This is a genomic window from Tardiphaga sp., from assembly GCF_041424195.1.
In the GTDB taxonomy this organism is placed as follows: domain Bacteria; phylum Pseudomonadota; class Alphaproteobacteria; order Rhizobiales; family Xanthobacteraceae; genus Tardiphaga.
Window position 1 is genome coordinate 1 of the sequence record NZ_JBGMOE010000038.1, and the last position, 57,671, is coordinate 57,671.

45 protein-coding genes and 1 pseudogene (1 of these 46 running past the window's edge) are annotated in these 57,671 nt (G+C 61.4%); 24 read left to right on the forward strand and 22 right to left on the reverse strand.

What is annotated here, in order from left to right; translation table 11 throughout:
• The first annotated feature begins 223 nt into the window (after window positions 1-223).
• Together ACEK02_RS05250 and ACEK02_RS05255 are read left to right on the forward strand one after the other, a co-directional pair.
• On the forward strand, window positions 224-502 hold the full coding sequence (locus ACEK02_RS05250; RefSeq protein WP_371420743.1) for a BrnT family toxin: 279 nt from the start codon (window positions 224-226) through the stop codon (window positions 500-502).
• The gene (locus ACEK02_RS05255) at window positions 489-773 is read left to right on the forward strand and encodes a BrnA antitoxin family protein (protein WP_371420744.1); all 285 of its coding nucleotides are present in this window, start codon (window positions 489-491) and stop codon (window positions 771-773) included. The genes ACEK02_RS05250 and ACEK02_RS05255 overlap by 14 nt, the downstream gene beginning before the upstream one ends.
• 345 nt (window positions 774-1,118) lie before the next feature.
• Here the strand turns inward: ACEK02_RS05255 and ACEK02_RS05260 are convergent, their stop codons facing one another.
• Window positions 1,119-2,099 (reverse strand): magnesium transporter CorA family protein, encoded by a 981-nt coding sequence (locus tag ACEK02_RS05260; protein WP_371420745.1) that lies wholly within the window; start codon window positions 2,097-2,099, stop codon window positions 1,119-1,121.
• Between the two features lie 436 nt (window positions 2,100-2,535).
• On the opposite strand from ACEK02_RS05260, the gene ACEK02_RS05265 reads away from it, so the two are divergent.
• Window positions 2,536-3,222: a L,D-transpeptidase gene (locus tag ACEK02_RS05265; protein WP_371420746.1), complete on the forward strand. Its 687-nt coding sequence runs from the start codon at window positions 2,536-2,538 to the stop codon at window positions 3,220-3,222.
• 334 nt (window positions 3,223-3,556) lie between these two features.
• Here the strand turns inward: ACEK02_RS05265 and ACEK02_RS05270 are convergent, their stop codons facing one another.
• On the reverse strand, window positions 3,557-4,642 hold the full coding sequence (locus tag ACEK02_RS05270; protein ID WP_371420747.1) for an extensin family protein: 1,086 nt from the start codon (window positions 4,640-4,642) through the stop codon (window positions 3,557-3,559).
• 89 nt (window positions 4,643-4,731) lie between these two features.
• Between ACEK02_RS05270 and ACEK02_RS05275 the strand changes: the two genes are divergently transcribed.
• Window positions 4,732-6,360, forward strand: a complete 1,629-nt coding sequence (locus ACEK02_RS05275) for a fatty-acid--CoA ligase (protein WP_371420748.1) — start codon at window positions 4,732-4,734, stop codon at window positions 6,358-6,360.
• Window positions 6,361-6,423: 63 nt separating this feature from the next.
• Here ACEK02_RS05275 and ACEK02_RS05280 read toward each other — a convergent pair whose 3' ends face one another.
• Window positions 6,424-6,879, reverse strand: coding sequence for a GatB/YqeY domain-containing protein (locus ACEK02_RS05280; protein ID WP_371420749.1), 456 nt, complete (start codon window positions 6,877-6,879; stop codon window positions 6,424-6,426).
• A gap of 139 nt (window positions 6,880-7,018) precedes the next feature.
• Complete coding sequence (locus tag ACEK02_RS05285; protein ID WP_371420750.1) at window positions 7,019-8,644, reverse strand: glycosyltransferase family 39 protein; 1,626 nt, start codon at window positions 8,642-8,644, stop codon at window positions 7,019-7,021.
• A 313-nt stretch (window positions 8,645-8,957) separates the two neighbouring features.
• On the opposite strand from ACEK02_RS05285, the gene carA reads away from it, so the two are divergent.
• Both carA and ACEK02_RS05295 read left to right on the forward strand, forming a co-directional pair.
• Window positions 8,958-10,148 carry a glutamine-hydrolyzing carbamoyl-phosphate synthase small subunit gene (carA, locus tag ACEK02_RS05290; RefSeq protein ID WP_371420751.1) on the forward strand — a complete coding sequence of 397 codons (1,191 nt, stop codon included), beginning with the start codon at window positions 8,958-8,960 and terminating at the stop codon, window positions 10,146-10,148.
• A 250-nt stretch (window positions 10,149-10,398) separates the two neighbouring features.
• Window positions 10,399-11,895: a helicase HerA domain-containing protein gene (locus ACEK02_RS05295; RefSeq protein WP_371420752.1), complete on the forward strand. Its 1,497-nt coding sequence runs from the start codon at window positions 10,399-10,401 to the stop codon at window positions 11,893-11,895.
• A gap of 7 nt (window positions 11,896-11,902) precedes the next feature.
• On the opposite strand, the gene ACEK02_RS05300 is transcribed toward ACEK02_RS05295, so the two are convergent.
• On the reverse strand, window positions 11,903-13,342 hold the full coding sequence (locus tag ACEK02_RS05300; protein ID WP_371420753.1) for a short-chain fatty acyl-CoA regulator family protein: 1,440 nt from the start codon (window positions 13,340-13,342) through the stop codon (window positions 11,903-11,905).
• 148 nt (window positions 13,343-13,490) lie between these two features.
• On the opposite strand from ACEK02_RS05300, the gene ACEK02_RS05305 reads away from it, so the two are divergent.
• Window positions 13,491-15,128, forward strand: a complete 1,638-nt coding sequence (locus ACEK02_RS05305; RefSeq protein WP_371420754.1) for an isocitrate lyase — start codon at window positions 13,491-13,493, stop codon at window positions 15,126-15,128.
• A gap of 279 nt (window positions 15,129-15,407) precedes the next feature.
• On the opposite strand, the gene ACEK02_RS05310 is transcribed toward ACEK02_RS05305, so the two are convergent.
• Complete coding sequence (locus ACEK02_RS05310) at window positions 15,408-16,370, reverse strand: MBL fold metallo-hydrolase (protein WP_371420755.1); 963 nt, start codon at window positions 16,368-16,370, stop codon at window positions 15,408-15,410.
• A gap of 119 nt (window positions 16,371-16,489) precedes the next feature.
• Window positions 16,490-17,893 (reverse strand): alpha-hydroxy-acid oxidizing protein, encoded by a 1,404-nt coding sequence (locus ACEK02_RS05315; RefSeq protein ID WP_371420756.1) that lies wholly within the window; start codon window positions 17,891-17,893, stop codon window positions 16,490-16,492.
• On the opposite strand from ACEK02_RS05315, the gene ACEK02_RS05320 reads away from it, so the two are divergent.
• Entirely contained in the window at window positions 17,864-18,772 is a 909-nt protein-coding gene (locus tag ACEK02_RS05320) for a LysR family transcriptional regulator (protein ID WP_371420757.1), read from the forward strand. The genes ACEK02_RS05315 and ACEK02_RS05320 overlap by 30 nt on opposite strands.
• A 157-nt stretch (window positions 18,773-18,929) precedes the next feature.
• On the opposite strand, the gene mdlC is transcribed toward ACEK02_RS05320, so the two are convergent.
• The 6 genes from mdlC to gtdA form a co-directional block, all read right to left on the reverse strand.
• Window positions 18,930-20,540: a benzoylformate decarboxylase gene (mdlC, locus tag ACEK02_RS05325; protein WP_371420758.1), complete on the reverse strand. Its 1,611-nt coding sequence runs from the start codon at window positions 20,538-20,540 to the stop codon at window positions 18,930-18,932.
• A 1-nt stretch (window position 20,541) separates the two neighbouring features.
• A complete protein-coding gene (locus ACEK02_RS05330; RefSeq protein ID WP_371420759.1) occupies window positions 20,542-21,894 on the reverse strand; it encodes an MFS transporter in 1,353 nt (450 codons plus the stop codon).
• Between the two features lie 154 nt (window positions 21,895-22,048).
• On the reverse strand, window positions 22,049-23,539 hold the full coding sequence (locus tag ACEK02_RS05335) for an aldehyde dehydrogenase family protein (protein ID WP_371420760.1): 1,491 nt from the start codon (window positions 23,537-23,539) through the stop codon (window positions 22,049-22,051).
• Between the two features lie 53 nt (window positions 23,540-23,592).
• A complete protein-coding gene (gene maiA / locus ACEK02_RS05340; protein WP_371420761.1) occupies window positions 23,593-24,273 on the reverse strand; it encodes a maleylacetoacetate isomerase in 681 nt (226 codons plus the stop codon).
• Window positions 24,270-24,965, reverse strand: a complete 696-nt coding sequence (locus ACEK02_RS05345) for a fumarylacetoacetate hydrolase family protein (RefSeq protein WP_371420762.1) — start codon at window positions 24,963-24,965, stop codon at window positions 24,270-24,272. The genes maiA and ACEK02_RS05345 overlap by 4 nt, the downstream gene beginning before the upstream one ends.
• A gap of 152 nt (window positions 24,966-25,117) precedes the next feature.
• Window positions 25,118-26,191 carry a gentisate 1,2-dioxygenase gene (gene gtdA / locus ACEK02_RS05350; RefSeq protein ID WP_371420851.1) on the reverse strand — a complete coding sequence of 358 codons (1,074 nt, stop codon included), beginning with the start codon at window positions 26,189-26,191 and terminating at the stop codon, window positions 25,118-25,120.
• 645 nt (window positions 26,192-26,836) lie between these two features.
• Here gtdA and ACEK02_RS05355 point away from each other — a divergent pair.
• The gene (locus tag ACEK02_RS05355) at window positions 26,837-27,685 is read left to right on the forward strand and encodes an IclR family transcriptional regulator (RefSeq protein ID WP_371420763.1); all 849 of its coding nucleotides are present in this window, start codon (window positions 26,837-26,839) and stop codon (window positions 27,683-27,685) included.
• Window positions 27,686-28,354: 669 nt separating this feature from the next.
• On the opposite strand, the gene ACEK02_RS05360 is transcribed toward ACEK02_RS05355, so the two are convergent.
• Window positions 28,355-29,245: an amidohydrolase gene (locus ACEK02_RS05360; protein ID WP_371420764.1), complete on the reverse strand. Its 891-nt coding sequence runs from the start codon at window positions 29,243-29,245 to the stop codon at window positions 28,355-28,357.
• Between the two features lie 129 nt (window positions 29,246-29,374).
• Window positions 29,375-29,776: a carboxymuconolactone decarboxylase family protein gene (locus tag ACEK02_RS05365; protein ID WP_371420765.1), complete on the reverse strand. Its 402-nt coding sequence runs from the start codon at window positions 29,774-29,776 to the stop codon at window positions 29,375-29,377.
• A gap of 35 nt (window positions 29,777-29,811) precedes the next feature.
• On the opposite strand from ACEK02_RS05365, the gene ACEK02_RS05370 reads away from it, so the two are divergent.
• The 8 genes from ACEK02_RS05370 (at window position 29,812) to ACEK02_RS05405 (ending at window position 38,307) form a co-directional block, all read left to right on the forward strand.
• Window positions 29,812-30,891, forward strand: coding sequence for a Bug family tripartite tricarboxylate transporter substrate binding protein (locus ACEK02_RS05370; RefSeq protein ID WP_371420766.1), 1,080 nt, complete (start codon window positions 29,812-29,814; stop codon window positions 30,889-30,891).
• Between the two features lie 17 nt (window positions 30,892-30,908).
• On the forward strand, window positions 30,909-31,790 hold the full coding sequence (locus ACEK02_RS05375; RefSeq protein ID WP_371420767.1) for an NAD(P)-dependent oxidoreductase: 882 nt from the start codon (window positions 30,909-30,911) through the stop codon (window positions 31,788-31,790).
• Window positions 31,787-32,776 carry a Gfo/Idh/MocA family protein gene (locus tag ACEK02_RS05380; protein WP_371420768.1) on the forward strand — a complete coding sequence of 330 codons (990 nt, stop codon included), beginning with the start codon at window positions 31,787-31,789 and terminating at the stop codon, window positions 32,774-32,776. Before ACEK02_RS05375 ends, ACEK02_RS05380 begins: the two co-directional genes overlap by 4 nt.
• Window positions 32,748-33,506, forward strand: a complete 759-nt coding sequence (locus tag ACEK02_RS05385) for a GntR family transcriptional regulator (protein WP_371420769.1) — start codon at window positions 32,748-32,750, stop codon at window positions 33,504-33,506. Before ACEK02_RS05380 ends, ACEK02_RS05385 begins: the two co-directional genes overlap by 29 nt.
• A gap of 552 nt (window positions 33,507-34,058) precedes the next feature.
• On the forward strand, window positions 34,059-35,030 hold the full coding sequence (locus ACEK02_RS05390; protein ID WP_371420770.1) for a sulfonate ABC transporter substrate-binding protein: 972 nt from the start codon (window positions 34,059-34,061) through the stop codon (window positions 35,028-35,030).
• Entirely contained in the window at window positions 35,027-36,187 is a 1,161-nt protein-coding gene (gene ssuD / locus ACEK02_RS05395; RefSeq protein WP_371420771.1) for an FMNH2-dependent alkanesulfonate monooxygenase, read from the forward strand. Before ACEK02_RS05390 ends, ssuD begins: the two co-directional genes overlap by 4 nt.
• Window positions 36,188-36,246: 59 nt before the next feature.
• Window positions 36,247-37,638: an LLM class flavin-dependent oxidoreductase gene (locus ACEK02_RS05400; protein ID WP_371420772.1), complete on the forward strand. Its 1,392-nt coding sequence runs from the start codon at window positions 36,247-36,249 to the stop codon at window positions 37,636-37,638.
• A 66-nt stretch (window positions 37,639-37,704) separates the two neighbouring features.
• The gene (locus ACEK02_RS05405; RefSeq protein WP_371420773.1) at window positions 37,705-38,307 is read left to right on the forward strand and encodes an RBBP9/YdeN family alpha/beta hydrolase; all 603 of its coding nucleotides are present in this window, start codon (window positions 37,705-37,707) and stop codon (window positions 38,305-38,307) included.
• A 28-nt stretch (window positions 38,308-38,335) separates the two neighbouring features.
• Here ACEK02_RS05405 and ACEK02_RS05410 read toward each other — a convergent pair whose 3' ends face one another.
• Genes ACEK02_RS05410 through ACEK02_RS05425 form a run of 4 tightly spaced genes read right to left on the reverse strand, consistent with a single transcriptional unit; the run spans window position 38,336 to window position 43,558 of the window.
• Complete coding sequence (locus ACEK02_RS05410) at window positions 38,336-40,105, reverse strand: dipeptide ABC transporter ATP-binding protein (protein ID WP_371420774.1); 1,770 nt, start codon at window positions 40,103-40,105, stop codon at window positions 38,336-38,338.
• Window positions 40,102-41,016, reverse strand: a complete 915-nt coding sequence (locus tag ACEK02_RS05415) for an ABC transporter permease (protein WP_371420775.1) — start codon at window positions 41,014-41,016, stop codon at window positions 40,102-40,104. Before ACEK02_RS05415 ends, ACEK02_RS05410 begins: the two co-directional genes overlap by 4 nt.
• Window positions 41,013-41,930, reverse strand: coding sequence for an ABC transporter permease (locus ACEK02_RS05420; protein WP_371420776.1), 918 nt, complete (start codon window positions 41,928-41,930; stop codon window positions 41,013-41,015). The genes ACEK02_RS05415 and ACEK02_RS05420 overlap by 4 nt, the downstream gene beginning before the upstream one ends.
• Window positions 41,931-41,938: 8 nt before the next feature.
• Window positions 41,939-43,558, reverse strand: a complete 1,620-nt coding sequence (locus ACEK02_RS05425) for an ABC transporter substrate-binding protein (RefSeq protein WP_371420777.1) — start codon at window positions 43,556-43,558, stop codon at window positions 41,939-41,941.
• Window positions 43,559-43,854: 296 nt separating this feature from the next.
• Here ACEK02_RS05425 and ACEK02_RS05430 point away from each other — a divergent pair, with 296 nt between their 5' ends.
• A complete protein-coding gene (locus ACEK02_RS05430; protein ID WP_371420778.1) occupies window positions 43,855-45,192 on the forward strand; it encodes an LLM class flavin-dependent oxidoreductase in 1,338 nt (445 codons plus the stop codon).
• Window positions 45,193-45,256: 64 nt separating this feature from the next.
• On the opposite strand, the gene ACEK02_RS05435 is transcribed toward ACEK02_RS05430, so the two are convergent.
• Window positions 45,257-46,099, reverse strand: a complete 843-nt coding sequence (locus ACEK02_RS05435) for a CmcJ/NvfI family oxidoreductase (protein WP_371420779.1) — start codon at window positions 46,097-46,099, stop codon at window positions 45,257-45,259.
• A gap of 369 nt (window positions 46,100-46,468) precedes the next feature.
• Here ACEK02_RS05435 and ACEK02_RS05440 point away from each other — a divergent pair, with 369 nt between their 5' ends.
• Entirely contained in the window at window positions 46,469-46,672 is a 204-nt protein-coding gene (locus ACEK02_RS05440; protein ID WP_371420780.1) for a hypothetical protein, read from the forward strand.
• A 103-nt stretch (window positions 46,673-46,775) separates the two neighbouring features.
• Here the strand turns inward: ACEK02_RS05440 and ACEK02_RS05445 are convergent.
• Window positions 46,776-46,943 (reverse strand): annotated as a pseudogene (locus ACEK02_RS05445) (alkanesulfonate monooxygenase); the annotation flags it as partial.
• A gap of 360 nt (window positions 46,944-47,303) precedes the next feature.
• Here ACEK02_RS05445 and ACEK02_RS05450 point away from each other — a divergent pair.
• From ACEK02_RS05450 to ACEK02_RS05470, 5 genes are all read left to right on the forward strand, one after another.
• Window positions 47,304-48,182: an ABC transporter permease subunit gene (locus ACEK02_RS05450; RefSeq protein WP_371420781.1), complete on the forward strand. Its 879-nt coding sequence runs from the start codon at window positions 47,304-47,306 to the stop codon at window positions 48,180-48,182.
• Complete coding sequence (locus ACEK02_RS05455) at window positions 48,179-48,892, forward strand: ABC transporter ATP-binding protein (RefSeq protein ID WP_371420782.1); 714 nt, start codon at window positions 48,179-48,181, stop codon at window positions 48,890-48,892. Before ACEK02_RS05450 ends, ACEK02_RS05455 begins: the two co-directional genes overlap by 4 nt.
• A 24-nt stretch (window positions 48,893-48,916) precedes the next feature.
• Window positions 48,917-49,927, forward strand: coding sequence for an NrtA/SsuA/CpmA family ABC transporter substrate-binding protein (locus tag ACEK02_RS05460; RefSeq protein ID WP_371420783.1), 1,011 nt, complete (start codon window positions 48,917-48,919; stop codon window positions 49,925-49,927).
• A gap of 50 nt (window positions 49,928-49,977) precedes the next feature.
• Window positions 49,978-51,198 carry an acyl-CoA dehydrogenase family protein gene (locus ACEK02_RS05465; RefSeq protein ID WP_371420784.1) on the forward strand — a complete coding sequence of 407 codons (1,221 nt, stop codon included), beginning with the start codon at window positions 49,978-49,980 and terminating at the stop codon, window positions 51,196-51,198.
• Between the two features lie 68 nt (window positions 51,199-51,266).
• Window positions 51,267-52,076: a MetQ/NlpA family ABC transporter substrate-binding protein gene (locus tag ACEK02_RS05470; protein WP_371420785.1), complete on the forward strand. Its 810-nt coding sequence runs from the start codon at window positions 51,267-51,269 to the stop codon at window positions 52,074-52,076.
• Between the two features lie 200 nt (window positions 52,077-52,276).
• On the opposite strand, the gene ACEK02_RS05475 is transcribed toward ACEK02_RS05470, so the two are convergent.
• Window positions 52,277-57,671, reverse strand: the 3' portion of a protein-coding gene (locus tag ACEK02_RS05475; RefSeq protein ID WP_371420786.1) for an MBG domain-containing protein. The gene runs 1,697 nt beyond the window's last position; the window shows 5,395 of its 7,092 coding nt (coding positions 1,698-7,092); the start codon falls outside the window, past its right edge; its stop codon occupies window positions 52,277-52,279.

Genomic DNA, 57,671 nt, shown 5'->3' on the forward strand with positions numbered 1-57,671 from the left:
TTCGCCGATGAACCGGAATCCCTCCAGATTCAATAAATTCGTGAACCGCTCTAGAAGCGCCCCTCGCGAACCGGATTTCCAGAATATAATCTTTGTAGGCATATTGCCAAGGCTTGATAGGAAAGAAATGTTAGAGGCGCCTTCGCCCTTGTTCGGCGAGAACCGGCAGCACCGAAATGACAGGCCCTCTTGCGCTCCTAATATTTGTAGATACAATAAATAAATGCAGATCACCTTTGACCCGGTGAAACGTGCGGCAACCTTGCAGGACCGCGGCCTGGACTTCGCCGATGCCGCCTTGGTCTTCGCAGGCAAGACTCTGGATCTTCCTGACGAGCGCCGCGACTACGGCGAGCTACGGATAATCACGGTCGGAACGCTGCACGGGCGGATGGTGATCGTTGCGTGGACCCCGCGCGGCGAGGCGCGGCACGAATTTTCGATGAGGAAAGCCAATGACAGGGAAAAAGCGCGCTTCGGGCAGCGACTTGAAGAAAGTTGACGCCCATTCCATCCAGCCGCACGAATACGACGAAATCCCCGAACTCGCGGACGAGTTCTTCGCGCGTGCCGATCAGCATAAGGCTGGACAGCTCGTTCAGCGCGGCCGACCGAAGTCGGACGATCCGAAGCAACTGATATCACTGCGGCTCGACGCCGAGGTCGTACGCTGGTTCAAGAGCACAGGCACCGGCTATCAGGCGCGGATGGGCGAGGTATTGAAATCGCACATGGTGCGGAAGAAGGCGGCGGGAAAGAAAAAAGCGGGGTAGATTGCGGGCGATTTTCGGATTGCGCATCACTTTATTCCGAATACGCTGGCTCCATGCGTCATAGTCTTTTCAAGTATTTTCCGAACGAAAGTAGGCTGACGCCTTTCTCGACGGTCAGGTTCTGTTTCGCTCGCTGTCGCATTTCCGCGATTACGAAGACGGCAATATCCGGGGGACTGCAAAGAAGGGACGGCGACGTTTCGCCCGCCTGCGGGGTTAGTCATCAATAACCTGACACAGGGAAAAAGCGCGTATGGTGGGTTACGCGCTGGCGCTAACTTACCCACCCGTCTGAGGGTACGCTACTTGGCGCAACTTGGAATGTTGCGTCGTGGATCGTCCTCCCTACAGCCATTTCTTCCACTTGAAGAACATGTAGGGCAGCACGGCTGCGAAGACCATCATGATCAGTGCTGCGGGATAGCCGAGGTCCCATTGCAGTTCCGGCATCAGCTTGAAGTTCATGCCGTAGACCGATGCGATGAGCGTCGGCGGCATCAACACGACGGCCATGACCGAGAACAGCTTGATGATGTTGTTCTGTTCCAGATTGACGACGCCGAGCATCGCATCGAGCGTGAAGGTGATCTTGTTCGACAGGTAGGAGGCGTGATCGGTTAGCGACACCACGTCGCGCTGCATGGTCTTGAGCTGGGCACGCATGTCCTTCGACCACTTCACGCCCTCGGCTTCCGCGGTGATGAAGGTGACGACGCGGCCGATCGAGACGAGGCTTTCACGCACTTTCGAGGTCAGGTCGCCCTTGCGGCCAATGGTGATCAGGATTTCCGAATAGCGTTTGGCGTGGCCGGTCCGCAGCGACTCATCCGGCTCGAAGATGTCATGGCTGACCTGATCGACATCGGCGCCGACGCGTTCGAGAATGTCGGCGCAGCGATCGATCACCGCGTCGAGCAGTTCGAGCAGAATGGTTTCACCATTGGCGCCCGCGGGTGCGTTGCGGCCAAGCTTCAGTTCGACCGACGCGAACGGACGCGGAGTGTCGTAGCGCACCGTCACCAGCCGCTGCCGGGTGAGGATGAAGGTCACCGCCGTGATCCGCGGCGACTCGGTATCGGAACCGCACATCAAGCTGGCGGTCATGTAGCGGGCGCCGTTCTCGATATAGAGCCGGCTGGAGATTTCGATCTCCTGCATGTCTTCACGGGTCGGGATTTCGATCCCCGCCAGCTTCTCCACCGCCTTGTCCTCTGCCGGCGACGGCTTCACCATGTCGATCCACACCGCATTGTCCGGCAGCGCCGCAAGATCGGCCGGCTCGGATTTTCTCAAGGCATGATCGGCAGGCGTGAAGACAGCGAGCATGGGCAACTCCGGGAAACTGAAAAGGCGGGGAACCGCGATCCGGACCGAATCGACTGGGGCGATCGACCATGACCGATGCAGATGCAGCCGTCATGACAGCCTTTGTGCGGCGCGCCAACCCCGCGCGCGCCCGTGAAATCCTTCCCCTATGATCGGGCGTCCTGTGCACCCGAGACTGACAAAATTATCACGCCTGCATCACGGATTCGCGAGGCGCTGCGCTTCTGCACAGGATTTGGCCGCGCAGCCGAAAAACCTGCGGCAAATATGACACAGGTTGTGCGCTGCATGATGCGCAGCGCATCTAACCGCTGGAATTGCAGCGGATTTCAGCGATAGTGACTTTAACGGAATCGTGGCGTTCGCGGGCTATTTTGGGTGCGTTTCCTTGCACCAGCCTGCCTGAATTCGGACCTCACGCAATTGGAACAATGACATGTCGCCGCTCAAGATTAAGCTTGGACTGATTGTCGCCGCCGGCCTGATGCTGTCGGGCTGCATGCAGACCGCAACCCAATTCCAGGCCGCTCCGGAAGCCAGCCTCAAGCCAAACGACAAGGCCCAGCTCGCCAAGGCGCGTTACGCCAAGGTACAGCCGGCGGAGCCGTTCCGGCGCGCCATCGTCGACTTCCACCGCAAGGAAGCGCCGGGCTCGATCGTGGTCGATTCCGACAATCACTATCTCTATTTCGTCCAGGACGGCGGCAAGGCGATCCGTTACGGCGTGACCGTCGGCGAAGAAGCGCTGGCCTTCTCGGGCGTCGCGCGTGTCGGCAACATGGCCGAATGGCCGAAGTGGACCCCGACTGCCGATATCCACAAGCGCATCGAAGGCCTGCCGGCTCAGGTGCCTGGCGGCGTCGACAATCCCCTCGGTGCCCGTGCCCTGTATCTCTATCAGGGCAACAAGGACACGCTGTTCCGCATCCACGGCACCAACCAGCCGGAATATATCGGCTCCTCGATCTCGTCGGGCTGCATCCGCATGACCAACGAAGACGTCATCGACCTCTACAGCCGCGTCAAGCCGGGTGCTGTGGTTGTCGTGCTCGAGCCGAAGGCCGGCGACTCGCCGTATAATTCGAAGCTCGCTTTGCAGGGCGGCGGCGGAACGCCGTACTGAACTGACAGAGTTTTATCTGATTAGAAAAGCGCCGGTTTTGCCGGCGCTTTTTTTTGTTTTAGCCGAAGCGCAAGCGGGAGCGGTCTCCCTCCCTCAAGCGGCGAAGCCGCGCAGTGGGGTCTGGCGAACGAAGTCGTTCGCCATGGGGCGACCGAACGAGGCGATGCGTAGCATCGACGAAGTGGAGGCCGGGTGGGGTGCCTCCGGCAACGCCGTCGCCTGTGCACCCCCACTTGACCCGCCTACGGCCGGCCCCCCTCCCGGCAAGGGGGAGGGAAAAGAAAGCAAAAGAAAACACCTGCCCGGACGCGGCCACAAATACGCGATCAGGACGTCACCGCAAAAAGCTGAACGGCGATGGTGGCGGCGCGCGGCGTTTCTTCGGCTTGGGTTTTGGCCTCTGCTTGGGCTGCTCCGGCGGCTCTGCTTCGGGCTCCGGCGCGGCTTCAGCCGGCTGAGTGGCTTGAGGCTCGGCGGCCTTGGCCGCCTCAGGCATCTTCTCGCCCGGCTTACCCTCGGCCACCTCGCGCGGCGGCGCCTCGTCCGGGCGCATGGCGGGCATCAGGGGGGCAATGCGAGGCCACTCGTCCCAGACGTCCCACTGGCAGATCCGGTAGTTGCCGCGCCGCTCGGCGATATCGAGATGGATGTGATCCTCGTGATAGCCGTCGGAGCCCGGCCCCAATACGGTGGTGAAACGCGTACAGACCGAATGCAGCACCGCCTCGCGCTGCTCGCGCGGCGTGTTGCGTTCGGTGAGCGCGATCGAACGGCCATTCGCGAGTTTCAGCCCACGCACATCCAGCGCATTGGCGCGGCCATGCTCCGACAGTTTCGCACCGACCACGCGGTTGCGCCCGCGGCAATCGAAGGAATCGAAATTATCAAGCTCGATAAGCCTGGTTCCGAGGCTGGTCGCGAGCGGCGCCATGTCGGCACGGATCCACTCGGCCACCGCCGTTGCCATCGCACAGCGCATCGTTCCCGCCGGCTTCAGCGGCACGCGCGTCTTGTCCGGCAGCACGACGGCCTCGAGCCGCACCATGTCGGGGCCACCGCAGGCGCCCGGCCCCTTGATGTCGGGAATACCCGGCGCAATGGCGACCGCATCGGTGAGCGCCAGGCGGCAGGCTGACAGCGGCGGCGGCTCCGGCGGACGCGCTTCGGCGGCGGGCTTCTCGGGCTCAGCGGGTTGTTCGGATTTCCTAGACTCCTCGCCCGGCTTTTGCGCCGGCTCGGCCGTGGGCGCTTCGACCGGGCGGGATTTCGGCAGCGGGACGCGCGACGTCGTCAGATAGGCCTGCGCCGGCGCCGGCGCGGCAACCAGCAGCAGCGCCAGAACCGCTCCAATTGTCCTTTGGTCGCAGCCGGATAGGCCAAAAGTCCATTTCCGGGCCGCTTTCCCCGCGCTAAACTTCATGCCAAGACCTAAGCCCAAAAGAGCGGTCGAAGTTCCCCGGCAATGATCGGGGGACCGGCAGAACAATCACAAGACGGAGGAACGATCGAATGCGTGGCTTGATGCAAGACTGGCCTTTGCTGTGTCACCGGATCATCGATCATGCGGCGCGGGTCCACGGCGAACGTGAAGTCGTGACCAGATCAGTCGAAGGTCCCATACACCGCACCAATTACGCCGAAATTCGTACCCGCGCCCTGAAAGTCGCGCAGCGCCTTGATCGCGAAGGCATCAAGATGGGCGACCGCGTCGCGACCATCGCGTGGAATACGTGGCGACACCTGGAAACGTGGTACGGCATCATGGGCATCGGCGCCATCTGCCATACAGTCAATCCACGTCTATTCCCCGATCAGATCGCGTGGATCATCAACCATGCGCAGGATCGCATCGTGATGACGGACCTGACCTTCGTTCCGCTGCTGGAAAAACTCGCCGACAATCTGCCCAGCGTCGAACGCTATATCGTCTACACCGACAAGGCGAACATGCCGCAGACCACGCTGAAAAACGCCGTGGCCTATGAGGACTGGATCGCGGAAGTCGACGGCAATTTCAAATGGAAGGAGTTCGACGAGAACACCGCAGCGGCGATGTGCTACACATCCGGAACCACGGGCGATCCGAAGGGCGTGCTGTATTCTCACCGCTCCAACGTGATGCACGCGCTGATGGCCAATACCGGTGACTCGCTCGGCGCCAATGCCGCCGACACCATGCTGCCGGTCGTCCCGCTGTTTCATGCCAATAGCTGGGGCATCGCGTTTTCCGCACCATCGATGGGCACCAAGCTCGTACTGCCCGGCGCCAAGATGGACGGCGCCTCGATCTACGAATTGCTCTCGACGGAGAAGGTGACGCACACCGCCGGCGTGCCGACCGTGTGGCTGATGCTGCTCAACTATATGTCGCAGAACAATCTGAAACTGCCTGACCTGCGCATGGTGGTGTGCGGCGGCTCGGCGATGCCGCGCTCGATGATCAAGGCCTTCGTCGATATGGGCATCGGCGCGCGCCACGCATGGGGCATGACCGAGATGTCGCCGATCGGCACGCTGGCCGCGCTGAAGCCGCCCTTCGACCAACTCGAAGGCGACGAGCGGCTGGATATCCTGCAGACCCAGGGCTATCCGCCATTCGGCGTCGAGATGAAAATCACCGACGACAGCGGCAAGAGCCTGCCCTGGGACGGCAAGACCTTCGGCCGTCTCAAGGTGCGCGGACCTTCGGTGTCGCGCGCCTATTTCCGCGTCGACGACGAGATCCTCGACGAGGAAGGCTACTTCGACACCGGCGACGTCGCGACCATCGACAAGCATGGCTACATGCGCATCACTGACCGCTCCAAGGATGTGATCAAGTCGGGCGGCGAATGGATCTCGTCGATCGACCTGGAGAACCTTGCCGTCGGTCATCCGAAGGTCGCGGAAGCCGCGGTCATCGGCGTCTATCATCCGAAATGGGACGAGCGGCCGCTGCTCATCGTACAGCTCAAGCAGGACCAGACCGCCACGCGCGAGGACATCCTGAAATACATGGATGGCAAGATCGCCAAGTGGTGGATGCCGGATGACGTGGTATTCGTCGACGCGATCCCGCACACCGCCACCGGCAAGATCCTGAAGACCGCGCTGCGCGATCAGTTCAAGACGTACAGCCTGCCGACAGCGGCGGCCTAGTTAAAGAAAAACCTCTCCTCGCAATGCGAGGAGAGGTTTTCAATTTGTGGGGCAACGAGAGCCTCAGCCGTTCAGCGCGGCCTTCACCAGACCGCTGGCCTTGCCGAAGTCCATCTGGCCGGCATATTTCGCCTTCAGTGCGGCGATCACCTTGCCCATGTCTTTCATACCGGCAGCACCTGTCGCTGCGATCTCGGCTGCGATGGCGGACCTGGTCTCGTCCTCCGACATCTGCTGAGGCAGATAGGCTGTGATGATCGCGATTTCCTCGCGCTCCTGGGTCGCGAGTTCCGCCCGGCCGCCCTTGTCGTAGAGTTCGACCGACTCCTGACGCTGTTTGATCATCTTCTGCAGGAGGCTCAGCAGGTCGGCATCTGACAGCGGCGGCTTGCCCTGGCCGCGCGCCTCGATATCGGCATTCTTGATGGTCGAATTGACCATGCGAAGCGTTGAAAGCTTGCGCTCGTCCTTGGCCCGCATAGCGTCCTTGACGGCGTTGTTGATGTCATCGCGCAGCATCTGCGTCTCCTCTTGCGGCCGCCAATCGCAGCGCCGGACCTCGGTTGGCCTCGATCTAAGCGTTTTGAGAGGTATGCACAACCGCACCCGCTCATTGTCGGGAGCCGCCCGGAGCTATTGTCCGAACTACTGCCCAAACCTATTGCCGATGGCTGGAGCTGAAATCCTCGGCGCCTCCGGACGGTGGTCCGGGCGTGGTGGCTTCGTTGGCGCGCGGCAGAACCATCAGCGCCGATACGGTGGCCGGAATACCGGCCTGCCCCCACAACCGGGGCTGAACCTCGAAATCGAAGCGGACATGCTGCGGCTCGAGCGCTGCGACACGGTCCATCCACGCCACGCAAACGCTGTCCGTCGCGAAGCACATCGCGGCCCAGCCCCTCTGCAACGTCGTCGGGCGCGGCATGCCCCAGGTGTACTGGAACTGGAACGGGCGACCGTAGAGCGGATGGTCAGGGCTGTAGAAAGCCGTCGCGAATGCCAACCCGTCATCGCCACTGATCCGTGGCATAGGCCGGTCCGTCATCTGGTGCCAGCGATTGGTCAGCTCTTGAGCGGCCAACCGATAGTAAGTCCGCTCATTGGGGTTGATGCTGTTGCGATAGATGGCATGAATTGGCGCCGCTACCACGGTTGCAATGACAGCAATGCCAGCGACGAAGACCACCATGTTGACCACATACAGGCGCTCGAGCGTGAAGCGGGCGCCGCAGACGATCAAGATGGCTGGCAGGAACAGACCCTGCAACGCCCATAGCGAGGGCATATCGGTGCCGACAGCGACAGTGGTCGCAACCGGCAGCAACACAGTTGCGATGAATACCCAGAACAGCAGCAGCAATCCCGGACTCATCGCACGGAAATCGGCCCGAAAGTATTTCAGGCGCAGCTCGGCCGACAAAACCCAGACGATGGCCGGCAGCGCCATCGTCGCCGCGAGACCGAGCACGAACATGCCCGCCTCCTGCAACGACTGAGCGAAGCCGAGTCCACCGTGAACATCCAGGGCATAGGCGAATGGCGCGGCGCCCGTGGTGGCAAGCCAATGAATATGCGGTCCCAGGGCAACGATCCCGGTCAGAGCCGAGACCCACGGTGCCCAGGACCTGAAATAGATCGCCCGCTGCGGATGTACGACCGCTGCCAGCACAAAGCTGCCGACCAGAAAGATTGAATAATACTTCCCGAGCATCGCCAGCGCGGATAGGAAGCCGGCGGCAGCAGCCCAGCCGATAGCGCGCGTTTCAAAGGAGCGCAGGAAGCAATAGGTCGCCAATGGCCAGATCGCGAGCAGCACGGTGTTGGCGTTGAAGCGCTGGGCATGGAATTGATAGGCCGGCAGCAACATCAGCAGCAGCAATACGACGGCCCGCGAATCGCCCCGCACGAAGCGCCGCGCAATCAGATCGACGGCCCAGAGCGCCACCGCCGCATTGGTCATCGACAGCAACTGGAACGACCAGTCGGTGAGCGGGAAAACCAGCGTCCACAGCCACGCGACCCAGCCCATCAGCGGCGGATGTTTGGGATAGCCCCATGCGAATTCGCGGCCGAGGCTCCAGGTTTCCAGCGCATCTGCATGCAGGTCGCCGCTCTGATAGGCGATGACGAGAAACAGCAGCCAGATCGACGCAAAGCCAACGATCAGCACAGGGATCGTCCAGCCCTTCTCGATCCCATCAAGCCAGATCAGAAAAGGCCTGCGCCATCGCGCTGGCGCAACGGCCGAGCGCGCAGCCATCCTGGCGAAATAATCCAACTGCACTGAAATATCCGGAAATACGGCGAAGCTGTAGATTGCTAGCGGCGAAAGTTACCTCCGGCAAGCGCTGGGATCTATAATTGTTTGATTCTACGTCTCATTCTGCAAGTTACGCGGTATCGGTGTGTCGAATTCGCCGGACAACCGACATGCCACAGCACGGCCTGGTTGAGATATTTTTCCTCCACCTCGGGCCATCCGGCCCCTCCGGCGGGGCTACGCCCCCCCGCCCCAAACGCGCCCGACCGCACTTGACGTGTGAATCCGGCGGTTCCGGCTTTGACGGCGGCAGACGCCGGGACTATGTAGTCCCCTCATGACCCCCTCAGAAACATCCCCAGCCTGGCCGGACCACAAACCGACCGCGCTCCTCGTGCTCGCCGATGGCACCGTGCTGGAAGGCTTCGGCCTCGGTGCGGAAGGCCAGGCCGTGGGCGAAGTCTGCTTCAACACGGCGATGACCGGCTATGAGGAGATCCTCACCGATCCCTCCTATGCCGGACAGCTCATCACCTTCACCTTCCCGCATATCGGCAATGTCGGCACCAACGACGAGGATATCGAGACGGTGAACATGGCGGCGACGCCAGGCGCCCGCGGCGTGATCCTGCGCTCGGCGATCACCGACCCGTCGAATTACCGCTCATCGCGCCATCTTGACGCCTGGCTGAAGGCGCGCGGCATCATCGGCATTTCCGGCATCGACACCCGCGCCCTGACCGCACTGATCCGCAACAAGGGCATGCCCAATGCGGTGATTGCCCATGCCAGGGACGGCAAGTTCGACCTGCACGGCCTCAAGGAAGAAGCGCGCGAATGGCCCGGCCTCGAAGGCATGGACCTGGTGCCGATGGTGACATCCGCCCAGCGCTTCACCTGGGACGAAACTCCCTGGGAATGGGAAAAAGGCTTCGGCCGCCAGACCGACCCTGAATTCAACGTCGTCGCCATCGATTACGGCATCAAACGCAACATCCTGCGCCTGCTGGCAGGCGAAGGCTGCAAGGTCACGGTGGTTCCGGCCACGACCTCGGCAGAAGAGATCATGGCGCTGAAGCCGGACGGCGTGTTCCTGTCGAATGGCCCGGGCGATCCCGCCGAAACCGGCAAATATGCCGTGCCTGTCATCAAGCAGGTGATCGATTCCGGCGTGCCCACATTCGGTATCTGCCTCGGTCACCAGATGCTCGGCCTCGCGGTCGGCGCCAGGACCAAGAAGATGCATCAGGGCCATCACGGCGCCAATCATCCGGTCAAGGACGAGACCACCGGCAAGGTGGAAATCACTTCGATGAACCACGGCTTTGCGGTGGACGAAGCGACGCTGCCCAAGGGCACAACGCAGACCCACATCTCGCTATTCGACGGATCCAATTGCGGCATCCAGCTCGACGGCAAGCCGGCGTTCTCGGTTCAGTACCACCCGGAGGCCTCCCCCGGCCCGCGCGACTCGCACTACTTGTTCAAGCGGTTCGCGGATCTGATGCGGGCGAAGAAGGCGTCGTAAGCGCTTCGATCCGACAAACGCAGTCTTATCGGTCATCATGGCCCTCGCGTCTGCAATCGACGGATCGCTGAAACGCAGGGCGTCACGCACGTGATCGACTCACGCACGTGGCCTGCGCAACGGTCAATATCGGGCCACCTCCACAGCCTTTCGTAAAGCCGTGCGGAATTCCGAGCAATCGGCCGTACGCCGCTCGACGCACTGCGGTCGGGTTGGTAAGCCGTCTCCGTAAGGAGACCTGAGTCGAGACATGACCGTTGCGATCGAGATGGGGCAGACGACGTCAGGCGCCCCGGCGGCTCTGGACCTTGAGGAACTGCTGGCGACGCGCCTGCTCGTGCAGGGCAATTCGGGTTCCGGAAAATCGCATCTGCTGCGCCGGCTGCTCGAACAGAGCGCCCCCTGGGTGCAGCAGACCATCATCGATCCCGAAGGCGATTTCGTCTCTCTGGCCGAGCGATTTGGTCATCTGGTGATCGATGCAGAGGCGCACACCGAACGCGGGTTGCAGGTCGCCGGCGAGCGCGCGCGCATGCACCGCGTCTCCACGGTGCTCAATCTCGAAGGGCTGGATGCCGAGAATCAGATGCGCCGCGCCGCCGCCTTTCTCGGTGGACTGTTCGACGCGCCCCGCGACCATTGGTATCCGATGCTCGTGGTGGTGGACGAGGCGCAGCTGTTCGCCCCGGCCGTCGCGGGCGAGGTGTCGGACGAAGCGCGCAAGCTCTCGCTCGGCGCCATGACCAACCTGATGTGCCGCGGCCGCAAACGCGGGCTTGCCGGCGTTATCGCCACGCAACGACTGGCGAAGCTCGCCAAGAATGTCGCGGCCGAAGCATCGAATTTCCTGATGGGCCGCACCTTCCTCGATATCGACATGGCGCGCGCCGCGGATCTCCTCGGCATGGAGCGGCGACAGGCCGAATCCTTCCGCGACCTCGAGCGCGGGCAATTCATGGCGCTCGGCCCCGCCCTCTCCCGCCGACCGCTGGGACTGCGCATCGGCACAACCGAGACCAGCCCGCGCAATGCGACGCCGCGCCTGATGCCGCTGCCTGAAGCGACGCTCGACGACGTGCGCGCGACGATTCTCGCAGCGCCGCCGCCGGAGCCCGTCCGGGCGCAGCGCCGCGCGCCGTCATCGCCGGATCTGCTTGGTCAGCTCATGGCGGCAAAGTCCGCCGCGCTGGAGGTTCGGCCCGATGTACCGGAGACGCCGATCGCCGAGGAACTGGCCGCGCGGCGCGAGCGCGTCGACCGCGTGTTGCAAGCCTTGATGGCAGAACCCGATGCAGGATTTCGGGTCGTCGGCGTGCTCTATCAGGAATTCGTGGTCCGCTGCCGGATCGAGGGGCTCGGTGCCGCCGTGCCGGACCTCGATGACTTCCGTCGCATGCTGACGCGGGCTCGCGCCGGCCTCGGCTCCGAGATGGCAGATGATGACGGCTGGCAGGACGTCTCCGTCCGCGCCTCGATCCTGCCCGACGACATGCAAGGCGTCTTCATGATGATCGCCCGCGCCGCCAAGGAAGGATGGCCATGCCCGAGCGACGCAGCGATTGCCCGCGCCTATGGCTCGCACTCCCTGCGCCGTGCGCGCCGCCTGCTCAGCTACATCGAGGAGCAAGGTCTCATCGTGTGCCAGCTCGACGGCGCCGGTCGGCGCATCGTGACGCTCGTTGAGTTAGCCTGGGCGACGGCACCCGGCGATCCCAATGCCGAGGAAGTGCCCGCGGAGCAGGCCTGACGCCGCTTCAGTCCGCCGAGAAGCCGAACGGAACGTTCAGCGTCCTGAAATCATCCGGCAACAACTCGCGCCCGATCGGAAGCGCCGAGCGCGCAGCGCAGCGTGGACGGTGGCAGACGCGACACGCGACGCCGATTGGCGTCGGCGCATCCGCGCGCGGCGCCGACGCATCGCGGGTGTAGATCAACTGCCCCGCATGCTCCGCAGCGCAACCGATGGCAATCGCGCGCTCCACGCGCTGTGCGCCGTAGGCACCTCCGCCGGCCGTGACCGTGCGGGCGATGGAGAAAAAACGCTGGCCATCCGGCAATTCCAGCCACTGTGTCACGATCTGGCGCGGCGTTTTGAAAACGTCATGCACCGACCACAGCGGGCACGCACCGCCGTGCTTGGCGAATGGAAAGCCCGCGCCATCGAGCAGTTTTGAAATATTGCCGGCGGGATCGACGCGGATCAGGAAGAACGGGACTTTCTCCGCACCCGGCCGCTGCAAGGTGGTGATGCGATGCGCGGTCTGCTCGAAGCTGGCGCCGAATTGGCGTGCCAGCGCTTCGAGATCATAGCGACGCGTTTCGGCGGCGCGCGCGAAAGCGGCATAGGGCATGATCAGCGCCGCGGCGGCATAGCCCGCGAGTGCACGGCGCGCCAAAAGTTCGGCACTCTTGGTGGTGAACTGGCCGTCTTCCAGCGCTGTGCCGATCTCGTTTTCCATTTCGAGATAGACGAGTTGCTGGGCGAGCTGGAAGTTGAGACTGGCGGTGTCGAGCGAGTCCTCGAGCAGCAATTGCTTGCGATGCAGATCCAGTCGTCGCACCGAGCCGAGCATGACGTCCGGCGGCAGATAGCGCACTTGCAGCTTGTGCCGGGTCTTGAGACGCTCGACGAAACCGCCCGGACCGGCCGTTGCCTGCGCGAGGCGTTCGGCTGCGTCATCGAGACCCGCGAAATTGTTGCGGCGCGCCGCCAGAAATCGCCTGACCTCGGCCACGGGATCATTGGCATCATAGCCTTCGCCAGCCGCTTGCGATGCACTGCCCGCGAGCGCCGGCGCGCGCCGGTCCGCCAGCGCAAGCTGTTCCTCGCGATAGGCCGTGTAGAGCCGCAGGAAGGCTTCGGCCATGCCGGGATAGCTGACCGCGAGATCGCTGATTTCGAGCGCAGGGATATCGATGTCCGAAAACATCGGCTCCTTCAGGATCGACTGCATCCGCGCCGTATTGTCGGCGCCGCCGTCGCCGGCGAGATCGGCCAGATCGATCGTATAGGTGCGGGCCAGCCGCAGCAGCATGTCGGCCGTCATCGGCCGCTGGTTGCGCTCCAGCAGCGCGACATAGGGTGCGGATATTTCGAGATCTGCCGCCATATCGGCCTGAGTCAGGCCTAAATCGCGTCGAAGCCGCCGCAATCGGGGACCCATGAAGACAGAACGGCCAGCCGAGGTAGCCATCGGCGCCCTCCCATATCTTGTAATTACCTTACAGCATTACACGCATAATTTGTAAAGTATGACAAGTTATCTGCGTTCCGTCTAGCGGCTGGCGATCCCGCCCTTACAACCAGGGACAGGTTTTTCGTCAGCCAAAGGGATCGAGACAATGAACTTCCAGCCACGCGGGATCAGCAACCAGACCATCCTCGGCACGGGCTCCTATCAGAGCGAAATCGAGGCGGCGTCGGCGCTGCTCAAGACCAAGGACACCTGGAACGGCGTCACCGCCGAAGCCGTCGCGCGCATGCGCCTGCAGAACCGCTTCAAGACCGGCCTCGACGTCGCGCGCTACACCGCGTCGCTGATGCGCGCCGACATGGCGGCCTATGATGCGGACACCACCAAGTATACCCAGTCGCTCGGTTGCTGGCATGGCTTCATCGCGCAGCAGAAGCTGATCTCGGTCAAGAAGCACTTCGGCACCACCGACCGCACCTACCTGTATCTGTCAGGCTGGATGATCGCAGCACTGCGCTCCGAATTCGGCCCGCTGCCGGATCAGTCGATGCACGAGAAGACTTCGGTGCCTGCTCTGATTGAGGAGCTCTACACCTTCCTGCGTCAGGCCGACTCGCGCGAGCTCAACGACATCTTCCGCAGCCTCGACGCAGCCCGCAAGGCTGGCGACAAGGCAAAGGAAGAAGAACTGATCAACAAGATCGACAACTTCCAGACCCACGTCGTTCCGGTCATCGCCGATATCGACGCCGGCTTCGGCAATGCGGAAGCAACTTATCTTCTGGCCAAGAAGATGATCGAGGCCGGCGCCTGCGCGCTGCAGATTGAAAACCAGGTCTCGGACGAGAAGCAGTGCGGCCATCAGGACGGCAAGGTGACCGTGCCGCACGAAGTCTTCCTCGCGAAGATTCGCGCCTGCCGCCACGCCTTCCTCGAAATGGGCGTCGAAGACGGCATCATCGTCACCCGCACGGACTCGCTCGGTGCCGGTCTGACGCAGCAGATCGCTGTCAGCCACAAGCCGGGCGACCTCGGCGACCAGTACAACAGCTTCCTGGATTGCGAAGAAGTGACGCCCGAGAACGCCAAAAATGGCGACGTCATCATCAACCGGGACGGCAAGATGCTGCGGCCGAAGCGGCTGCCCAGCAACCTCTATCAGTTCCGCGCCGGCACCGGCGAAGACCGCTGCGTGCTCGACAGCATCACCTCGCTGCAGAACGGCGCCGATCTCCTGTGGATCGAGACCGAGAAGCCGCACATCGAGCAGATCGCCAAGATGATCGACCGCGTGCGTGAAGTGATCCCGAACGCCAAGCTCGCCTACAACAACTCGCCGTCGTTCAACTGGACCCTCAACTTCCGTTGGCAGGTGTACGACGCGATGAAGGAAGCCGGCAAGGATGTCAGCAAGTACAACCGCGCCGAGCTGATGAAGGCGGAGTATGACACCACCCCGCTGGCGATCGAAGCCGACGAGCGCATCCGCACCTTCCAGGCGGATTCAGCCAAGCGCGCCGGCATCTTCCATCACCTGATCACGCTGCCGACCTATCACACGGCTGCGCTGTCGACCGACAACCTCGCCAAGGAGTATTTCGGCGAACAGGGCATGCTGGGTTACGTCAAGAACGTCCAGCGCGCCGAAATCCGCCAGAGCATCGCCTGCGTCCGCCATCAGAACATGGCTGGTTCGGACATCGGCGACGATCACAAGGAATACTTCGCCGGCGAGGCAGCCCTGAAGGCGGGCGGCGCGCACAATACGATGAACCAGTTCGGCTAATCTCCACGGTTCAGCCCATCGCAAAATCAGCCTGGGGTCTTGTCAGACCTCAGGCTGATTTCGTTGTTGGTTCAAATGCCACCCCGACCTCGGGCGCACCCGTCACTGGACGGCAGCGACAGGAATACTGGTGGTCCGGATCATGCCCGTCGTGCTCGGCAGCATCTTCCTGGCGCTGTTCGCATCGGCCGATCCCATGATCGAGCAATAGCTATCGAGATCGACCAGGGTAGCTAGCCCCCCCTTACGTCCGAGTGGGCGAACTCACCGAAGCGCGACTCACCAAACGCCCCTTCTGCGATTGCTGACCCAGCGATACATGCCTTCGATGTTCGGGACCCGCATGAATGCATATCCGAACCAGGCCTTGTATTCGTCTTTGAAGGTCACGTGGCGCCAGACCTGGTCCCAGCTTTCGCCCTTGCGGATAAGTGCGAGCACTTGGTCATGCAGGCTTGTCATGTATTCCCGCAGCGCCCGTTGGTCGTCCTTGTTCGAAAGTTCATAATGCCCGACGTCGATATATTGCACGTCCTGCTTCAGCACCCAGTCCAGAGACTCGATCCACCCATCATAGTAAAAATCGAGAAAATCCATGTACGGAAGCGTCTTGGCCTCGCAGATATCCGTGCACTGGAGCGCCTTTTCCTTCGGGAAGTACACCAGCGTCATGCTGTTCGAATGGCTCGGTGCGACGTGGTGAAGTTCCACCGTTTCACCACCAAGCGTGATGGTCATTTTGCGATCGAACACCTTGTCCGGCACGGCAACGGGAAGCCGCTCCCCGACAATCGCCTCGAGTGCGTTTCGCTGGGCCACGACGATGGCACCGTCTTGCTGCAACACCTGGGAGCCTGCGATATGGTCGAAGTGGGCGTGCGTATAGACGACGTATTTGATGCCGACACCGAAGCGGCTCTTGATCTCGTCGCGCAGCCAGGTCGCCGTGCAGGTCAGCGCCGGATCAATCACCAGCGCGCCCTCATTGGTGATAAGAACGAGGCCGCTGTGAAGCGCAGGCAGCGCTGTGTTGGTGTGCCGGTAAACGTTGCCACTGACCTGAGTGAGGGTTCGTGGCGTGCTGGAACAGGCTGCGGCCGTGGGATCGGGCAGAATCTCCCGGTTGGCATATTGCGCGCGCGGGACGGCCTCTCCGGTATCGCTTGCCGCGAATGCGGTGAGCGGGGTGAGCGCGGCGGCGCTCACTAACGCCGCCGCCAGAGCGGATATCAACTTTACCATTACTGCTTCTCCTTTATTGCGAATCTAGATGCTGAATCCCGGGACAGCCGATCGCTCACGGCGGGAGGCCGTGGTTTCTCTTCCGGTCCAAGGAACGATTGCATTCACGCGCTGTTCGGCTAGCCTCGACGCGAAGCGGAAGCCGAACGCGAAAGAGCGACACTGGCGCGATCGATTGCGCCGATGTTTTTGGCGCCGGCGAATACCATCGCGCCCTTCAGTTCGTCGCCAAGAAAATCAATGACGCTCTTGACCCCTGCGGAGCCGCCCAGTCCGAGGCCATAGAGGACCGGACGTCCGATGGCGACAGCGGTCGCTCCGAGCGCGAGCGCGCGAAATATTTCGACGCCTCTTCGGATGCCGCTATCGAAAATGATTGGTGTCTGTCCGCCCAGCGCGTCTGCTATTGCGGGTAGCGCCGTCACGCTCGCCGGGAGTCCGTCGAGCTGGCGAGCACCGTGGTTCGAGACCTGAATGGCGACCGCGCCCGCTTTGACGGCCTGGACCGCATCGTCAGGCCGCAAGATGCCTTTGACCACCACGGGCAAGCCCGAGACGTCCCGGCAGAAGGCGATGTCGTCCCAGGTGACATTTTTCTTCTGGTTGTAGAAATTGCCTGTGCCGCCGAAGCGGGGATCATGATTGCCGAAGGTGAGGCTGTCCGGGAACCGTCCGCCTATCCGGGCGACGCGCTCGCTGCGCCCGGGGCCGGTGGCATCCACGGTCAAGACAATTGCGGTGAAGCCTGCTTGCCGCGCCCGCTGCAGCAGGGACCGCGTCACCCCGACGTCGCGGTTGAAATAGATCTGAAACCACTTCGGTCCCGACGTCGCTCGCGCGATCTCCTCCATCGTTCGGTTTGAGGCGCCCGAGCATTGGTAGAGGGTGCCGGCCGCACCTGCCCCGGCTGCCGTGGCCACCTCGCCTTGCTCGTGAACAACCCCGTGCACCCCCATCGGCGCGACGATAATGGGAAACGGCAGATCGAGATCAAGGAGCCTGGTCTTGAGATCGACCGACTTTGCGTCCACGCCGGACAGCATCCGGGGCATGATCGGAAAGTCTTCAAAGGCGCGGCGGTTTTCCCGGAGCGTCCATTCGTCGCCTGCGCCTCCCGATACGAATGCATAGGCGAATTCGGTCAATTTCCCCTGCGCCTGCTGCTCCAGCAAATCGAGGTTGATGATCGAAACCGGATGATCTTCAGTACTGGCGCGATAAGGCGGCGAGGCCGCAGCTGGCTTGGAAGATGTTGCAGCATTTTGGGCCAAGGCGGAGCGCGGATGCATAGTAAGCGCCGCAGCGCCAAGTCCAACCGTCGTTTCGAAAAGGCGACGTCTCGAAAGGCTCATTGTCTTTGCTCCAGCAGAAAGATCGGCGTGTTCGTTCATTTTCTTGTCATCGATACGCCAGACCGTTGCCTCGACACCTACGTCGAAGATACTTTGCGCGGAAGGCACATAAGTTAAATCGTAACGATCAACATCATCGATATGCCAGCGGCGCCCCCTACGTTCGAGCAATTGAAGGTCTTCATCACGGTTGTCGAGGAAGGCGGATTCTCTGCTGCAGCCCGGCGACTAAATCGTCGTCAATCCGTCATCAGCTACACAATTTCAAATCTCGAAGATCAACTTGGTGGCGTTCCGCTGTTCGATCGCACCACGCGTCGTCCAACACTCACGGATGCCGGACGGGCAGTTCTGGCGAACGCTCGCACGATAGCCGCGGGAATGGACCAGCTATGCGCTCGCATAAACGGCCTGCAGTCCGGACTCGAGGCGGAAATTGCCCTTGTAGTTGACGTCATGATGCCAATGCAGCTGCTGGTCGGGTCTCTCGCCGACTTTCACGCGAACTTCCCCGCAGTCGGCTTGCGGCTCCATGTCGAAACGCTGGGGGGCGTTGCCACACGCGTCCTCGACGGCACGTGCACGATCGGGATCAGCGGGCCGTTGTTCTACGCGGTCGACGGACTGGAACAGTGCTGCATAGGATCCACGTCGCTCATCCCGGTTGCAGCGCCATCGCATCCACTGGCGCAAAGTGTCGACGCCATTCCCAGCACGATGGCTCGCAAGCATACCCAACTGGTCCTGGCCGATCGCTCTCGCCTGTCGGAAGGGCGCGACTTCGCTGTTCTTGCCGCCGACACCTGGCGTGTTTCCGATCTGAGCGTCAAGCATGCCTTGCTCCTCGCCGGAGTCGGATGGGGCAACATGCCTGCGGCTGCGGTGGATGACGACATTCGGGCGGGGCGGCTGGTCCCGCTGCCGTTGGCCGAGTGGCGCAAGCGACCATATCCCCTGTATGCGGTTCACCGTGCCCAGAAGGTGCCCGGCCCTGCTGCATGCTGGCTGATAAAGCGCATTTCCCAAGAGGCCGCATTGATCCAGTCGTAGTCGGCCACCGTAGTCCCGCACCATGCTCCCGACGAATCTGTTGAGCGCGACGCCGGGCAGCGCCGTTACCTAGTTGCATTGTTCTGCGCCGCGCGTACCCGCCACGCGGCGACGACCAGCGGTCGGCTACGATCGGAGGCAATTTGATTCACTCTGGTCAGTAGACCGCGCCAGTATCCGGATCCACAATGATCTCGACGAGATGCGGACCGTCATGCCTGAGAGACGCGGCTAATGCGTTCGGCAAATCCTCCGCTCGAGTTACGCGCGTCCCCTCACCGCCGAATGCCGCGGCGAGAGTGGTGAAATCTATTCCCGGTACATCGATGCCGGGCGGATACTTGCTCTGCATGATCTTGCTGAAAGCACGCATGGCGCCATAGCCCCGATTGTTAAGAACAACGACCGTGAGCGGCAGCGCTTGCTGGACGGCGGTCCATAAGGCTTGCACCGAGTACATGGCGGAGCCATCACCGATCAGGCAGATCACGCGGCGACCCTTGGCGAGCGCTATGCCCACGGCAGCAGGCAAGCCGTAACCGAGCCCGCCGCTCGCCATAGTATAGAAGCCACCACTCTGTCGTATCGGCAGAAATCGCTGCATGGCCGGGCGATGCGACGGCGCCTCTTCGACAATGACGGTTTCAGCCGGGACGACTTGCGACAGGGACTGCATCACGAACTCGATCGGGATCGGATCGCGAGCCGCGACCGCGGGTGGTGCCGGTCTCACAGGAGTGCGCGAGCGCGAGCTCGGGAGGAGCAGATCAAGCAACGCCGAAAGGGACAACTTCATCGTGCCGAGAATGCTCGTCGCACTCGGCGCCCGGGCCGCCGCGGAAGCATCGTCCACGATCTGATAGATCGGTACATCCGAGCGAAACACATTGGCGTCGCCAGGCACATGAAAGGTGAACACCGGTGCGCCCAGGACGACGATGAGGTCGTAGGCTTCGAGAATCTGCGATAATTTCTCAGGGATCGCGGGCAGAAAGCCCGCAAAGAGCGGATGGTCTTCCGGGAAGTTGGCGCGACTCGCCGTCGGCGCTTCCCAGACCGGAGCGTTGACCCGCTCGGCCAAAGCCACAGCGAGTTCGAACGCGCTGTCACGATCGATGGCGGGTCCCACGACGAACACCGGCCGTTCGCTCCCGTTGATGGCCGCGGCTAGTTCAGCAAGGAGAGCCGGGTCTGGTGCAAAAGCCCGAGCAACCTTGCGGGGCGCCACCGGAAACGTCGGGCAAGACCAGTCGTCGGCGGGAATCGACACGAAGGTTGGCCCGCACGGCTTTTGCATCGCCATGTAATAGGCTTCGGCAATTGCCGCAGGCACGTCCTCGGCCCTGGCCGGCTCACAACTCCATTTGACGTAGGGGCGCGGGAACTCCGTGGCGCGGTCGGCACCGAGATAGGGATCAAGGTTCAGCAGGCTGCGCGCCTGCTGACCGGCCGTGATGACCAAGGGCGTCTGATTGCGATAGGCCGTGAAGATGTTGCCGAGTGCGTTGCCGACACCCGCCGCCGAATGAAGATTGACGAAAGCGGCGCGTCCGGTTGCCTGGGCATAGCCATCCGCCATTCCGACGACCGACGCTTCCTGCAGCGCCAAAATATAGCGGAAGTCATCAGGCCAGTCATGAAGGAAGGCGAGCTCCGTCGATCCGGGGTTTCCGAAGACGGTCGTCATATCAAGCGCACGCAATAGATCGATGGTGGCCTGCCTGACGGTGACCGACGCAGGCTTTCTGTTGTTCTGGTGCATGTTCATTTCACCGATAACCAGGGGTTACAGCAAGTTCGGGCAGGTCCTTCCGGCGGCCGTAGGGTCTGGCGAAATGCACCAGGATTGCCCCAACGATGGCCGGGAGAACCGGTAGCAGCAGGATGTCTTTCGCCTCCCAGCCCCAGCCAAGAGGAATAGCCACGATCGCGGGACTCGCGATGGCGCCGATTCGACCGACTGTGAGAGCCCAGCCGACCGCAATGGAGCGGACAGTCGTCGGATAATTATTGGCGATCAGCACCACGATGGCTGATTGCCCGGCGATCCAAGCGCCGCCCGCGAGGAAAATCGCCGACATGAGAATTGCGACGTTACCCCCAGCGTGTGTCGCGAGGAACAAGGACGCCGCCCCGAGCAGAAATGTTGCGCTCACAATCCGTCGAGCACCAAAGCCATCGCAGAGCCGTCCAATGAAAAGACCAAAAAGAATACCGCCGATGTTGAGTACCGCCGATCCCAGAACCGCCGTTTGCATGGACAAACCGCTACGTGCCAGCAGACTGGGAATCCAGTTGACGAGGAAATAGAAGCCCATCAGCAGAATGATCTCGGAGATCCAGAACAGCACCGTCATGACGGCGCGGCCGTCACGAAAGACACCGACGATCGAGGTTTTGACAGTCTCGTCAGGACCCGCGATCAGCACGCTGTCACGCTCGATCACATGCTCCGGGGCAACCTTCGACAAGATCGCACGAGCACGACCCTGATCGCCCTTTTTGCGCAAGAGGAATGCGAGCGACTCCGGCATTGCGAACGCGGCAACGGCCGCGACGCAAAGAGCGCTGGCTCCGCCGAGCCAATAGACGCTCTGCCAACCGAAATTGGGAATGAGGTAAGACGCCAGCAGCCCACCAAGGAAGCCGCCGCCGGGTATCCCGATAAACGCCCAGTTGCCAAACGTCGCGCGACGATGTTTGGGCGCGTATTCGCTCACGAGCGAAGCCATCACCGTCGGAAGACCGCCCAGGCCAAGGCCGGCCACGAACCGAAGCACCAGCAGTTGCGTGACTGTTTCCGCCATCGGCGTGATTAGTGTCACGCATCCGAAAAGAGCCGTTGCCCACACGAAAACGAACCGTCGCCCCAGCCGATCGGCGATTTCACCGAACATGAGCGACCCGAACATCATGCCCGCAAGTCCGCTGCTGAATGCTGGCGCGAAGGAGACGATGGATATGCCCCAATCCGCAGCTATCGCGGGCGCAGTGAAAGCAAGCGCCTGATTGTCGAAGCCGTCGACTAAGGCGACGAGAATATTGATCGCAAGTACTTGGATGTGGATCAATCGTATCGCGGCTTGATCGATGACCGGATTAATATCGACCGTACGTGTCATTGACGAGTCCTCCCAATCTTTCTTTTTTAAATCCTCGCCTCGATCGCATTCATGCTTTTGGACTGTAGTGATCCGAAAGCATGAACGTGAACGAGTCCAAAGCGTGAGAGCATGATGCCGTCTGGAAAACGGCATCCGCTTTTTCGGCGCCGTACTAGCTCTGTTCGGAAATTCGGCCGGAGACGTTCTGAGTGATGTGCTTTGATTCGAGGAATAGTTCGAGCGCAGCGACGCCATTCAAGCGGCCGACGCCGCTTTGCTTGAATCCGCCTTCCTCGAACTCGTCGAGAACCGAAGCCCATTCATTGATCCAGACGGTGCCCGCATCGATTTCGGAAGCGACCCGCAGTGGTCGGTCCGCGTCGCGCGACCAAACGCTGGCAGCGAGGCCATACTCGGTGGCATTCGCCAGCTGAATTGCCTCGGCTTCGGTATCGAATACCTGCATCACCAGTACCGGCCCGAACACTTCCTGCGCGACGATCGGCATGTCCCCGCTGACTTCCAGGAGCGTCGGCCGGTAGAACGCACCGCCGGCGAGAGGTCCATCGCTCACGGGGCCGCCTCGCACGATACTCCGTGCACCCGAGGCAATCGCATCCCTCACGATGTTGTCGACCCGCTCGACGTTCTGCTTGTCGATCATTGGCCCCATATCACTTGCAGGGTCGCTTCCCGGTCCTACGCGGACCCGTTCGAGCCGCGCAGAGATCCCGTCTCTGACCTTGTCGGCAATCCCGCGCTGAACGAGCAGACGGCTCCCCGTCATGCAAAATTGCCCCGCGAACACGGTGACTGCTTTCTCGAGAACAGGTAGCAATGCGTTCACGTCGGCATCGTCGAAGACGACGATGGGCGTCTTTCCGCCCAGCTCATTCCCGACGGCCTTGAGCTGCTTTGCGGCCGCGGCGCTGATCATCCGCCCCGTTGCAGTGCTGCCCGTGAAGCTGATGACCGGCACATCGGGCGACTCGACGATCAGTCGCGCGCCCTCGCTACCGTGTTCCGTGAAGATGTTGACGACACCGGTCGGTAGTGACGGTGCCTGAGCAATCACCTCGGCGATCTTGGCGTTCACCTGAGCGGTTTGGGCCGGCATTTTGACGACGGCGGTCGCCCCCGCGGCTAAAGCCGGGGCGAGCGATCGCACGAGTAGGATGACGGGGGAGTTCCATGGCACGATCAGCCCAGCCACACCGGCTGGCTCGCGCAGGACGATCGAGAAACGACCCGGCCGAGCCTGAAGCGCCCTTCCTGCGTCGGTAAGCGCCAAAGCCGCGTAGTAGCGCAGCTTGGGCGCGACGAGCGACATCTCGAAATCTGCTTCGCCGCGGACCTTGCCGTTTTCGAGCGTGAGCAGACGACTCAATTCCTGAAAATGAGTCTCGAACAGATCTGCAAGTTCATTGAGGACGCGGGAGCGTAAGGCTCTGTCTTTCCTCCATGTCGTATCGATGAACGCGGTGCGCGCAGCGGCAATGGCCGCGCCGGCCTCGGCAACCCCACCGTCGGCATAGACGCCGATAACCTCACCGGTGGCGGGATTAATGCTTTGGCGATGGTGCGGAGAGTCGACCCATTCGGCACCGATCCAGTGGCGAGCAACTTCGTTATGTGTCATGCGATACCTCCCTTTGGCGAGCATTCTCGCTTCGTGTGTTGTGCGTCGATTGGCTTGGGGGCAGGGTCGCGCCGCCCCTACACCGTCAGTGCTGGATTCTGCTCCGGATGTGCTGCGGCGAAGGCGGGGACCTGTGAGGCCGCCTCGTCTATGGCCACGAGCGTCGGGCAGGATGAAAGATCACATTGGAATCGCCGCGCATTGTAGAGTTGCGGCACCAGACAGATGTCGGCGATCGTTGGTACCGTTCCGAAACAGAAGATATCTGTTGGATTGCGCGCCTCCGTCACCAGCCGCTCACAGGCAGCAAGGCCGGCCTCGACCCAATGCCTGTACCATTTGGTGATGTCCGGTTCATCCCGCGCGAATTCTTGACGGAGGTAGTTCAGAACACGTGGATTGTTGATGGGGTGAATGTCGCACGCAATGCTGAGTGCGAATGCACGCACACGCGCCCTTGCGAGTGGATCTTTCGGCAGAAGCGGGGGCTCGGAAGAAACTTCCTCGAGCCATTCCATGATCGCGAGCGATTGGGTCAGGGTCACGTCGGCAAAACGCAGCGCCGGAACGAGACCTTGCGGTGCCACAGCCATATACTGAGGCTGTTGTTGCTCACCGTTGCGCAAATTGATGTCAATGATCCGCTCTGGTCGCAGCCCCTTCAGAGCAAGCGCAATGCGAACACGATAGGACGCAGAGGAGTAAGGCCAGTTGTAGAGTGAGGCGTCACTCACATCGGCCGCGGACGGCGAACTCATATACGTGCACCGATCGTCACGTCGAGCGAGGTCAAACCGTCAATCGTCGCGAGCAGCCGATCTCCAGGCACAACCGGCCCGACACCGGCCGGCGTACCCGTCATGACGATATCACCAGGCCGGAGCGGATAGAGTTCGGACAGGAAATGCAGTATCTCCGGAACGGACCATATCATGTCGGAGAGGTCAGCCTCTTGCTTGACTTCACCGTTGACCGTGAGCCGGATGCTCCCGCGGTCGAGGTGCCCCACATCGGAGACCCGATGAAACGTTCCCAAGGGGGCCGATTGCTCGAAGTTCTTGCCTGTGTCCCACGGTCGGCCTTCGCCACGCGCCTTCAGCTGCAGGTCGCGACGGGTCATGTCCAAGCCTACGGCATAGGCGCGCACGCAATCCAACGCCTTGTTCGCCGGCACACGAAATGCGGGCTCGCCGATGAGCGCGACCAGTTCGACCTCGTAGTGAAAATTTTCGGTTGCCGCTGGATAGGCGATTTCACCTCCGCCGATAACCGCCGTCTCCGCCCATTTGGTGAAGAAGAACGGAGGATCCCGATCTGGATCCTTACCCATCTCCCGCGCATGCGCCTCGTAGTTGCGACCGACGCAAAAGATACGGCCCAACGCCACCCTTTCGCCGCCCTGAATTTCGACAAGAGGTGTCGGCCATACATTATCAAGACTGTAAGTCATTTATCAGCTCCGATTTGGAAGAGCGGCAGCGCCGAATGCTGCAGAGCACCGGTTGGCGACTGCGCGCAGCGTAAGCAGCTGGCGTTTGGGCTACGGGAAATTTGGCAGGCGAAGAACCTGGTCGGCACGTAGGCGCGCCTTCGCTGGCAGGGTCATTCCTTCCTCTCTTGCCAGAGGTCGAGCTTTTCCTGTGCACCCCTATCCGAATAGGCGAACAGGATGAGGTCGGTCGTCGCCTCGAAATGCACCGGTTGCCATGAGGGAGCTACGATCAAATCGCGGATAGCGAGGTCGTAGACGCTATCACCAACCGACATTTTGCCTTGCCCTTCGACGACAACCCAGACGGTTCCGTCCGTGGACCGAAGACGTCGTGTCGACATACCCGCAGGAACGCGTTGAACGAATGCGGAAATCGTCGGCAGCACGGGGCCAGCTGTGAACGGATTGATGAACTCCATCCGGCAACCGACATGCGGATCGGGCGCTGAATTCAATGCCGTGTCCTCTAGCGCCTCACGCCACTCTGCATAGGGATAGTGGAACAGGGGATGATTGCGGACATTGCGATCGGCAGTCGTCCCGCGGACCGGCCGCAGGTTTCGACCGTATCGACGCGAACTATCGCCCACGGGAATGAAAGCCGGCGCCCCTTCATGCGGGTCACGCTCGGCGAAGCCGGAATTGAAATGGAGCACCGTTGGAATATCGAGCCCGTCCAGCCAAACTGCCGGAGCATCGGTCTCGTTGCCGTGCTCGTGCCATCGCATGCTTGGCGTCAGAACGAGATCGAAGGGGCTCATGACCACCTTTTCGCCATCCACAGCGGTGTAGGCGCCAGAGCTTTCAAGGATGAAGCGAAGCGCGGACTGGCTGTGACGATGCACCGGCGCGATCTCGCCGGGCAGCACAAGCTGGAGTCCCGCATAAAGGGAGTTGGTTGCGCGCCGCCCCTCCGGCAGACCGGGGTTTTCCAGGATCAGCACGCGCCGTTCTGCCTGCTCGGCGCTAACAGCCTGGCCCGCTTCCAACAGCAGAGGCCTGAGACCATCGTACGACCAGTGGACAGCACGCTCTTGCGGTTGAGGCCGCTCGGTCACGAGCGTCGCCATCACATCCCACAATGGCGTCACCCCTGCCTCGGCGAGCCGCAGGCGGAAGTCGGAGTTTTTCGGAGCAAGTCCGCGGACTGGAGATGTCACGGTATATCCTCCCTTATAATTCACCAATGGATAATCTATTCTCCAATGGGACTTATATCGAGGGAAACCTTTTGTCCAGTGGTGAATTATCGCCCGCGGGCGACGATGCCGGCAGCCTCAGGTTTCAATTGATTGGAAGTCATGGGGCGATTCACTGATGGGCTTTTGCACCTGGCCAAATGCCCCGAACGCTAAGGGTATTAATTCCTACCTCGAATATCGGTCAGCCGTCGGAGCGCGCGCGTAGCCGGATGCGCGCCGCTGCGAGCCGACGGGCGACGAAGCAACACCAGCAGTGCTGCTCAAGAACTCAGCCGTACAAATTCACCGTCGGACTTACCCTCGAAGGTGGGATGCGGCTCAGGCAACCAGCAGCGGCAGCGCTGCTGAAGGTTGATCCTTGAATCGATCGCCCGGGAAGATGTGCAAATTCCCTAGGCGATCTAACTTCACCAAAGTACAACGCATCAGCTCCGCCGCATCTCAATTAACCAATGTGTATTCGTTGTCCGATAGTGAATGATTGAATTCCGATCAACGAGGCCAATCAATATCTCGCGGCAGCGCGGCGGCGGACAAATGGTGGTGTAACGCTAACATTGAGGACCATCGGCGCTATCCTGCAGTTCAGGGGGAGACCGCTCGACTGGCAGGACACGCAGTTACCTCATGGCGGTGTCATTTGGCACGATGCGAACCGCATTGGCGGATCAGGAGAATGAATTGTCAGACGATGAATTCGTTGGCGAGGACAACGAGTCCGAGAGCAGAGGCATTCAGTCGGTTGAGATCGCAGGACAGCTCATCGATGTGCTTTGCACCGCGCCGAAGGATACTGCACTGAAGCAACTAAGCGCTTTAGCAGGTATGCCCCCGAGCAAGGCCCATCGTTACATGGCGAGCCTCGTTCGGATCGGTATCGCGCGGCAGGATGACAACGGGCGATACAATTTGGGACCTTTGGCGCTGAGACTTGGTCTCGCAGCGATCGGGCAGTCGGACATCATCCAGGCGGCTGGCCGCGCCACCGAGAAACTCGCTCGTGAACTCGGCCTTTCCGTTCACTTGAACGTGTGGGGTGACTGGGGGCCCGTCGTCGTCCGTCTCGAGCAGGGGGCCTCGCCCGTCATCTCAACGGTGCGCCTAGGCTCGGTTCTGCCATTGACCCGATCGGCGACAGGTTTGGTATACCTCGCCTTCTCTAACTCAAGCATCACGGCGCCCGTTGTGGAGCGCGAATTGGCGGCACATGCTCTTCCCATCGATCGAGACGAGCTTGCGTCGCGGGTCGAAGCGACACGCGCGCAGGGATTTGCAGCGGTGGGCGGGTTATTGATACCGGGCCTCGCAGCCATTTGCGCGCCTGTGTTTGATTTTCAGAATGAATTGGCCTGCGCAATCACTGTAACAGGAGCGGACGTCACAATAACGGATCCTGCCGGACGGTTCGTCGAGCAGCTGTGCTCGAGCTGCGCAAGGATCTCTGCGGAATTTGGCAGCACTGCGCCTCATCGCTAGAATCGGCTCTTCCGTACTCATTCAAGACCTCTCGGAGCTTGACGCTGAGATTGACCGTCCGATCTGAGGCTTCCGCGCCCGCATCCGGACCTCATGAATCACGAATCCGAATGCATCCATCGCATAGCAATATCAGAATGGATCATCACGACTATATCATCGGCGCAAGGCGGTGCTTTCCGCATTCGCCGATGCCGAGAAAGCGCTGGTTGCTCTCAAGCAATTTACTCTACAGGAACAGCTGCAAACCGAGGCCGTGACCAATTCCCGGACGGTATTCGATGTCGTCGAAACTCAGTTGCGCGGCGGCACCGTCAATCTCATCACTGTTCTGCAGACGCAGCAAACGCTCTTTGCTGCCGGGAACACGCTGGTGCAGGCACGATTAACAAAGTTGCTCGTCGCGACAAGCCTGTTTCAGGCTCTCGGAGGCGGGTGGACCCCAGCCGCAATGATGATAGATGCCCGCACCGCTCGGCAGCCGCGCTTGCCTCAAAAGAGAGACAACGCGTCGGCGGCCAGGGGAAGAACTGTGAGGCAAATGAGAGGACGCCCCGTCGATCGAAAGAGAAAGCATGTCTGGTCTAACAAGGCACCCCCGCCTGATCTTGTCTTGGCGCGTTCGTCGTCAGAGACTGGTCAATCTCGTTCCATCTCAAATGAATTACGTCAGATCTTGTATAGGCGCGTCGCGGTGTCATGCAGGATACTCAATTGTTGGCTCTCGGTCAGTGGCTGAATAGCCTTTCTGAAAGTCCGATAGAGAGTCGTATAGTCCGTCCAGAGCTTTTCGATCGGAAAATTGCTGCCGTACAGACAGCGCTCTGCGCCAAAGATGGCAACGGCTTCCATTATGATCGGCGCAATCGTCTCAAAACGATAGGCATGGTCAAAAGTGCCCAGGCCCGAAAGCTTCACGCTGACGTTCTTGCACTCGGCCAAGGCCATCATGCCGGCACGCCAACGCTGCCGGCCTGTCACCGACGTATCTTCAAGCATCCCCGCATGCTCCAGCACAAATGTCGTCTCCGGATATGACCTCGCTAGATTGGCACCGTCCATCATCTGGCTGGTGAAAATCTGCAACTCGAACAGCAAATCCAGCTCTGCAAGCATGGACAACCCGCGGCGCCAATCGGCATCGTTCATCTGGTTCGCTCGCGGCGCGAAACAGTACTGCGGATTTTCGTGCCAGTGCAGTTGCTGCCTGATGCCGCGGACGGCCGGAAGCTTCTTCAACTGCCGCAGCAATTGTCCGACATCTGGCTCCGCAAGATCGGCATAGGCCACATTGGCGTGCGGCCATCCTGTGGCGTCCGACACGGACTGCACCCAGAGAGCCTCGTCGTAGCTCTGCCCCGCGGGCCAGTTGGTCTGAACATAGATGGATTTCACGACGTTGGAGTCGGCAGCATCGTTGCGAAACTCGTCAATCGAATAATCCCTGCAGATAGGCTCGTAAGGCCCGAAGATTCTTGCGACCTTGGGACCAGACAGCCAGCTGAGATCCTTCAATCGCCAGATGTGATGATGCCCATCGACTGTCGGGATTGCTTTCATTGGTCGCTCCAGATTGAAAAAGCCATTTTGGAATGAATGCAGTCGTCAACCGAAGTTCTGAGCTGATCAGACTGTCCAAGAAGCCGAGGGACCCCGCTTCCGCAGTTCTCGCTCGGTCGAAGTTGTCTCTCAGGTAATTTCCATGATGTCCGGTGGAGAACTCTGGCCGAATATTTCTGCGGCGATACGATTGGTCTCTATTGCGGCCGGAACTCCACAATACATGGCGATGAGCAAAAGCAGGTCCTGGATCTGTTCTCGGGAACATCCGTTCGCCAGAGCGCCTTTCGCATGAACACGGAATTCCGCAGGTTTGTTGCTCGCAGCCGTGATGGCCAGCATGATGAGGCTGCGGATTTCGTTTGAGAGACCCGTCCGCTCCCAGACGTCGCCGTAGACATAGGAGTTGATAATGTTCTGGAGCGGAGCGCCGAACTCTCCGGCCGCAGACATTCGCTCTTCAACATCGGCTTCCCCGAACAGCGCCTTACGCCGTTGCAGCCCCCGCGCGTACAATTCACTGACTTCCACGGCCCGCTCCTGTTTGTACGGTTATTTTAAACCAGATGACTAGCCTGAATCCTTATTTTTTAAGGAACGGCTTGCCTGTCGATCACATTTGTCCGTATAAAGTATTCTTAGGAATTCGAAAAGAGATTCCGGTACGCGGAGGAAGTCGAATGAAGATGCGGTCGCTCGTGCTCGCTTTCCTGATATTCGCCGGAGCGCCGGGCTCCGCAGCAAAGGCTGCCGGCGAAGACTATCCCACGAGGCAGATCAGGTTGATCGTTCCCTTCCCCGCCGGCGCGGGACCCGATCAGGTGGCGCGCATGCTGGGACAACATCTGCAGGATACCTGGGGCCAGAACGTCGTCATCGAAAACAGGACGGGGGCCCTGGGCAGCATCGGTGCACAGGAGGTCGCGCGCAGTGCACCGGATGGCTATACGCTGCTGATGGGTACGAATACGACGCAGGCAGCAAATGTCGCGATGTTGAAAAACCTTCCATACGATCCGATCAAGGACTTCACACCAATCATTCGGACGGTGACGACAGCAATGGTGCTTGTTGTAAGACCCGATTTTCCCGCGAAGGATCTTTCGCAGTTCATGGATTATGCACGCGCGCATCCAAACATGACGGCAGGATATGGCTCGGGCGCGTCACAAATATCGATCGCGCAGTTGCAAACCCGGGGGCGCATGTCAGTGGTCGCGGCTTCCTATAGAGGCGTCCCCCAAGCCATCACTGACGTTATGGGCGGCATCATCGATCTGGCGTTTGCGGACTTCTCACTGGCCATCCCCCAGATGCAGGGCGGCACGCTGCGGGGGATTGGCGTCACTTCGCCAGGGCCCAACGAGCTCACGCCGGGCCTTCCGCCGCTCGCCGAGGCGATGCCCGGTTTCGAGGCCACGATCTGGTACGGATTGCTCGCTCCGGCAGGTACGCCGACCGCAATCGTTGAAAAGATCCATGCAGAAAGCGTGAGGTTCCTGTCGATGCCCACCACGCGCGCGAAGCTCGAAAGAGTCGCCGTGACCGTTTCCACCATGCCACCATCCGAATTCGGAGCTTTCATCGCCAGCGAAATCACGCGGTGGACAGCAGATGCCCGGGCAGCAGGCATTGAACCCAAGTAATCAGGCACCTCTCTGAGATGATACCCATTGGAGTAATCGGACTTGGCCTAATGGGCTCAGCCATGGCCGAACGGCTCGTGCAGGCTGGTTACGGCGTGATCGGCTACGATTGCGATCCGACCCGCGGCAACGCCCTGCAGGAGACCGGCGTGTCGGTAGCAGCTTCTGCACACGAGGTTGTGGGCCGGTGTCGCACGCTCCTCCTCGCCGTTTATGATGCAGCGCAGGTCGAAACGACTTTGGAGGCTCTTGGAGGCCCTGACGAAAATGACCGGCCGGTTGTGATCTGCACAACGACCTGCAGTCCAGCGGAAATTGTGCGGATCGCCGAACGTGCCGCTGCGATCGGATCGGCCTTCGTCGAAATGCCGGTCTCAGGGACCAGCAGCGAGTTGCGTACCGGGACGGCAACCTGCCTGATTGCCGGTGACGCGACGGCCATCAGGTCCGTCCGGAATATCATCGATATTCTTTGCCCACATTCTGTCCTTGCGGGAAACATCGGGGACGCCAGTCGCACTAAACTCGCTATCAATTTGATCCTGCAGGGTAACAGAGCCGCGTTGGCGGAGGGCATCGTTCTCGCGGAACACATGGGCCTCGATGGCCACGCATTTCTCCGCACTGCGCGGGCATCGGCGGCCTATTCAAAAGTGATGGATACCAAGGGCGAAAAAATGCTGACGCGAGACTACCGCCCGCAATCGCGAATTTCCCAAACCTTGAAAGATGCCGAGCTGATTCTCAAGGAGGCCGACCGGCACGACCTGGAGCTTCCAATTACAACAGCGCAGGCTTCGCTTCTTCGCAAAGCCATTCAGCTTTCCGGCGCGGACAGCGACAGCGCTTCGGTGATAGAGGCAATCCGACAGCAAATGGATGGGAAGGATTCCCAATGATCGATGCGGCAATTGTCGGCCTGGGCCGGTGGGGCCGAAACCTTGTTGAAGCAGCTGTCGACCACGGCCGCCTCAACATTCGCCGGGCTGTCGAGCCAATGATGGGCGAAGCACAAGATTTCTGTGCCAAGCACCAGCTTGAGCTTTCCGATAACCTGAGCGCTGTGCTTGCCGATGAAACAATCACTGCGATCCTGTTAGCGACTCCACATTCGATGCATCCCGCGCAGGTAATTGCATGTGCGGCAGCTCGGAAAAACGTGTTCTGCGAGAAGCCTTTGGCGTTGCACTACGCAGACGCAAGGGCCATGCTCCACGCCTGCCGCAGTGCCGGCGTTCCACTGGCCGTGGGTCACAACCGCCGATTCTGGCCAGCTATGCAGGCGCTCCGGGACATCGTTGCCAGCGGCGAACTCGGAACGCTTCTTCACATCGAAGGCCACAACAGCAACGAAAACTCGCAAAACGTCACCGCTGGGTGGAGGCTTTCGCCCGAGGAATCGCCGGGCGGCGGATTGACCGGAGCAGGCCTGCACGCGCTTGATGCCTTTGTCAGCCTGCTGGGCCCGGTTAGAACCGTCCATGCGAAGTTCACATCCCGTGAGCAAGGACCGCCCCCGCTCGATACCACAATACTGATGCTGGAATTCGAGAATGGGGTGACCGGCACCCTCGCCACAGTAAGGGCAACCCCGCTTTTCTGGCGGATACACATATTCGGGACAAAAGGATCCGCCGAGGTGCTGGACGAGACGACGCTCATCCTTCGCAACAGCGGCCGCTCGCCGCAATTGCGGGTCTTTCCAGCGATCGACGTCCTGCGCGCAGAGCTTGATGCGTTTGCAGATATGATTGAAACAGGATCGCCATTTCCCGTACCGGATTCGGATGTGCTGGCAACGCTGACTGCTTTTGAGGCCGGCCTGAAATCGATCGAGCTTGGAGAGACCATTACCTGTGATCGCCAAGAGCCAGAACGCCCGTAAATCGTCGCGCTATCGCGAGATTGCTACGGAGATACAGAGAGAGATTCGCCTCGGCACCTATGCCGTCGGTGATATGCTTCCCATCGAGACGGAGCTCATGGCTCACTTCTCCGCGAGCCGCCAGACGGTCCGCGAAGCGCTGCGCCTTGTTTCGGAACAAGGGCTGATCGTTCGCCGCGCAGGTTTTGGTTCGGTTGTCATCGCTGCCGAGCCACCTGTACTCTTCACTCACAGCGTCAAATCGCTTACGGAATGGCTTCGCTATTCCAACGAAACTTATCGCGAAGTGGTGCGCAGCGGCGATGTCACTGCAGATCGCAAGCTCGCGGCCATTTTGAAATGCGAACTTGGGAAAAACTGGTTTTTGATCGAGGCCATGCGTCGATCCGACGAATTTGCAGCGCCCTTAGGCTGGACAGAGATCTATGTGCTGCGCAAGTTCGCCGGCGTGCTTGAACGGCGTGATCATGGCCGGACACCAGTTCATGAGCAGATTGCAAAAATGTTTGGCCAGACAATCGAATACGCCCAACTGGAGATATTCGCACGCGCGATGCCAGCGAGGCTCGCAAAATCTCTCCAAGTAAAAGCAGGGTCTCCGGCTCTCACCATGGTTCGACGCTACTATGGACAGAAAGACGAACTATTTGAAGTCACGGTCACCACCCACCCGGAAGGTCGCTACACTTATTCAATGGACATGCAGCGTTCGCTTCGCCCACGAATCTAACGGACGCTGCCCGCCTATTGTCTGTAACAGCACCGCCGTGATGCAGGCTTTCAACTTCGAGCGACGGCGCTTGCCGACAAGCTCGCGCAGGTCTTCTGGGACACCCTTACGGAGCCAGTAGACACCACTGTTTGGATGCTTCCAGGGACGACTCATCGCAGGGAGCATTTGCATCGGCTTTTGCACCAGGCGGGTAGCACCAAGATTCTGATTTTGCTGACTTTATTCTAAAATGAATATTCGGAAGCTCAATGGGGCCCACGGAGGGAATCATACGCCACCGACACGGCGCCTCCTATTTGTCCTCAGTATGATGGCGTGAGCGCTCGGCATTGATGGCGTAGGTCCGCTGCTCCGCATCGTAGGAGCACTGCTTTCCGGTCGGAGGGGCAGCCGGTGCATCGGAGGTACAACGTTCTCCGGATGGCGGCATTGCGCAGAGCGATCAACCCATGATCGCCCCGGTTTTTGGAATTCCCCAGATCGCCTGCTTGGGACTCTAATGCGTCATCAGTGATGGCGCCTTTCATGCCCCAATGCAGGACAACGACAATGCATGCCAGACGAATGATCTTGAAAGCTGCCATCGCCTTGGGTCTCGGCGTGGCTGTCGTCTCCGCTCCCGCGCTGATCGGCTCCGGATCAGCACAGGCGCAGGAGAAGATCGTCCGGATTGGCTTCCAGAAATACGGCAAGCTGGTTCTGCTGAAGAGCAAAGGCAGCCTGGAGCCGCGCCTGAAGGCACTCGGCTGGAGCGTCAAGTGGACGGAGTTCTCGGCAGGCCCCGCTTTGCTGGAAGCGATCAATGTCGGCGCGCTCGATTTCGGCAATACCGGCGAGGCACCGCCGATCTTCGCGCAGGCCGCCGGCGCGCCGATCCGCTATGTCGCCTATGAGCCACCGGCGCCGAAGGGCGAAGCGATCCTGGTGCCGAAAGGCAGCCCGCTCAAATCGGTCGTCGAGCTCAAGGGCAAGAAGGTCGCGCTCAACAAGGGCTCCAACGTTCACTATCTGCTCGTCAAGGCGCTGGAGAAAGCGAACGTCAAATATTCCGACATCACGCCGGTGTTCCTGGCGCCGGCTGATGCGCGCGCAGCGTTCGAGCGCGGCGCAGTCGATGCCTGGGTGATCTGGGACCCGTTCCAGGCCGCCGCTGAAGCCGCGATCGAGGCGACGGTTCTCGCCGACGGCACCGATACGGTTTCGAACTACCAGTTCTATCTGTCGTCGCAGAAATTCCTGGAATCCGATCCCAAAGTGGTCGATGCGATTCTCGAAGGCCTGCGGGAAGTCGACGACTGGGCCAAGACAGACATCAAGGCCGTGGCCGAGCAGTTGAGCCCCTCGGTCGGCCTGCCAGTTCCTGTATTGGAAGTCGCGCTCAAGCGGCAGGCCTACGGGATCAAACCGATCGATCGCAAGGTCATCGCCGAGCAGCAGCAACTGGCCGATACGTTTCTCGCGCTCGGACTGATCCCCAAAGCCATCGCCGTAGCCGACGCCGCCGGGACACCTGCACCATGACTGCAGTCGACGACGCGCTCAAGATTCTCTGGTTCCTGCCGACCAGCGGCGACGGCCACTATCTCGGAACCACGGCCGGTGCACGCGAGGTCGATTTCGACTATCTGCGGCAGATTGCGCGCGCCGCGGACAAGCTCGGCTATTACGGGGCCCTGCTCCCGACCGGACGCAATTGCGAAGATTCCTGGGTCATCGCGTCGGCCATCGCGCCGTGGACGGAGCGATTGCGCTATCTCGTCGCAGTGCGGCCCGGACTGCAGTCGCCGACGGTGGCGGCGCGCATGACCGCCACGCTGGATCGCCTGACCAATGGACGGTTGCTCATCAACATCGTGACGGGCGGCGACGCCGTCGAGAACAAGGGCGATGGCGTTTTCCTCGATCACGACGAGCGCTATGAAGTCACCCGGGAATTTCTCAATGTTTACGGTCGGGAGCTCGCCGGCGAAGCCGTTACTGTGGCGGGCAAGCACATCACGGTCGAAGATGGCCGCATTCTCTACCCGCCGATCCAAACGCCCCATCCGCCGTTCTATTTCGGCGGTTCGTCCGATGCCGGCATCGACGTCGCGGTCGATACCGTCGACAAATACCTGACCTGGGGCGAGCCGCCGGCGCAGATCGCAGAGAAGATCGCACGCGTGCGCGGGATCGCCGGGCAGCGCGGCCGCAAGATCACGTTCGGCATTCGGCTGCATGTCATCGTCCGCCATACCAACGAGGCGGCATGGAAGGCCGCCGACGAACTGATAGAGCATCTCACCGACGACACGATCGCATCTGCGCAGCAAATTCTCGGGCGAATGGATTCCGTCGGCCAGCAGCGCATGTCGCAATTGCACGGTGGCCGGCGCGACCGGCTCGAGGTCAGCCCGAATCTGTGGGCCGGCGTCGGCCTGGTGCGTGGCGGCGCCGGCACAGCGCTGGTGGGCGATCCCGCCACGGTCGCCGCACGCATCCGCGAATATCAAGACCTCGGGATCGATACCTTCATCCTGTCCGGCTATCCGCATCTCGAAGAGGCCTACCGGTTTGCCGAACTGGTTTTCCCGCTGTTGTCGCTGCGACGGACCGATAATGTCCGGCAGTTCCGCGCCAATACCGGCCCGTTCGGAGAGCCACTCGCAGATCACCGCCGGACGACCGCAAAAGCTTGATGCGCTGCCGGACTTGATCCCAGCGGCGTAACGACGCCGCCGTATCTGGAGGACACCACGTGACCAAGCAGATTCGCCTCAACGCATTCGCCATGAACTGCGTGGCGCACCAGTCGCCCGGCCTGTGGACGCATCCCGACGATCGCTCCGGCGACTACAATCGCCTGCCCTACTGGCTCGATCTCGCGCGGACGCTGGAACGCGGACGGTTCGACGGACTGTTCCTTGCGGATGTGCTCGGCGTCTATGACGTGTTCGGCGGCAATCCGGACGCGGCATTGCGCAATGCCGCCCAGGTGCCGGTGAACGACCCGTTGCTGCTGGTGTCGGCGATGGCCGCCGTCACCGAGAATCTCGGCTTCGGCGTGACCTGTACGCTGTCCTACGAGCCGCCCTATCCATTCGCCCGCCGGATGTCGACCCTCGATCACCTCACCGATGGCCGCATCGGCTGGAACATCGTCACCGGCTATCTCGACAGCGCCGCCAAAGGCATGGGCAAGGCCAGCCAGAACGCCCATGACGACCGCTACAACGTCGCCGAAGAATATATGGAGGTCGTCTACAAGCTGTGGGAAGGCAGCTGGGAAGACGACGCCGTACAGCGCGACAAGGCGCGCGGCATCTTCGCCGAGCCGTCGCGTGTTCACCGCGTCCAGCATTATGGCGAGAACTATACGCTCGACGCCATCCATCTCTCCGAGCCGTCACCGCAGCGAACGCCGGTGCTGTATCAGGCCGGAACGTCGCTGCGCGGAAAACTGTTCGCCGCGCAACACGCCGAATGCGTGTTCATGTCAGGCCCGTCCGCAAAGGTGATCGCGCCGCGCGTCGCTGCGATCCGCGCGCTTACGGCAGAGACCGGGCGCGACCCGTCGGAAATTCTGATGTTCAGCATGATGACGGTGATCCTCGGCCGCACCGAAGAGGAAGCCGCCGCGAAGCATGCGGAGTATCGTCGCTACATCAACCATGAAGGGGCTCTGACGCTGATGTCCGGCTGGACCGGCGTCGATTTCTCGACCTATGATCTCGACCAGAAGGTGGAGCACGTCCATAACGAGGCCGGCCGCACGGCAATGGACAACATCACCCGCGCCGATCCCGATCGCACCTGGACGGTACGCGAAGTCGCCGAGCATGTCGGCATCGGCGGCATCGGGCCAATCGCGGTCGGAACGCCGGAGCAGGTGGCTGACGCCATCGAGGACTGGGTCGCCCAGACCGACGTCGACGGCCTGAACCTCGCCTTCGCGATCTCGCCGGGAAGCTTCGAGGACATCGTCGATCTCCTGGTGCCGGAACTAACCCGGCGCGGCATCTACAAGAGTGTCTACACGCCCGGCACACTTCGCGAAAAACTGTTCGGTGCCGGTCGCGCACGCCTGCAGGCGCCGCATCCAGCCTCCTCGTTCCGCCCCGCGCCGCCATCCGCTATCGCCGCGGAGTAACGACCCGAATGACTCGACGTCGGCCTTCTGCTCGGGCTGGCACCAAAACAGCAGAGGGATCGACGCATGCGAGGCGCTCTGATCATTCCGGGCCTTCACGGATCACCGGACGGCCACTGGCAGACCCTGTTGCAGAGCCATACGCCGTTTGCGCGCCGCGTCGAGCAGGACGACTGGGACGCGCCTGTGCTCGATCGCTGGGTGGAGCGACTTCTGTCGAGCGCGAATGCCAATCCCGGCGCGATCGCGGTCGCCCACAGTCTCGGCTGTATTCTCATTGCTCATGCAGCGCTCCGGGTGCCGGACGTCAAGATCGGCGGCGCACTTCTGGTCGCACCGGCCGATGTGGAAACGAACACGGATACATTCCCGCAATTGCGCAACTTTGCACCGATGCCGACGACATCCCTGCCGTTTCCGAGCATCGTCGTCGCCAGCAGCAACGATCCCTTCATGTCGCTGCAGCGGGCGCGCATGCTGGCCGCGAGCTGGGGCTCGGACTTCGTCAATATGGGCGATGCCGGCCACATCAATATCGCGTCGGGCTATGGCTGGTGGCCGGCCGCGCATCACCTGGTCGATGCGCTGGCAGCGAAAGCCGAGACGGCACAACGCCCGCCACGGCCACTCCGAAACCGCACGACAGCCAAACGGGTGCCGACGACGTAGAATATTTCAAGCCGTCTTGTCGTTCCGTTCAAACCGATCGTGCCGTCGAACGGCCAGCTATCGCCGCATTCGCAGACGAACGCACGAAGGCACTCTCGATTGCGGGGATCGATGACAACAAAGCCCTGGTGTAGTCATCCGCCGGGTTGGAAAACACCTGATCGACCGGTCCGGCTTCGACGATCCGCCCGCGGTGAAACACCAGCACACGATCGGCGATATGCTGGACGACGCCCAGATCGTGCGAGATGAAGAGCAGCGCGGTGCCGAGGCGCGCCTGCAGTCCGCTCAGCAAATCCAGCACCTGCGCCTGAATTGACACGTCCAGCGCCGACACCGGCTCGTCGCACACAATGATGTCCGGCTCGGCCGCCAGCGCACGTGCAATCGAGACGCGCTGCCGCTGGCCGCCGGACAGGGAGCGCGGATAACGACCGAGATGACCGGCGTTCAGCCCGACCTGCTCGAGCAGCGCGACGATCCGGTCGCGCTTTGTGCGCTCATCGCCGGTCAGGTTTTCGGCGATCACGTCGGCGACGCGATAGCGCGGATCGAAACTGCTGAGTGCATCCTGCGGGATATATTGCAGCCTTGCGCGCAGCGCGCGCCGTTCAGCCTCCGCTACCCCGGACCAGCGCTGCCCAAGCAGGCGCACCTCGCCCTCATCCGGCGCGAGCAATCCGAGCACGATCTTGGCGCATGTCGACTTGCCTGAACCGGACTCGCCGACAATGCCAACGACCTCGCCGGCCTTTACGGCAAAGCTGACCTGGTCCAGCGCCGGAAGCGGCGGCTCTCGGCCTGCCGTCTGCCGCTGGGCGTATCGCTTTGAAATGCGCTCAACCTGGAGCACCAAAGCTTCATCCGACGGCTTTCGAACCGGCAGCGGCTCGCGGACAATGACAGACCCGACGGCGCCATCGCCTTCGAAGCTTGCGACGTCAAACCGCGCGGAGGCGAGCAGATGCCCCTTTGAATCAGCGGATGGAATTGCAGCAAGAAGCTGGCGCGTATAGGGATGGCGCGGACGGCGCAAGACATCCGCCGTAGCTCCACTGTCCACGATGCGGCCGTCGCGCATCACAATCACCCGATCGGCGATTCCAGCCACGACAGCGAGATCATGGCTGATCAGCAGGAGCCCGGCGCCCTCCCGCACGCGCTCGGCCAATACGGCGAGCACCTGTGCCTGGACGGTGACATCCAGCGATGTGGTCGGTTCATCGGCGATAATGAGATCCGGGTCGGCCGCAATGGCCGAGGCGATCAGCGCACGCTGGCGCAAACCGCCGGAGAGCTGATGCGCATATTGTGCAGCTCGATGTTCTGGATCCGGAATGCCGACCTTGCGCAGCACATCACTGACACGTGTGGCAACTGCTTGTCGCCCACGTAATGTCCGATGCGCGGAAAGCACCTCGCCGACCTCCTGGCCGATGGTACGCAGCGGATCCAGCGACACCAGCGCGTCCTGCATGACCAGGCCGGTGACCGTGCCGCGCAGCCTGCGCCAGTCCGCTTCGCGAAACTGCAACGCATTGCGGCCCTTGATCAGGAAGCGATCGGCGTCGATCTCGGCCCCATCGCCGGACAAGTTGAGCAGGCTGCGCGCGGTGATGCTCTTGCCCGATCCGGACTCGCCGACCAGCGCCACGCATTCGCCGCAGCGGATCGTCAGGTCGAAATTACGGACGATGGGTGCGCCGCCATTGGCGCCGGCAAAACCGATCGAGAGCCCCTCAATGTCAATCAGCAGATCATCGGGTTGTGGAACGACCAGATATGGCTTGTCGGTCATGCCAACCGTCCTTCGAACCGTTTCTGGATGGCATTGCCGACCAGCGTGAAAGCGATCACCGTCAGCGTGATGGCCAGGCCGGGAAATACGCCGGGCCACCACGCCACGCGGAGCACATCGCGGCTCTCCGCCAGCATCACGCCCCATTCCGGTGTCGGCGGCTGTGGGCCGAGCCCCAGAAAGCTGAGGCCAGACACCGCAAGGATGGTGTTGCCGATATAGACCGTCGCGATCACCGGCACCGCGACGAGCACATTCGGCAGCACATGGCGGATGAAGATCTGCCAGCGGCCGAGGCCATAGACGACAGCATGCGTCACGTAATCGGCATCGCGCACCAATTGCGTTTGGGCACGGATGACGCGACCGAATTTCGGAATGCCGGCGATGCCCACGGCGATGGCAATGTTGAGCATGCCCTGCCCCAGAAACGTGACCACCAGCATCGCCAGCAGCACGCCGGGGAATGACGACAGCACGTCGAACACGCGCGATGTCGTCTCGTCGAGGAAACGGTTGCGTTGTCCGGCGAGAATGCCAAGCACGATGCCGAAGGCCAGACTGATCGCCATGCCGCCGATTCCGATCAACAGTGAATAGCGCGTACCATGGATGGTCCGCGCGAACACGTCGCGGCCGAGCCGGTCAGTGCCGAACAGATGCTCCCAGCTCGGCGGCTTCAGCCCCAAAGCATAATCGCCGATCAGCGGATCGAACTGGGTGAAAACACGTGGGAATGCCGCGGCCAGAAACAGCACGAATAGAAACGCCAGCGAGATCGCAAGGCCCGGCGACAGCAATCGCGGCGCGATCACGGCCGCCGTCGTCACCGGCTCCCCCGCGCCGGGCGGATTAACCTGCGGGTCAAGCGCGATGGACAGCTCCGCGAGCGGACGGGTTTGCACGTTCATTGCGCCCTCAGTCTCGGATCGATCAGCAGATACAGGATGTCGAGCAAGGTCGACGCGGCGACATGGATGAAAGCGGCCAGCAACACCACGGCCAGCACCACCGGCACGTCATGGGTTAGCACGGCGCCGAGCGTCACGGTCCCGAGACCCGGACGCCCGAACACTTTCTCCGTGATCACGGCGCCGCCGAGCAATCCACCGATCAGCCAGCCGCCGAGCGTCACTGCCGGCAGCAAGGCATGCCGCAGCACATGGCGTGCGCGTATCACGAGTTCGCCGACGCCGCGCGAACGCACGGTGGTGACGAAGGGCTGATCGAGCGTCTTCTCCATCGCCTCACGCAGCACCTGCGCCAGGAGGCCCGCCGTCGGCAATGCCAGTGTCAAGGACGGCAGCACGATCGACTTCCAGCCGCTGGCGCCGGATACCGGAAACCAGCGCAGCGTGAAGGAGAACGCCATCAGCAGCAGGATGCCGAGCCAGAACACCGGCGTCGACGCGAACACCAGTTCCAGAAAGGATGCGATCTGGCGCGAGATGCGCCCGCGCCCTGCCGTCAGCAAGGCGAGCCCGACTGCGATCACGATGGCCAGAAGTCCGCCGAGCAGCGCAAGCCGTACTGTCGGCATCAATTGCGATCCCACGACCTCGGTGACTGGCTGACGCAGCACATAGGATGTGCCGAAATCGCCCTGCAGGATGCGCCAAAGAAAATCCAGGTACTGCGCGGGCAGACTGCGATCGAGCCCCCACTCCGCCGCAATCGCCTCGCGCAGCCCTGGATATTCCTGATCGCCCGCCAGGATATCCTGGATGCGCCCCGGCAAGGCGTGCAGCGCCAGGAATGCCGCCGTTACGCTTGCCCAGGCCACCACGAGACTGGTGAGCAATCTGGAAATGATACGAGACCACATGATCTCGTCTACTTCGCCAGCCAGAAGTCGTAGGCACTCGATGGCGAGTCCAGGCCCGCCTCGAAGCCCAGCCCGTTGACATTGTTCTTCGCCGCCAGAAACCAGCTCGGAGCGAACATCGGCACGATGAAGGCCTGATCGACGCCGAGTCTCTGGATTTCATCGGTAAGAGCGCGCTTCTTCGCCGCATCTGTCGAGCGCAGCGCTTCGTCGATCAGGCCCGTGATCTGAGGATCCGGATTGGCAATGTTGGAATACAGAAACCCTTTGGAGCCGAGCATGTCCCACAATTCCCGCGCCGGATCCGATGGATTGTCGGTGTTCGGATAGATCGTCCAATCGCCATTGGCGTTGTTCTTGGCATATTCGCCGGCGGTGACGATGCGCAGATTGAGATCAAAGCCGATATTCTTGCGCAGGGCGGCCTGGATGCCCTGGATCAGCACCTCGCGGTTGTCGCGGACATAAGGCTGCGGATAGCCGACGTCGATCTTCAGGCGCACGCCGTTCTTGGTGCGGAAGCCCTCAGAATCGCGGCCGGTCCAGCCGGCTTCGTCGAGCAGCTTGTTGGCGCCTGCGATATCGTTGCCCCACGCACCGACCAGCGCCTTGTTATAGGCCGGGTTGGCCGGGCCGATGATGGACCATGCACGCGGCACGGTGCCGAGATAGACCTGCTTGACCAGCGGCTCGAGATCGAAACCGTCTCGCAGCGCGCGCCGCACTCGCACGTCATTCGCAGGCGGAATGGTGTAATTGATGTTGAACGTGAATGACGTACTGGCGCCGGACGGGCCGGTCAGCAATTTGAACTCGGCCTGGTCCGCGAACAGCGCCACATCGGTCGGCTGCACGCCTTCTATTAGATCGACCTGTCCCGATGTCAGCGCGCCGGCCCGCACCGCAGCCTCCGGCAGGAACCGCAGTGTCACGCGATCCAGATAGGCCGGGCCGGTATGTGCCGCATAACCCGGCCCCCACTTGTAATCCTTGTTGCGAACGAACACGGCCGACTGGCCGCGGCTGTAGCGCTCGAACACAAAGGGACCCGTGCCTGCGAGCAGCGGGCCGCCGCCGCACAGGTCACCCTTGGCGAGGGCCTTTGGCGAGATGATGCCCAGCTTGACGTTGGACGTGGACTCCAGGAACGTCGAATCCGGCTGCGTCAAAATGAGTTTGACGACATAGGGCGACACCACTTCGGCGCGATCGAAATATTGCAGCAGCGCGGCTGCATTGGCGGCATTTTCCGGATTCTTGACGAAATCGAAATTCGCCTTCACCGCCGCCGCGTCGAACTTCTCGCCATCATGGAAGACGACATCCTCGCGCAGCTTGTACGCATATTCCTTGCCGTCCGGCGAGATCGACCACTCCGTCGCCAGCCACGGCGCGAAGCTGCCATCGGTCTTCTTGCCAACCAGCGAGTCGATATAGTTGCGCGCCACGAAAAATGCGGCCTGCTGCGACGAGCGATGCGGGTCGAAACAGCTCGGTTCGGTCGCAACGCCCCATGTGATGGCGCCGCCCGAAACCGGCTTGCTCTCCTGCGCCTGCGCAAGCTGCCCGCCAAGCATGACCGATACGATGGCGATCGACGCGCGTGCCGAAATACTAATCTTCCTCATTGGGGACCGTCCGTTGGTGTTTTTCACTACCAACCGCAGCAGCAACGTCTCGCATTTTCTGAAGTGATCAATGACATGGAGTTGCCACTTCATCTGAGCTTTGCAACGCGGTAGCAATTTGCAGCGCGATCTAAATCTGCAATCCGCGCAAAGACAATGCACTTCACGCGATCTCACCGTCGCGACATCAAGTTTGAAAAATCATTCGCGATGCGATGCGATCAGTGGGCGAATGTCATACGCGAAAGCCCGAATGCAACTGGATCGCTCTCCGCCTCGCCCATCAGGAATGCTCCATGAGTGAACGCAAACTGCATCTCAACGTGAACCTGCTCCATTCCGGGGTCTATGCATCGGCCTGGCGGCTACCTGACAGCGATCCCGGCGCATTCTATGACGTGCAGCATTATGTGAATGTCGCGAAGATCGCCGAGCGCGGAAAGTTCGACGCGATCTTTCTCGCCGACACGCCGGCCATCACCGACCGCATCGACCTGCGGCCGTTTCAATCCATGGAGCCGACCATCGTTCTGGCAAGCGTGGCTGCCGCGACCACGCATATCGGCCTGATCGCCACCGCATCCACGACCTATAACGAGCCGTACAATATCGCGCGGCGCTTCGCGACGCTCGACCACGCAAGCGGCGGTCGCGTCGGCTGGAATGCCGTCACCACGGCGGACGCATCCGCGAGCCGCAATTTCGGCCTGTCGAACGTGCTCGAACACAGCTTGCGCTACGAACGCGCAAAGGAATTCGCCGAGGTCGTGCACGCGCTGTGGGATAGCTGGGAAGACGATGCCTTTGTCGGCGACAAAGCGACGGCGCGTTTCGTCGATATATCGAAGGTCCACGCCATCGATCATCGCGGCACGCACTACACCGTGGCTGGCGCGCTGACCGTGCCGCGCTCGCCGCAGGGCCGGCCAATCACCGTGCAGGCCGGCGGTTCAAGCGACGGCCGCGACCTCGCGGCGGCTCAGGCCGATGCGGTGTTCACGCTATCGCAATCGATCGAGGACGGCGTCGCCTATGCGCGCGATCTGCGGGCGCGGGCCGTCGCCTATGGTCGCCCGTCGGATTCCATCGTGATCCTGCCGGGCCTCGCGACCATCATCGGCAGCACCGAGGCCGAGGCACAGCGAAGGCAGGACGAGCTGTGGGACCTGGTGCCGATCCAGTACAGCCTGTCGCGACTGGCAGGAACACTGCATGTCTCGCCCGACATCCTCGAACTCGACAAGCCATTGCCGGACATTCCACTACCGGCCAATGCCAACCAGACGATGTTCAAGGGCACCGTCGCCATGGCCCGCAAGGATAACCTGACGGTGCGGCAACTGCTCAAGGCGCTGGGCGGCGGCGTCGGCCATCGCATCATCGTCGGAACGCCCGAGGCGATCGCCGACGATATCGAGGCCTGGTTCAGGGCCGGCGCCGCCGATGGCTTCAACCTGATGCCTGACGTGTTGCCGACTGGTCTGGCCGTGTTCGTCGACGAAGTCGTCCCTCTGCTGCAGAAGCGCGGCATCTTCCGCCGCGACTACGAGGGCACCACGCTACGCGACCACTTCGGACTGGAACGTCCGCCCAGCCGCTATGCCAAGCGCCCTGCAGCGGCCGTCACGGCGTGATATCACCTCAAGTGACTGCTCCCGCCGCGATCGACGGGAGCAGTCATGATCGCGCTAGCCCGCCCTATGGCGCGTGGAACACCAGCGCCCGCAGCTCGATGCTCTCGCGCGGCGGCGCATCCGCAGGCGCGGTCGGATCGGCAAAGGCCGTATGCGGAGCGAAACGTGCCACGCCATCTTTGGTCGATTCGTAGCACTTCAGCAGCAATATCTCGTCAGGCGTCATATCCGGTACGTAATACCAGCGATGCTGCGGATTGAATTTCACCGCATAGGTTTCACCGACCCGGTGCTGATAGACCAGATCCGCTCCAACGAGTTCGTCGAAGCGAACGGTCCGCGCATCGGCGACCGCCAGCGGTGAATCCTTCAACGGGCCGCGGATCGGACGCCACAGATTGATGATCTGCACACGCCCCTTGAGCAATTCTTCTGCGTCTTCCGGGAGCAGATCGCGGACACGTTGCGGACCCGATCTATCGGTGTGATCGACATGCACCCGGGCGACGGGCTGGCGCGGGCCGTCGCCGCGGTCATTGACGCCGTCGACGCGCTTGCGCACGGTATGATCGAAGATGAAGACGCGGCTCGCGCCGGTGATGTCCTTCAGCAGCTTCTCGGCTTCCGGATAGTAGACGCTCTTGACGTTCTCATCGTCGTAGAAGTCGGAGACCGCGCTGTGCTGGTGCGCCACCGCAAAGCCATGTTCGTCGAGCGACCACTGATCGATGCTCGGCCGCGCATCATGGATCGCAACCGCATGCGGCTCCGGTTCCGCAGTGGAGCGCGGCTCGCCGGCCGGAGGATCGAACGTATAGGTACGAGGGCGGCCATTGATCGGTGCCAGGTAGTTCAGATCCGCGGTGACGAATGCACCGGCCGTAATCTTCTCGTTGAGCAATCCCATGATGGTTCTCCCGATTGACATGGGCTCATCACGCATTTCATGCGGCCCATTTGCTTCAATCTGATCCTGGCGACCCGCCGCGCCAATGGTGCGCTTCAAATAAGAACGTCATTTCCCGACAGCGTGACAACGGATGATGCGATTTCAGCATCGGTATCGATTGAAGATGTTTAATGTTGTGACCACGACCATCGTGAACGACGTTCAGCATCGGTGCTTCCACGCAAGGCGGGACATCGCACGCATCCGCAAGCATTTACGCCTCGTGACCGACGCTCCGAAAGAAGGATTGGAAGCCGTTCGGCCCAACTTTGGAATTCCCAAGCGCGCTGTGTGGAGCGTTAATGGGTATCTTCAGGAGTCGAATTGATGTCACATCCGCCGCTTCTCGCCGTCGCCATCGCAGGCGCGCTCGCGTTTGCAACCGCCGTCGAGACCTATCACGCCGCCCACCAGCCCAAGACTGACATGTCCCGCAATGCTGCAGCCACAGTGACACCGGTCCAGCAACTCGATCGCGCCTTGCAGGCCCTCCGCCTCGATACTGCCAGAGACAACGCGTCAGCCATGTAGACGGGAGAAAGGACCAAGGCATGTATCTCGAAAAGATGATCGCTTTGGTACTGGGACACGCGACCTTCCTCAGCCTGTTCGTGTGGTGGTTTCGCTAGGCGGAGGTGTGCTCCGCGATCAGAGTCGAATCGTAACCCAGTGCATCGGCCTGCAGGACCAGCGCCTTGTTGCGCTCCCATGACGCATCATACGGCTCATCAGGATCCTGATGCGACGCCCGTGGCCCATGCACCGGTGCCCAGACGCCGAATCGAAGAGGATGCGTGCTCATTGTCTGCCTCATATTCACGTCGCTCGCGCTATAAGACGACCCGTGTACGACAATGCAGGCATCGCTATGCGCTCACGACATCGGCGACAAAATAGCGTGAATCGAACGAGAAACTTCTTCCTCACATGACGCACGACAACGCAAGAAAATTCCACTGCGCCTCTGGTCAACTGAATTTCGAGGCCGCGCGCAGCTTCATTTTCTAAAATGAAGCTGCGCAAAAGATCGTTCGTCTCTCAATCGCATCGCTCGAATATCAAACTGATCTAATATCGTGCGGAGAATGATTTCGCCGAAGAAACCGAAGACGCTGTGCTTTTTGTTGCTCTATCATCCCCGCTGAATTTCAGAACTGCAGCAATGGATGGCAGAGTGAGCAACGTCGACTACGTCATTCAACCGGAGTATCGCGCGGCGGCCACGCCGGCACCTGCGCGCCAGGCTTCCGCCATTGCCAAACCCGGCCTGAAGCCGAATTTGATCGTCCTGTCCTGGATCGCGCCAGTAGTCCTCATCGTTGTGTGGGAAGCGCTGGCGCAGGCAGGCTGGCTCTCGCCGCAAGTGCTTCCCGCACCCTCGAAGGTGCTACGCACGGCATGGAAGCTGACTTTATCCGGCTCGCTGCTGAACGATCTCGGCGTCAGCCTGCTGCGTGCGGCCGCAGGCTTTGCAATCGGCGGCAGCATCGGCTTCATCCTCGGCACCCTGGTAGGCTTCTCGCGCATCGCAGAAGCATTGATCGATCGCAGCGTGCAGATGATCCGCGCGATCCCGTTCCTCGCTCTCGTGCCCCTCGTTATCGTCTGGTTTGGCGTCGGCGAAGGACAGAAGATCTTTCTGGTCTCGCTCGGCGTCGCCTTCCCGATCTATATCAACACCACCCTCGGCATTCGCCAGATCGATCCAAAGCTGATCGAGCTTGGCCGCGTCCAGGGGCTGTCCACGCTGCAATTGATCCAACGCATCATCCTGCCCGGCGCGCTGCCGTCGATCCTCACCGGTGTCCGCTATTCGCTGGCAACGGCATGGCTGGCACTTGTGGTGGCCGAGACCGTCGGCGCGCAATCAGGCCTCGGGTTCCTCGCCATGGACGCCCGCGAATTCCTGCGCACAGACGTGATCGTGCTCACCATCGTGATCTACGCGCTGATCGGTGTTGCCGCCGACTCCATCGCCCGGCTGCTCGAACGCAGGCTGCTCGCCTGGCATCCGAACTACAGCAAGGGCCCACGATCATGAGCCCGACATCCCTGACATCAAGCGAAACAGCCGTAACCGTCAGCGGCCTGACGCGCGCCTATGGACCGCGGGTGGTGATCGACAGGCTGGATCTACGCATCGGGCGCGGTGAATTCGTTGCGCTTCTTGGCGAAAGCGGCTGCGGCAAGACGACGTTGCTGCGCGCCCTCGCCGGCCTCGATCCGATCCAGGGCGGGCATATCGATGCGCCGGGACGACCTGCCGTGGTGTTTCAGGAACATCGCCTGCTGCCGTGGGATACGCTCTGGCAGAATGTCTCGCTCGGACTTCCCGGCGCGGATCCGCGCAAGCGTGCCGCCGCTGCTCTGGTCGAGGTCGGGCTCGGCGACCGGCTGGACGACTGGCCGCGCAATCTGTCCGGCGGACAGGCGCAGCGCGTCGCCCTCGCCCGCGCGCTGGTGCAGGAGCCCCGGCTGCTGTTGCTGGACGAGCCCTTCGCGGCACTCGACGCACTGACGCGAATTCGCATGCATGTGCTGGTCAAGGAGCTTGTTGCCCGCCACCAGCCCGGCGTGCTTCTCGTTACACATGACGTCGATGAAGCAATTGCTCTGGCTGACCGAATTCTGGTGATGCGCAACGGGGTCATCGCCTCCGAGCATCGCGCCGACACGCGTGGCGAGCCCGCCGCATCCCGCGTTCAACTGCTTCGCGAACTTGGCGTCGCCACCAATCTCCAGGTCGCCTGATTCCACTTCACAGGAAGTTTTCTCATGTCAAAGCCGATCTTCACATCGTCACGCCGGGATTTTCTCAGTCTCGCGATGGCGGGGGTCAGTGCCTATGCCGGCATTCATTTCGCCAGCCATGACGACGCCATCGCGCAAAGCGCCGGGCGAAAGACCGACAAGGTCCGTCTCACCTGGGGCTATCATGGTCTCACGCTGATCGCGAGGGAACGCGGCGAGTTCGAGAAGGCCCTCGCCAAGGACGATATCAAGGTGGAATGGCTCGGCCCGTTCCCTAACCACGCGCCGACCTTGCAGGCGGTGACCGGTGACAGTGCGGATTTTGGCTTTGGCGGTAGCACCACGCCTGCGCTCGCGGCCATCATCGCCGGCTCCCCGCTCGTCTTCACCCAGTTCGTGCGCTACGAGCCGCGCACGACGGCGATCATCGCCAAGGATGATTCCGGCATCAACAAGGTCGAGGATCTGGTCGGCAAGTCGGTCGCAGTCAACCGGTCCGGACTTGGCGAGTTCCTGCTCATCGCAGCGCTCGAGAAGCACAAGGTCGACCGCTCCAAGGTGAAATTCGTCTATCTCAACCCGCCGGACGCCGCGCCGGCGCTCGCATCCGGCAAGGTGGATGCATGGTCGATGTGGTCGCCGGGCGTCGATATCGCGCGGCTGGACTACAAGGCTCACGACGTTTTCCTTGAAGGACGCGACCTGCCGTTCCAGATCGACTTCTCGTCTTACGTGACGTCGCGCAACTTCGCGAAGCACAATCCGGCTATCGTGCGGGCGCTCAACGCGGCCTACGAGAAGGAAGCGCAATGGGTCAACAAGAACACCACCGACGCCGAACATCTCATCCAGAAGGTCGCGAAATATGACGACCGGATTCGCGACCAGTTCATTGAGCGCAAACGCAACTACACGCTCATTCCGGTATCGGACAAGAAATTCGTCGGAGAGCTGCAAACCGCAGCGAACTGGCTCACCGAGCGAAAGGTCCTGCCCGAATCCGTCACCGTCTCGGATCATCTGGCCAGTCTTTAAGCGTCTATCGCCGCTCGATCCTCCCCCTGGAATCGCTGAGAAAGAATCCCATGAACAAGCCCACGTCGCATCATTCGTTCGACCTGTCGCAGCCGATCCGGATCGGTTCGTCCAATCTGCAACAGCTGTTTGATCACATCGCGCAGGGCGAGGCAGAGCGCGAGCATGACCGTGTCCTGCCTTACGATATCATCGAGCTGATCCGCAGATCGCGGATCGGCGCGCTCCGCATTCCCAAAGCCGAGGGCGGCGGCGGCAGTACGGTGCGTGAACTGCTCTCCGCCGTCATCAGGTTGGCGGAAGCCGATGCCAATGTCGCGCATATCCTGCGCAACCACTATAGCGTGGTCGAGCGCCTGCTGGCCTCGCCGCCAAGCGCGCAGAACCGCAAGTGGCGCGACGACGTCGCTGCGGGTGCCATCATCGGCCTCGCCACCACGGAGCTGGGCAGTTCGCAGGTGGGAGACATCGCTCCCGCCACCACGGTCACGCCGGATGGCGACGGCTACCGTCTGAACGGCACCAAATATTACAGCACCGGCACGCTCTATGCGGACTACGTGCTGGTGCGCGTCGCGGATGACAATGAAGCGCTCGCGACCACGATTATTCCGGTCAAGCGCGAGGGTATCGAGCTGGTCGATGACTGGGATGGTTCGGGCCAGCGCCTGACCGGAAGCGGAACCACGCATTTCCGCAACGTCCGGGTCGAGGCGGCAGAACTGATCTTCGATCAGCCCAATATCGGCTATGGGGCCGCCTACCAGAACACATTCGCGCAACTCTATCTGACGGCCATCAATGCCGGCATCGCCGCAGCCGTCCTGCGTGACGCCAGCGACCTCGTCAGGCGGCGCGCGCGCAGTTTCTATTACGCGCCGACTCTTCGCCCGCGCGAGGACCCCATCCTGCAGCAGACCATTGGCCAGATCGCAAGCAACGCGTTCGCCGCAGAAGCAACCGTACTGGCCGCGGCCGACGCGCTTGACGTATCGAGCAAGGCCCCTGATCGGGAAGACACCAAGCCGGCGCTGGATGCCGCCCTCGCATCGTCCAAAGCCAAGATCGTGGTCGACGAACTGGCCATCCGCAGTGGCAGCCTGCTGTTCGACGCCGGCGGCGCATCCGCCACCAAGAAGTCCGACAACCTCGACCGCCACTGGCGCAATGCACGAACGCTGTCGTCACACAACCCGGTGACCTACAAGGCGCAGGCGATCGGCGCCTATGAGGTCAACGGCACGCCGCTGCCGGCAAAGGGCTTCTTCTAGGCAATCCGGAAGGCTGCGGCATCGTAGCAAGCGCAGTACATTCACTTCATTCCAAACCTGGATACATCATGAAAGCTGCTTCTCGATTTTTCATTCTCTCCCTTTCAGCGCTTGCACTGTCGTTACCCGCCCTGCAGGCCAACGCTGCTGACAAGCCGCTCAAGGTCGGCGTTTCCGCAGGGCCTTATGGCGACATTCTTCGCGAGGCCGCGCGGCTTTCGGAGAAAGAGGGACTGAAGGCGGAGATCATCGAGTTCAGCGACTGGAACCAGCCCAATGCAGCGCTGCAGGCAGGCGACATCGACCTCAACAACTTCCAGCACCGCTTCTATCTCGCCAATCAATCGAAAGCGCGCGGTTACAAGCTCTCCGCCCTCGATGAATCGATCCTGGTGCCGGCCGGCGTCTTCTCCAAGAAATACACCAAGGCCTCCGACATTCCCGACGGGGCCAAGATCGCCATCCCCAACGATCCGACCAATGCTGCGCGCGCATTGTTGCTGTTTCAGACCGCTGGACTGCTCAAGTTGAAGACCGATGCCGGCCTCTCGGCGAGCATTCTCGATGTGACTGAAAATCCGAAGAAACTGCAGATCGTCGAGATCGACGCGGCCCAGCTGCCGCGGTCTCTCGACGACGTCGCAGCCGCTTTTGTGTCATCCAACTACGCCTATCTCGCTGGCCTGGACCTCAACAAGGCGCTTGCGGCCGAGACCAGCGTCGTCGAAGCCAAGCCATATTATACCCTCGTCTTCGCCGCACGTGACGATCGCAAGGACGATCCGCAGATCAAAAAATTCATCTCGATCTATCGTTCGCAGCCGGTGAAGGATTTCATCCGCACCAAGTTCAACGGCTCGATCCTCGCCGCCTGGTAATCCCGACAGGAGGGCAGCTCGCCTATGCTACCTGACGCGATGTGGCGTGGCCCGACCACGGGCCGTGCCTGTCGCGACAGCAGCAGTGCCCGCGGTGCGGCGCTGGGAGCTATCCTTTCTTTCAGTGGACGTCTCTCATCACAACTATCCGTTGATCTGAGAACGGTTCAGAGGACGCGGAGCTGCCGGCGAGCGTCGGCTCACCGGCCATTCCCCCGCTTTCTGTCGTCGCGTCGCTCACCACCAATGGAGTTCGTCACGTCATCGTTGGACGATCCGTTGGTGTTGGTTCTCCCGCCAGCATTGCCGGCGACGATTCCGGTTGGAGCCGGCGAGCTCGGCGGCGCCTGGAAGAGGTTATCGAAGGAGGACTTCACGCCTCCGACAGGCGACGGCGACATCGTATTGGCCGTTGGCGCGGCCGGATTAGCTACCGCGATCTGACCGGGGGTCGGCGCGAGCGAGACGTTGAACGACTTGATCGTGAAAACCGCCCCGACATAGCTCAGCGCATAGTTAGGCGAAACGCCGAGCGAACCTAGCCGAATGGCATAGTCGCCCACTACGTCACCCAGCGCGCGCTCCAGCGAGCCCGAGAAGCGGTCACCGTTGAACAGCGTGCCGCCGGTAAGACGATAGGTCAGCGCCGGATCGAGCTCCGCGAACATCTTGCTCTGGGGATCTGCGGTCACTGTCAGCGGCGCGGCCGTCACGATCCAGGCGCCACTGTTACGGGCCGAGATCGCGTAGTTCGGATTGGTCAACGTTCCGGCTACATCGAGCAGATAGGGGTTGCCCGCAAGGCCGGTCCGGCCGGTAATCCCGAACGAATTGACGAGCCCGGTCAGAACATCGACTCCCTCACCGTTCTGCAACCCCGAGGCGGACAATCCCGGATTGAGCGGCGAACTGCCATAGATCGAGGTGCCGCCAAGGGCGGTGACGACGACCGAAGCGGGAGTGACGGTCCAACTCCCGGGATTGAACGACGAGATGTAGTAGTTCGGGTTCGTCAGCGTACCCAGAACATTCAATGCATACGGGCCGCCAGCGACGCCGCTGATCGCGGTAATGCCAAACGAATTGCGAAGGCCCGCAAGAACGTTCACGCCCTCGTTATTCTGCAAGCCGGTGGCCGACAGGCCTGGATTGAGCGGCGAGCTGCCATAGACCGATGTGCCGCCATTGGCCGAGACCACGATAGACGCCGGCGTGACGGTCCAGCTCGCATCGTTGCGCGCCGTCACGCGATAATTCGCGTTGGTCAGTGTTCCCGCTACGCTGAGCGTATACGGACTGCCAGCCACACCCGTTGTCGGCAGGATGCCGAACGAGTTGCTCAGGCCGGTCAGGACATCGACATCCTGACCATTCTTGAGGCCCTGCGCCGTGAAGCCCGGATTGGACGGCGACTGGCCATAGACCGAGCTGCCACCGTTCGCCGACACGATGATGTCCGCTGCGGCGACAGACAGCGAACCGCCGACATAGCTGATGGTGTAATTGCCGAGGCCATTGCCGAGCGCATTGCTGGCCGTGATCCCGTAGGGCGCGCCGGTCACATTCGCCAGTGCGTCCGCGCCGAGGCTCACCAGCGTCACACCGGTCACGCGGTCGGTGCCATAGAGCGTGCCGCCGACGGTGTAGCCGGTGCTACCGAGGGCGAGCGCATCGCCATAGGTCTTGGACTGGTCGTTCGCCGTAATCGTCAGCGCCGCCTTGGTGACATTCCCGATATTGCCGCTGTTGTTGACGACCAGCGTGTAATTTCCGGCCGCGCTGCCGGTGAGGCCGCCGGAACCGAGATTGAAGGTGACGGTCTTGCCGCTTCCGGCATTGGCATTGTCATAGCTACCCGAGGTCGGCAGGTTCGCGACCGACAGCAGGCTGGAATCGCCTGCAACCACATTGCTCAGCGCGAAATTGTCGGTGCCGAGCGCCGCGGTGTTGGTGCCGTCATACTGCTTCTCGACAGTGCCGGTGAGCGACAGCGTGACGGTGCGCTTGGCGATGCTATAGTCGGTCCCGACGAAACTTACCCGATAGTTCGAGGACGCGCTGAGCGATCCCTGATTGATGGCATAGTTGCCGGCATTCTCGCCCGCGGTTCGGCCGAGCGCGCCAGTCAGACTATCGCCGTTCACCAGCGATCCGCCGGTCACCTGCCAGGTGAGCGATGAACCTGTATCACCATAGACCTTGCCTTGGCCGGCATCGGCGGACACCGTGATCGCGCGTTGGGTGACCGTCAACTGCCCGCTCGGCAGGTTGACAATGCGGTAGCGCGCCCCGTCGGTGCTGACGGGCTGAAGCTGGGTCGATGTGATCTGCACATAAGGCGTCAGATGCAGCCAGGCTACGCCATCGCCAATCGTCACGCCCATCGGAACCAGCGAGAACGTGCCGGTGCCGGTGAGAACGATGGCGCCGTTTCCATTGACCGTCGCGGTCACACCATTCTGATAGGTGAACTGATTGATCCGGTCCGCGATCTGCTGTGCGCTCGAATTGCGGTCCCATATAATGTCAGATCCGCCGTTGATGCGCATACCGAGATACTGTGGGCCGTTGCCGCCAACGCCGGGCGTGCCGCCGCCAACGGCCCGGGGCGGCAATACGGTCAAGCCGGCCGATACGGCATAGGTGCCGACGCCGGACGACTGGTTGGCGGCCGAGCTCAAGGTGATCGGAATCGCATTCGGCGTATCATAAATCTTGAGGCCATAGATCATCGCCGCCAGCGTCGTGTTGGCGTCGCCATACATGCGCGTGGCATTCGACGTCTCGACGACGGCGACATGATTGGCCCAGTAGAATTCCGGATAGCGCGCGACGCCATCCGACTGACCCGCGTTGTTCGACGGAATCCAGACGTTGCGATAGTCCCAACCGGCATAGACGGTGCGGAACGTGTTGAGGTCCTGCATCTGCGCGGTGGTCAGGCCAGTGCCGACGAAAGTTTGGCCGCGGTTGGGGTTGAGCCAGGACGGATCCGAGACGCTGGAATCGTAGTAGGAATTCGTGACCGTACCTGTCCGCCCGTTGTCGCTGACGTTGCGCCCGACAACCGAACCGACAAAGTGAATCCCATAGTTCCAGGCCCGGTCGAGCCGCCCGGTCGTATAGGAGTTGACGATGGTTCCAACACCATCATTGGTCGCATTGGTGCCGACGAGACCGCCGATCGTGCCGTTGCCGCGCACCATGCCCGTCGCATAGGAATTAACGATCCGTCCCGAACCGCCGTTTTCGTTCACGTTGACACCCGCGAGGCCGCCCGCCTGACCGACGAAGGTGACATAATCGGACTGCTGACCGACCGCCTCGACTGCTACCGTGCTGTAGGACTCCTCGATCGTGCCGCGATTGTAGCCGACAAGGCCTCCGGCGGCCCAGTTGGAATAAACCGACGTCGAATCGTTGCTACGCGACGCCCAGGAGCGGAAGATCGTGCCATCGCTCACGCCCGCGATCGAGCCAGCCGATCCCCAATTGGCGGTAAAGCTGCCATCGACGATGCCGAGATTCTTCACCGTGCTGCCCACCCCGAGATAGGCGAACACGCCGGCATGATTGCCGTCGGCGGCATTCACGACGAGATTGCGAATCTCATTGCCCTGACCATCAAGCGTCCCCGTAAATATCCGAGGTGTGGATTCGTTGATGATGTATTGATTGGCCTGCGAGTAATCAGAATTGAAGAGATCGTAGTAGGTCCGGTAGTATTCAAGAACGTTGCCGTTGTACTGCTTGAATTCAGTCATCGGCGTGTTCGGGTTGCCGATCTGATAGCGCGTGAATATCTTGACGAGTTGTCCGCTGTAGTCGACCGGCGAAATCGGCGAGAAGACGTTGTTCTTCCACATCCCTGTCGCGAGTTCGGGCGCAGCGTTGATGTCACGCGCGAGTTTGTAATTGGCCGCCCCGTTCATATTCACCAGTTGAAGCTGGTGCAGGTTCTGGATGTTGGTCGAATATTCGGCCTTCAGGAACGGCCGCGTATAGCCATCCACCATGTACCAGTGATCGTGGAAATTCCCGATAGTCCATTGATTGCCGGGATTGGGATCGTTGAAGAAGTTATACGAACTCATCGCATACGGACTGTTGCCTGAATTCGTGTTCAGCGGCGCGATGAACTGAACCTGTTCCGATGACCAGCCGCCCGGCATGTCATTATAGGATCGGCCGAAGGCGCGGCCGGTGCCGCTCACGGTCTGATCCCAATAGACGTGCCAGACGCGCGCCGACATGCCGGTCTGCGAGTTGAAGCTCTCCATCGTGTCGTAATCGCGGAAATCATTCTTGCCGACGATGCCGCCGACGCCGGTGCCCGACAGAGCGCCCGCCGCATAGGAATCCTCGACCGCCCCCCAGCCGGTGACGCTCCACTGGTTCTCGCCGATCAGACCGCCGGTCCAGCTCGTGCCGCTCACGCTGGCGAGCGAATAGGTCCAGCGGACCGTGGCATGCTCGCCGTTCACACCGGCGATTCCGCCGACCGTGCCGCCGGTCACCGAGCCCGACGTCCAGGAATCCTGGATGGCCCCGTAATTGTAGCCGGCGATGCCGCCGGCCACATAGCCACGGACAGCACCGGTCGAATAGGAGCCACCATTGATGGTGCCGTTGTTGCGGGCAACCAGACCACCCGCGCCCAGCGAACTGGCGATATTGGTGACGCTCGCCGTCGAATAGACATTGGTGAGCGTGCCATTGTTCTGCGCGGCAATCGAACCGACATAGCTGCCATTGCCGCTGAACGAGCCGCCGATGATGCCGACATTCCGGATCGTGCCGCTATTCAGGTAGAACACGCCGACATCGCCGCCGCCGACCTGCCCTTCGCCGCGGCGCTGATACATGTTCACGATCGCGTAGCCGCGGCCGTCCAACGTGCCGGTGAAGGCCTGGTTCGAATTATTGACATTGGTGCCGATGGGATCGAAGCCGCGGCAGATGCTGCTCAGGCAGGTCCAGGTCGAGGTCGCGCTGGCATCGATGTCGCGGCCGAGGGCGTAAGTGCCGCCGAGGTTGGTTTCGATAGCCTTGAGCTGGTTGACGTCGTTGACCAGCATATAGGCCCTGACGGTCGCGCCGTAGCCGCTCTGCGTCACGCTGGAGTAGTCGATCATGTTGGCGTAGCTGCCAGTCGCCGCATAGGGATTGTACAGGATCTCCACGGCGGTGTTGGTATTCACGCGAGCGCTGGCCGAGAAATTGACGAGGCCGTTGTCGGAGCGGAGCGTCACCGACGAAAGCGGGCTCCCGAGGTCATAGATATGTCCGTTGATCTGGATGTTGCCGGCTGCGCGGAGACTGGCCGCGCCATACGAGCCCAATCCGCCCGCCGTGATCGACCCGCCCGAAACCACCGACAGGTTTCCGCCGCTCAGGTGTCCCGGGCCGGAAATGTCGCCCGAGGTGACGATGGATAGTGATCCCCTGGCGGAAATCCCGCTCTGGTTCGAGAGCGAGCCGCCGACGATCAGTGACATATCGCGTCCGTCGACCCGGCCGACCGCCAGATTGCCGCTATTCGTGAAGGCCAGCGCGCCGGGATTGATGACGTTGTCGTCGCGATCCGGATCGACG

Coding starts and splice junctions, on each gene's coding strand:
- ACEK02_RS05295 (WP_371420752.1), top strand. CDS start 10,399: ATGACCGTTGCGATCGAGATGGGGCAGACGACGTCAGGCGCCCCGGCG.
- ACEK02_RS05370 (WP_371420766.1), top strand. CDS start 29,812: ATGACTAGCCTGAATCCTTATTTTTTAAGGAACGGCTTGCCTGTCGAT.
- ACEK02_RS05270 (WP_371420747.1), bottom strand. CDS start 4,642: ATGAAGTTTAGCGCGGGGAAAGCGGCCCGGAAATGGACTTTTGGCCTA.
- ACEK02_RS05410 (WP_371420774.1), bottom strand. CDS start 40,105: ATGACCGACAAGCCATATCTGGTCGTTCCACAACCCGATGATCTGCTG.
- carA (WP_371420751.1), top strand. CDS start 8,958: ATGACCCCCTCAGAAACATCCCCAGCCTGGCCGGACCACAAACCGACC.
- ACEK02_RS05250 (WP_371420743.1), top strand. CDS start 224: ATGCAGATCACCTTTGACCCGGTGAAACGTGCGGCAACCTTGCAGGAC.
- ACEK02_RS05275 (WP_371420748.1), top strand. CDS start 4,732: ATGCGTGGCTTGATGCAAGACTGGCCTTTGCTGTGTCACCGGATCATC.
- ACEK02_RS05375 (WP_371420767.1), top strand. CDS start 30,909: ATGATACCCATTGGAGTAATCGGACTTGGCCTAATGGGCTCAGCCATG.
- ACEK02_RS05355 (WP_371420763.1), top strand. CDS start 26,837: ATGGCGGTGTCATTTGGCACGATGCGAACCGCATTGGCGGATCAGGAG.
- ACEK02_RS05360 (WP_371420764.1), bottom strand. CDS start 29,245: ATGAAAGCAATCCCGACAGTCGATGGGCATCATCACATCTGGCGATTG.
- ACEK02_RS05450 (WP_371420781.1), top strand. CDS start 47,304: ATGGATGGCAGAGTGAGCAACGTCGACTACGTCATTCAACCGGAGTAT.
- ACEK02_RS05465 (WP_371420784.1), top strand. CDS start 49,978: ATGAACAAGCCCACGTCGCATCATTCGTTCGACCTGTCGCAGCCGATC.
- mdlC (WP_371420758.1), bottom strand. CDS start 20,540: ATGAACATGCACCAGAACAACAGAAAGCCTGCGTCGGTCACCGTCAGG.
- ACEK02_RS05310 (WP_371420755.1), bottom strand. CDS start 16,370: ATGGTAAAGTTGATATCCGCTCTGGCGGCGGCGTTAGTGAGCGCCGCC.
- ACEK02_RS05415 (WP_371420775.1), bottom strand. CDS start 41,016: ATGAACGTGCAAACCCGTCCGCTCGCGGAGCTGTCCATCGCGCTTGAC.
- ACEK02_RS05345 (WP_371420762.1), bottom strand. CDS start 24,965: ATGACTTACAGTCTTGATAATGTATGGCCGACACCTCTTGTCGAAATT.
- ACEK02_RS05470 (WP_371420785.1), top strand. CDS start 51,267: ATGAAAGCTGCTTCTCGATTTTTCATTCTCTCCCTTTCAGCGCTTGCA.
- ACEK02_RS05435 (WP_371420779.1), bottom strand. CDS start 46,099: ATGGGATTGCTCAACGAGAAGATTACGGCCGGTGCATTCGTCACCGCG.
- ACEK02_RS05425 (WP_371420777.1), bottom strand. CDS start 43,558: ATGAGGAAGATTAGTATTTCGGCACGCGCGTCGATCGCCATCGTATCG.
- ACEK02_RS05335 (WP_371420760.1), bottom strand. CDS start 23,539: ATGCTCGCCAAAGGGAGGTATCGCATGACACATAACGAAGTTGCTCGC.
- ACEK02_RS05460 (WP_371420783.1), top strand. CDS start 48,917: ATGTCAAAGCCGATCTTCACATCGTCACGCCGGGATTTTCTCAGTCTC.
- ACEK02_RS05405 (WP_371420773.1), top strand. CDS start 37,705: ATGCGAGGCGCTCTGATCATTCCGGGCCTTCACGGATCACCGGACGGC.
- ACEK02_RS05440 (WP_371420780.1), top strand. CDS start 46,469: ATGTCACATCCGCCGCTTCTCGCCGTCGCCATCGCAGGCGCGCTCGCG.
- ACEK02_RS05280 (WP_371420749.1), bottom strand. CDS start 6,879: ATGCTGCGCGATGACATCAACAACGCCGTCAAGGACGCTATGCGGGCC.
- maiA (WP_371420761.1), bottom strand. CDS start 24,273: ATGAGTTCGCCGTCCGCGGCCGATGTGAGTGACGCCTCACTCTACAAC.
- ACEK02_RS05265 (WP_371420746.1), top strand. CDS start 2,536: ATGTCGCCGCTCAAGATTAAGCTTGGACTGATTGTCGCCGCCGGCCTG.
- ACEK02_RS05390 (WP_371420770.1), top strand. CDS start 34,059: ATGCATGCCAGACGAATGATCTTGAAAGCTGCCATCGCCTTGGGTCTC.
- ACEK02_RS05305 (WP_371420754.1), top strand. CDS start 13,491: ATGAACTTCCAGCCACGCGGGATCAGCAACCAGACCATCCTCGGCACG.
- ACEK02_RS05320 (WP_371420757.1), top strand. CDS start 17,864: ATGCCAGCGGCGCCCCCTACGTTCGAGCAATTGAAGGTCTTCATCACG.
- ACEK02_RS05380 (WP_371420768.1), top strand. CDS start 31,787: ATGATCGATGCGGCAATTGTCGGCCTGGGCCGGTGGGGCCGAAACCTT.
- ACEK02_RS05300 (WP_371420753.1), bottom strand. CDS start 13,342: ATGGCTACCTCGGCTGGCCGTTCTGTCTTCATGGGTCCCCGATTGCGG.
- ACEK02_RS05430 (WP_371420778.1), top strand. CDS start 43,855: ATGAGTGAACGCAAACTGCATCTCAACGTGAACCTGCTCCATTCCGGG.
- ssuD (WP_371420771.1), top strand. CDS start 35,027: ATGACTGCAGTCGACGACGCGCTCAAGATTCTCTGGTTCCTGCCGACC.
- ACEK02_RS05420 (WP_371420776.1), bottom strand. CDS start 41,930: ATGTGGTCTCGTATCATTTCCAGATTGCTCACCAGTCTCGTGGTGGCC.
- ACEK02_RS05330 (WP_371420759.1), bottom strand. CDS start 21,894: ATGACACGTACGGTCGATATTAATCCGGTCATCGATCAAGCCGCGATA.
- ACEK02_RS05260 (WP_371420745.1), bottom strand. CDS start 2,099: ATGCTCGCTGTCTTCACGCCTGCCGATCATGCCTTGAGAAAATCCGAG.
- ACEK02_RS05455 (WP_371420782.1), top strand. CDS start 48,179: ATGAGCCCGACATCCCTGACATCAAGCGAAACAGCCGTAACCGTCAGC.